Source organism: Polaromonas sp. P1_G2, assembly GCF_056405515.1.
The window spans coordinates 1-41,967 of record NZ_JBFUBY010000100.1 but is presented as its reverse complement, the minus strand read 5'-3'; the positions used below and the strand labels follow the sequence as shown (position 1 = coordinate 41,967).

At 63.5% G+C, this 41,967-nt stretch carries 44 protein-coding genes; 21 read left to right on the top strand and 23 right to left on the bottom strand.

All coding sequences use genetic code 11. The features are described 5' to 3' along the window. Window positions 1-40: 40 nt before the first annotated feature. The 3 genes from AC1D0P_RS12455 to AC1D0P_RS12445 form a co-directional block, all read right to left on the bottom strand. On the bottom strand, window positions 41-1,084 hold the full coding sequence (locus AC1D0P_RS12455; RefSeq protein ID WP_477677025.1) for a LacI family DNA-binding transcriptional regulator: 1,044 nt from the start codon (window positions 1,082-1,084) through the stop codon (window positions 41-43). A 321-nt stretch (window positions 1,085-1,405) separates the two neighbouring features. Further along, window positions 1,406-1,780, bottom strand: coding sequence for a hypothetical protein (locus tag AC1D0P_RS12450; RefSeq protein WP_477677024.1), 375 nt, complete (start codon window positions 1,778-1,780; stop codon window positions 1,406-1,408). A 17-nt stretch (window positions 1,781-1,797) separates the two neighbouring features. Continuing rightward, window positions 1,798-2,592, bottom strand: coding sequence for an SDR family oxidoreductase (locus AC1D0P_RS12445; protein ID WP_477677023.1), 795 nt, complete (start codon window positions 2,590-2,592; stop codon window positions 1,798-1,800). 323 nt (window positions 2,593-2,915) lie between these two features. On the opposite strand from AC1D0P_RS12445, the gene AC1D0P_RS12440 reads away from it, so the two are divergent. Genes AC1D0P_RS12440 through AC1D0P_RS12430 form a run of 3 tightly spaced genes read left to right on the top strand, consistent with a single transcriptional unit; the run spans window position 2,916 to window position 5,645 of the window. Beyond that, a complete protein-coding gene (locus AC1D0P_RS12440) occupies window positions 2,916-3,071 on the top strand; it encodes a hypothetical protein (protein WP_477677022.1) in 156 nt (51 codons plus the stop codon). Window positions 3,072-3,100: 29 nt separating this feature from the next. Beyond that, window positions 3,101-4,147, top strand: a complete 1,047-nt coding sequence (locus AC1D0P_RS12435) for a M48 family metalloprotease (RefSeq protein WP_477677021.1) — start codon at window positions 3,101-3,103, stop codon at window positions 4,145-4,147. 43 nt (window positions 4,148-4,190) lie between these two features. Continuing rightward, the gene (locus AC1D0P_RS12430; RefSeq protein ID WP_477677020.1) at window positions 4,191-5,645 is read left to right on the top strand and encodes a tetratricopeptide repeat protein; all 1,455 of its coding nucleotides are present in this window, start codon (window positions 4,191-4,193) and stop codon (window positions 5,643-5,645) included. A gap of 128 nt (window positions 5,646-5,773) precedes the next feature. Here the strand turns inward: AC1D0P_RS12430 and AC1D0P_RS12425 are convergent, their stop codons facing one another. From AC1D0P_RS12425 to AC1D0P_RS12385, 9 genes are all read right to left on the bottom strand, one after another. Next, a complete protein-coding gene (locus AC1D0P_RS12425; RefSeq protein WP_477677019.1) occupies window positions 5,774-6,691 on the bottom strand; it encodes a DMT family transporter in 918 nt (305 codons plus the stop codon). Window positions 6,692-6,701: 10 nt separating this feature from the next. Continuing rightward, on the bottom strand, window positions 6,702-8,312 hold the full coding sequence (locus AC1D0P_RS12420) for a gamma-glutamyltransferase family protein (RefSeq protein ID WP_477677018.1): 1,611 nt from the start codon (window positions 8,310-8,312) through the stop codon (window positions 6,702-6,704). Between the two features lie 109 nt (window positions 8,313-8,421). After that, on the bottom strand, window positions 8,422-9,402 hold the full coding sequence (locus tag AC1D0P_RS12415; RefSeq protein ID WP_477677017.1) for a Bug family tripartite tricarboxylate transporter substrate binding protein: 981 nt from the start codon (window positions 9,400-9,402) through the stop codon (window positions 8,422-8,424). Window positions 9,403-9,515: 113 nt separating this feature from the next. Next, a complete protein-coding gene (locus AC1D0P_RS12410) occupies window positions 9,516-11,027 on the bottom strand; it encodes a tripartite tricarboxylate transporter permease (protein WP_477652631.1) in 1,512 nt (503 codons plus the stop codon). 13 nt (window positions 11,028-11,040) lie between these two features. After that, entirely contained in the window at window positions 11,041-11,526 is a 486-nt protein-coding gene (locus AC1D0P_RS12405) for a tripartite tricarboxylate transporter TctB family protein (RefSeq protein ID WP_477652630.1), read from the bottom strand. 346 nt (window positions 11,527-11,872) lie between these two features. Next, on the bottom strand, window positions 11,873-13,675 hold the full coding sequence (gene tfpB, locus AC1D0P_RS12400) for a type IV pilus assembly ATPase TfpB (protein ID WP_477677016.1): 1,803 nt from the start codon (window positions 13,673-13,675) through the stop codon (window positions 11,873-11,875). 66 nt (window positions 13,676-13,741) lie between these two features. Then, a complete protein-coding gene (locus AC1D0P_RS12395) occupies window positions 13,742-14,527 on the bottom strand; it encodes a class I SAM-dependent methyltransferase (protein WP_477677015.1) in 786 nt (261 codons plus the stop codon). Continuing rightward, on the bottom strand, window positions 14,527-15,036 hold the full coding sequence (locus AC1D0P_RS12390) for a DNA-deoxyinosine glycosylase (RefSeq protein ID WP_477677014.1): 510 nt from the start codon (window positions 15,034-15,036) through the stop codon (window positions 14,527-14,529). Before AC1D0P_RS12390 ends, AC1D0P_RS12395 begins: the two co-directional genes overlap by 1 nt. Then, entirely contained in the window at window positions 15,033-15,878 is an 846-nt protein-coding gene (locus AC1D0P_RS12385; protein ID WP_477677013.1) for a TatD family hydrolase, read from the bottom strand. Before AC1D0P_RS12385 ends, AC1D0P_RS12390 begins: the two co-directional genes overlap by 4 nt. A gap of 34 nt (window positions 15,879-15,912) precedes the next feature. On the opposite strand from AC1D0P_RS12385, the gene AC1D0P_RS12380 reads away from it, so the two are divergent. From AC1D0P_RS12380 to AC1D0P_RS12345, 8 genes are all read left to right on the top strand, one after another. Continuing rightward, a complete protein-coding gene (locus AC1D0P_RS12380; protein ID WP_477677012.1) occupies window positions 15,913-16,836 on the top strand; it encodes an extracellular solute-binding protein in 924 nt (307 codons plus the stop codon). Between the two features lie 21 nt (window positions 16,837-16,857). Beyond that, entirely contained in the window at window positions 16,858-17,958 is a 1,101-nt protein-coding gene (locus tag AC1D0P_RS12375) for an ABC transporter ATP-binding protein (RefSeq protein ID WP_477677011.1), read from the top strand. Between the two features lie 7 nt (window positions 17,959-17,965). Beyond that, the gene (locus tag AC1D0P_RS12370; protein ID WP_477677010.1) at window positions 17,966-18,868 is read left to right on the top strand and encodes an ABC transporter permease; all 903 of its coding nucleotides are present in this window, start codon (window positions 17,966-17,968) and stop codon (window positions 18,866-18,868) included. A 10-nt stretch (window positions 18,869-18,878) separates the two neighbouring features. Continuing rightward, the gene (locus tag AC1D0P_RS12365; protein WP_477677009.1) at window positions 18,879-19,739 is read left to right on the top strand and encodes an ABC transporter permease; all 861 of its coding nucleotides are present in this window, start codon (window positions 18,879-18,881) and stop codon (window positions 19,737-19,739) included. Between the two features lie 206 nt (window positions 19,740-19,945). Further along, window positions 19,946-20,881: a S1C family serine protease gene (locus AC1D0P_RS12360; protein WP_477677008.1), complete on the top strand. Its 936-nt coding sequence runs from the start codon at window positions 19,946-19,948 to the stop codon at window positions 20,879-20,881. A gap of 45 nt (window positions 20,882-20,926) precedes the next feature. Then, window positions 20,927-21,940: an AAA family ATPase gene (locus tag AC1D0P_RS12355; protein ID WP_477677007.1), complete on the top strand. Its 1,014-nt coding sequence runs from the start codon at window positions 20,927-20,929 to the stop codon at window positions 21,938-21,940. Then, window positions 21,921-22,880, top strand: coding sequence for a DUF58 domain-containing protein (locus AC1D0P_RS12350; RefSeq protein WP_477677006.1), 960 nt, complete (start codon window positions 21,921-21,923; stop codon window positions 22,878-22,880). The genes AC1D0P_RS12355 and AC1D0P_RS12350 overlap by 20 nt, the downstream gene beginning before the upstream one ends. Before the next feature lie 21 nt (window positions 22,881-22,901). After that, the gene (locus AC1D0P_RS12345; RefSeq protein ID WP_477677005.1) at window positions 22,902-24,002 is read left to right on the top strand and encodes a VWA domain-containing protein; all 1,101 of its coding nucleotides are present in this window, start codon (window positions 22,902-22,904) and stop codon (window positions 24,000-24,002) included. A gap of 30 nt (window positions 24,003-24,032) precedes the next feature. On the opposite strand, the gene AC1D0P_RS12340 is transcribed toward AC1D0P_RS12345, so the two are convergent. The 5 genes from AC1D0P_RS12340 to AC1D0P_RS12320 form a co-directional block, all read right to left on the bottom strand. Next, window positions 24,033-24,932 (bottom strand): amino acid ABC transporter substrate-binding protein, encoded by a 900-nt coding sequence (locus tag AC1D0P_RS12340; protein WP_477677004.1) that lies wholly within the window; start codon window positions 24,930-24,932, stop codon window positions 24,033-24,035. An 81-nt stretch (window positions 24,933-25,013) separates the two neighbouring features. Then, window positions 25,014-26,333, bottom strand: coding sequence for a hypothetical protein (locus tag AC1D0P_RS12335; protein ID WP_477677003.1), 1,320 nt, complete (start codon window positions 26,331-26,333; stop codon window positions 25,014-25,016). A 92-nt stretch (window positions 26,334-26,425) separates the two neighbouring features. Then, window positions 26,426-27,529, bottom strand: coding sequence for a molybdopterin-dependent oxidoreductase (locus AC1D0P_RS12330; RefSeq protein WP_477677002.1), 1,104 nt, complete (start codon window positions 27,527-27,529; stop codon window positions 26,426-26,428). 8 nt (window positions 27,530-27,537) lie between these two features. Further along, window positions 27,538-28,779 (bottom strand): RidA family protein, encoded by a 1,242-nt coding sequence (locus AC1D0P_RS12325; protein ID WP_477677001.1) that lies wholly within the window; start codon window positions 28,777-28,779, stop codon window positions 27,538-27,540. 35 nt (window positions 28,780-28,814) lie between these two features. Next, on the bottom strand, window positions 28,815-29,987 hold the full coding sequence (locus tag AC1D0P_RS12320; RefSeq protein WP_477677000.1) for an amidase: 1,173 nt from the start codon (window positions 29,985-29,987) through the stop codon (window positions 28,815-28,817). A gap of 111 nt (window positions 29,988-30,098) precedes the next feature. On the opposite strand from AC1D0P_RS12320, the gene AC1D0P_RS12315 reads away from it, so the two are divergent. Continuing rightward, window positions 30,099-30,995, top strand: coding sequence for a LysR substrate-binding domain-containing protein (locus tag AC1D0P_RS12315; RefSeq protein ID WP_477676999.1), 897 nt, complete (start codon window positions 30,099-30,101; stop codon window positions 30,993-30,995). A gap of 164 nt (window positions 30,996-31,159) precedes the next feature. Beyond that, a complete protein-coding gene (locus AC1D0P_RS12310) occupies window positions 31,160-31,843 on the top strand; it encodes a cyclase family protein (RefSeq protein ID WP_477676998.1) in 684 nt (227 codons plus the stop codon). 1 nt (window position 31,844) lies between these two features. Here the strand turns inward: AC1D0P_RS12310 and AC1D0P_RS12305 are convergent, their stop codons facing one another. Beyond that, window positions 31,845-32,228 (bottom strand): nuclear transport factor 2 family protein, encoded by a 384-nt coding sequence (locus AC1D0P_RS12305; protein ID WP_477676997.1) that lies wholly within the window; start codon window positions 32,226-32,228, stop codon window positions 31,845-31,847. 249 nt (window positions 32,229-32,477) lie between these two features. Between AC1D0P_RS12305 and AC1D0P_RS12300 the strand changes: the two genes are divergently transcribed. The 5 genes from AC1D0P_RS12300 (at window position 32,478) to AC1D0P_RS12280 (ending at window position 36,624) form a co-directional block, all read left to right on the top strand. After that, complete coding sequence (locus AC1D0P_RS12300) at window positions 32,478-32,903, top strand: VOC family protein (protein WP_477676996.1); 426 nt, start codon at window positions 32,478-32,480, stop codon at window positions 32,901-32,903. A gap of 318 nt (window positions 32,904-33,221) precedes the next feature. Continuing rightward, on the top strand, window positions 33,222-33,836 hold the full coding sequence (locus AC1D0P_RS12295; RefSeq protein WP_477676995.1) for a TetR/AcrR family transcriptional regulator: 615 nt from the start codon (window positions 33,222-33,224) through the stop codon (window positions 33,834-33,836). Window positions 33,837-33,929: 93 nt separating this feature from the next. Beyond that, entirely contained in the window at window positions 33,930-34,784 is an 855-nt protein-coding gene (locus tag AC1D0P_RS12290; protein WP_477676994.1) for an oxidoreductase, read from the top strand. 63 nt (window positions 34,785-34,847) lie between these two features. Next, window positions 34,848-35,849, top strand: a complete 1,002-nt coding sequence (locus AC1D0P_RS12285) for an NADP-dependent oxidoreductase (protein WP_477676993.1) — start codon at window positions 34,848-34,850, stop codon at window positions 35,847-35,849. A gap of 70 nt (window positions 35,850-35,919) precedes the next feature. Continuing rightward, window positions 35,920-36,624 carry an SDR family oxidoreductase gene (locus AC1D0P_RS12280; protein ID WP_477676992.1) on the top strand — a complete coding sequence of 235 codons (705 nt, stop codon included), beginning with the start codon at window positions 35,920-35,922 and terminating at the stop codon, window positions 36,622-36,624. Window positions 36,625-36,645: 21 nt separating this feature from the next. Here AC1D0P_RS12280 and AC1D0P_RS12275 read toward each other — a convergent pair whose 3' ends face one another. From AC1D0P_RS12275 to AC1D0P_RS12265, 3 genes are all read right to left on the bottom strand, one after another. After that, window positions 36,646-37,497: an alpha/beta fold hydrolase gene (locus tag AC1D0P_RS12275; RefSeq protein WP_477676991.1), complete on the bottom strand. Its 852-nt coding sequence runs from the start codon at window positions 37,495-37,497 to the stop codon at window positions 36,646-36,648. Between the two features lie 77 nt (window positions 37,498-37,574). Then, window positions 37,575-37,790, bottom strand: coding sequence for a glycine zipper 2TM domain-containing protein (locus tag AC1D0P_RS12270; protein ID WP_477652606.1), 216 nt, complete (start codon window positions 37,788-37,790; stop codon window positions 37,575-37,577). 308 nt (window positions 37,791-38,098) lie between these two features. After that, entirely contained in the window at window positions 38,099-38,590 is a 492-nt protein-coding gene (locus AC1D0P_RS12265) for a VOC family protein (protein WP_477676990.1), read from the bottom strand. A 225-nt stretch (window positions 38,591-38,815) separates the two neighbouring features. Here AC1D0P_RS12265 and AC1D0P_RS12260 point away from each other — a divergent pair, with 225 nt between their 5' ends. The 3 genes from AC1D0P_RS12260 to AC1D0P_RS12250 all read left to right on the top strand — a co-directional run bounded on the left by AC1D0P_RS12260 (window position 38,816) and on the right by AC1D0P_RS12250 (window position 40,171). Continuing rightward, complete coding sequence (locus AC1D0P_RS12260; RefSeq protein WP_477676989.1) at window positions 38,816-39,097, top strand: hypothetical protein; 282 nt, start codon at window positions 38,816-38,818, stop codon at window positions 39,095-39,097. Window positions 39,098-39,122: 25 nt separating this feature from the next. Next, window positions 39,123-39,626, top strand: coding sequence for a DMP19 family protein (locus AC1D0P_RS12255; protein ID WP_477676988.1), 504 nt, complete (start codon window positions 39,123-39,125; stop codon window positions 39,624-39,626). 95 nt (window positions 39,627-39,721) lie between these two features. Continuing rightward, complete coding sequence (locus tag AC1D0P_RS12250) at window positions 39,722-40,171, top strand: hypothetical protein (protein ID WP_477676987.1); 450 nt, start codon at window positions 39,722-39,724, stop codon at window positions 40,169-40,171. Between the two features lie 57 nt (window positions 40,172-40,228). Here AC1D0P_RS12250 and AC1D0P_RS12245 read toward each other — a convergent pair whose 3' ends face one another. Together AC1D0P_RS12245 and AC1D0P_RS12240 are read right to left on the bottom strand one after the other, a co-directional pair. Continuing rightward, complete coding sequence (locus AC1D0P_RS12245) at window positions 40,229-41,440, bottom strand: hypothetical protein (protein ID WP_477676986.1); 1,212 nt, start codon at window positions 41,438-41,440, stop codon at window positions 40,229-40,231. 14 nt (window positions 41,441-41,454) lie between these two features. After that, window positions 41,455-41,967, bottom strand: a 513-nt coding sequence (locus AC1D0P_RS12240; protein WP_477676985.1) for a hypothetical protein, incomplete at its 5' end; no start/stop codon positions are given.

Here is a 41,967-nt window from a genome sequence, read left to right as displayed (position 1 = left end):
AACAAATTAATATTAGGGCAAAGGCCAGTCTTGCGTCAAGTCAGGCACTGGCTCTTTTGACTATGAGAAACCCTAGGTCTCGCACCCGCGCGCCGACGTCGCGGTTTTCAGCGACATCGAGGATGAACCGGGCCGCCTGGCGACCTATGGAGGTGCCGTCGATACGCACCGTGCTCAGGGAGGGATGGGTGAAAGCAGCAAACGGGAGGTCCCCGAAACCCATGACCGCCACATCACCCGGAACAGACAGGCCCAATGCCTGGGCCTCGGTGATGACGCCGTGGGCAATGACGTCGGAACCACAAAAAACCACGTCAATATCAGGATGGCGCGCGCGCAGGTCGGCGAAACCGGCTCTGCCGTTGGCCAGCGATGAAGGCGCGGGCACGGTACAGACCGGGATGCCGTGCACGTCCAGTTCGGCCAGCCGCGCCTCAAATCCGGCGCGGCGGCGCATGGCGCGCTGGTCTTCCGCGATGACCACGCCTGGCCGGCGGAAGCCCTGGCCGTACAGGTAGTCCGCCACCGCCGCACCGACTTTCTCGTGGGAGAAGCCCACGATCATGTCGATGGGCGTGGGCGTGATGTCCCAGGTCTCGACGACGGGAATGCCCGAGGCCAGCAGGCGGCGGCGCCCTTCCGGCGAATGCATGATGCCGGTCAGCACGATGCCGTCGGGCCGCCGGCCGACGATGGCGTCTATCAGCGCATCCTCGCGCGCGCCGCTGTAGCCGCTTTGGCCCAGAATCAACTGGCAGCCGGCCTCGGCCAGCGCGTCGGTCAGCGCCTGTATGGTTTCCAGGAACACCGGGCCGGCGATGGTCGGCACCAGCGCCGCCACCAGCCGGCTGCGGTTGGAGGCCAGGCCGCCGGCGATCAGGTTGGGCACATAGCCGCTGCGCGAAATCGCGCCGCGCACGCGCTCCAGGGTTGCGGGCGACACGGCCGCCGGCGTGTTGAGCGCGCGCGACACCGTGATGGCCGACACGCCGGCCAGGCTGGCCACGTCGCTGAGGGTGATGCCGCCGGTTCCGGGGCGCGGGGCACGCTTGGCCTTGCGCAGCGTCTCTGTGGGTGACTTCATGCCCGGATGTTAACGCTAACTTTTGGCTGCGGGGTTCTTTTCATCGAAAGGTGCCGGACATGACTTCCATCGGGAAAGCATGCCTCAGTACAGGTGCAAGGCCAGGTTCAAAAAGAAGCTGCGACGACCTGCTGATGGCCGGTGATGCCTGGTGCTCTTGCTCCTTCCCCCGCTGGGGGAAGGCTGGGATGGGGGCCGGCGGTGGCTGATGGTTCGCCGTGCTTGTTCGAAGGCTGCTGGCCCCCACCCCTACCCTCCCCCAGCGGGGGAGGGAGCTGAATCGGGAGGGAGTTAATCGTGGTTTTTGGCCCTGGCCCGATGCTAGTCCGCGCCCAGGCCGAAGTGCCGCCTGAAGGCCTCGCAAAATTCCGCGGTCCCGCTGAGGGACAAGGTCAGCGTGTGCCGCGGCTTGCCGRTCGGGCCCGCCTGGACTGACAACCGGCGCGCCGCCTCGTCATAGTGCAAAGCCTCGGGCGCCGTCAGCTCCTGCATGCCATGCAGGTCGTAGTCCCAGTCAAAACCGTCTTCGAGCGGGCCGCGCCGTCCGGCAAATTCCGCGTGGGCCCAGCCCAGCACCTGGACGGCCTCGGCATGGACGGCCGCCACCTGCTCCGGCCAGGTGGAGGCCATGGCCTCCAGCGTGCCCGTGCCGTCGCTACCTTCCGCGTAATCGAAGTGAAGATAGTCCAGGCTCAAGGGCGCGTGCTCAATGCTCAGTAGGTGCCCGGATAGGCCCCGCCGTCGGCCAGCACGTTCTGCCCCGTCATGTAGGCGGCATGCGTGCTGCACAGGAAGGCGCAGATGGCGCCGAACTCTTCGGGCGTGCCGAAGCGCTGGGCCGGGATGTTCTTGAGGCGCGCGTCCATGATGGCTTCCAGCGGCTGGCCGGTTTTTTGCGCCGCGCCGCTCATGGTGCCGCGCAGGCGGTCGGTGTCGAAAGCGCCCGGCAGCAGGTTGTTGATGGTGACGCCTTGCGCCGCGAGCTTGGTGCGCGCCACGCCGGCCACGAAGCCGGTCAGGCCGCTGCGCGCGCCGTTGGACAGGCCCAGGATGTCGATGGGCGACTTGACCGAACTGGAAGTGATGTTGACGATGCGCCCGAAGCCGCGCGCCGCCATGCCGTCGACCGTGGCCTTGATGAGCTCGATCGGGGTCAGCATATTGGCGTCCACCGCCTTGAGCCAGGCGTCGCGGTCCCAGTCGCGGAAGTCGCCGGGCGGCGGGCCGCCGGCATTGGTCACCACGATGTCGAAATCCTTGCGCAGCGCGAACACCGCGGCCCGGCCTTCGGGCGTGGTGATGTCGGCGGCGACGTACTGGACGCCGGTGCCTGCGGGTTTGCCCTTGTCCGCCTTCAGTTTTTCAGCCGCGGCCTTCAGCGTTTCCTCGCCGCGCGCCACGATCAGCACATTGACGCCTTCGCGCACCAGCGCCTCGGCGCAACCCAGTCCCAAACCTTTGCTGGCGCCGCAGACCAGCGCCCATTTGCCTGCAATACCCAAATCCATAATAATTCCTCATTACAACCACGGGGGAGAGCGGCTCATGATACTGAGTAAATACAAAATACAGGCGGGGATGGTTATCGCCCCCCTGCTCACATCCATGCTGGTTTTCAGCGCCGCTGCACAGGCCCAGCCGCAAGGCGAGGCGGTGCTGATCAAGCGCGAGGCGCAAGGGGGGCGCCGCCGGCGGCGCGCTGCGCAGCCTCTCGAGCTTTTTCAACAAGGGCAGCGCGCAGGCGCCCTCGAGCACGGTCTCCACCTCCACCGTCGGCATACGCGGACTGGGTGCCGAAGACCTGGCCAACGCGCAGCCGAATGTGGCGGCCGTGGCGCAGGCCGACGCCAACCGCGCGAATGCCGCGCAGGCCCGGCAGTTCGCCGGCAGCGCCTCGCTGAACAGCCGGCAGGTCGAGCCCCTGCCCACACCCGCCCCGCCGGCCCCCGCGCCCGGCAGCGCACCGGCCGAGCAGTACGGCCGCTGAGCCGCCACAAGACAACAAGAGGCCACGCCATGAACCTTCACCACTTCCCAAAGCCCGCACGCCATGCGGCCTGTGCCCTGGCCCTGCTGGCCGGCCTGCTCCCGCTCGGCGCCCACGCCCAGGATGCCGGCAAGGCGCTGGGCGGCCTGTTCCAGTCGCTGATTCGCCCCAACCAGCCCGCGCAGCCGGCGCAGGCACAACCCAATTCGGCGGCCGGCCTGGCCGGCGCGCTGCTGGGCGCCGGCCTCACGCCGGGCGGGCAGCAGGCGGCCCAGGGCGGCGACCTGTTCAAGCTGCTGTCGCAGTCGCTGGATCAGATCGACGAACCGCGCGAAATCCAGATCGGCCAGCAACTGGCCGCCGTGCTGCTCGGCAGCAAGCCGCTTTATCCCGACATGGCCATGCAGCGCTACCTCAACCAGCTGGGCCGCTGGATCAGCCTGCAGTCCTCGCGCCCCGACCTGCCCTGGACCTTCGCCATCCTCGACGATCCCGGCTTCAATGCCTTCGCCACGCCGGGCGGTTATGTCTTCGTCACCAAGGGACTGATGGACCGCGTCGCCGACGAGGGCGAGCTGGCCGGCATCCTGGCCCATGAAATCACCCACGTCACGGCCAAGCACCACCTGATCGCGCTGAACAAGAGCGCGCGCGCCGGCCTGCTGACCCAGGTCATCGGTTCGCAGCTCAAGAACGACCTGGGCGGCATGGTGTCCTCGCAGCTGCTGGCGCTGGGCCGCAACATGTACACCAAGGGCCTGGACCAGCAGGACGAATTCGACGCCGACCGCACCGGCGTGGCCCTGGCCACGCGCGCCGGCTTCGACCCCTACGGCCTGGTGGGGGTGCTGCAGCAGTTGCGCACCGCCGCGCCCGACGACGCGCTGTTCGCCCTGTCGCTGAGCACGCATCCACCGGCACAAACCCGCCTGAACCAGCTCGAGCAAGCCATGGGCACTCGGCTGGACGCCTATGCGGGGCAGCCTGCCGTCACCGTGGCGCAGCGCCTGGGCGCCGCAAACCGCCGGCCTACGGCACAGGCGCCGGCAGCAGGGAAAGCCCCCACCAAAAAATAGGCTGACAATCCGGCTCTGATTCACGGGCAGGACAAAGGGCGGTATGGAATTCTGGAGCCGGCTGGGTAAGCTGGGTAAGCAACAAAAGGCGGAGGAACGAAGCGTCGCGGGTCAACAGCCGCCGCCTCCCGTCGGCGCGGCCGGTTCCGCCGAGCTCAAAAAACAGGGCAACGCGCTGCTGGCCAGGGGCGATCTGCCGGGGGCCGGCTTGCGCTACCGCGCCGCCACCCTGGCGGACCCGCATGACGCGGCAGCCTTCGTCAACCTGGGTTACGTCCTTTGCGAACAGCAGGACTTCCGCGAAGCGCGGCTTGCGCTCGAACAGGCGCTGGTTCTCGATCCGTCCCAGTTCGACGCTCATTTCATGCTGGCGACCCTGGCGCAAGACCAGGGCGACATGGCCCTGGCGGCCTCCCACCTTCGGGAGGTCCTGCGCCTTCGGCCCGACTTCGACTTCATGACGCAGGCGTCCTACGAAGGCCAGTACGACAAAACGGTTGAGCGCTACAAGGCCATCCTGGAAATAGACCCTCACAATGCCCCGGCGCACTGGGGCCTGGGATTCGCCAGCCTGCTGCTGGGTGACTACGAACGGGGCTGGACGGAATGGGAGTGGCGCTCCAAGGTGAGCCACGGCGCCTACGACCGCCACTTTGCCCAGCCGCTGTGGCTCGGGGCCGAACCGGTCGCGGGAAAAACCGTCCTGCTCCATTTCGAATACGGTTACGGCGACACCCTGCAGTTCTGCCGATACGCGGCCGATGTCGCCGCGCTGGGCGCGCGCGTGGTCATGCAGGTGCAGCGCGGGCTTGGCGGGCTGCTCTCGGGCCTGGCCCCCGGCGTGCTCATCGTTGAAGAGGGCGAGCCGCTGCCGGCGTTTGATCTCCACTGCCCATTGATGAGCCTTCCGCTGGCGCTCGGCCTCCACACCCGGGAAATCGTGACGGCGCCCGGCCCGTACCTGCGGGCCGCACCCGAGCGTGTCGAACGCTGGCGCAAGCGGATGGACTCCCCCGGCATGCCGGCCCCGCGCATAGGCATCGTCTGTTCCGGCAATCTCGCGCACAGGCGCGACCAGCAACGCTCCATTCCCATGGGCCACTTTTTGCGCGCCCTGCCGGACGACATGAACGCGGTATGCCTCCAGCCCGATTTACGCGAAACCGACGCGGCGGCGCTCGAGGCCGACGGCCGTGTCAGCTTCCCGGGCCGGGAGCTGGCCGATTTCGCGGACACCGCCGCACTCATTTCCACGCTGGACCTGGTCATCAGCGTGGACACCAGCACCGCGCACCTGGCCGGAGCCCTGGGCAAACCGGTCTGGATCCTGCTGCCCCATGCGCCGGACTGGCGCTGGCTGCTCCAGCGCGAGGACAGCCCCTGGTATCCCGGCGCGCGACTGTTCAGGCAGGACAGGCCCGATGATTGGAGCGCTCCCCTGGACAGGGTCAGGCAAGCATTGAGCCGAATGCGTGAGCACTCCACGACGCCACGGTAAAGGACCGTGGAGCCAGCATCCCCCATCAGCAGGGGCCGCGGAACCGGCTTTGCCGGGCCGCAGGCGCAGCGGCCCCCTCGGGGGGCAGCGACCCACACGCAGTGGGGGAACGTGGGGGCTATCTCTGGCTATCTAGTTCTGGTGAAGACAAAGATGCCGGCGATGACAAGCACAGTCCCCGCCGCTACCCAGGCAGTGAACGGCTCACCGAGGATCAGCACGCCCATCAGGATGGTGGACATGGGCCCCACCATGCCGGTCTGCGCGGCCATGCCGGCGCCTATGCGCTCGATGGCCATCATCACCATGAGCACCGGCACCGCGGTGCACAGCGTGGCATTGAGCAGCGACAGCCAGATCACCTCGGGCGCGACGGCGGCCGCGCTCAGCGGACGCAGCAGCACGAACTGCAGCAGGCAGCACAGGCAGGCCACCGTCGTCGCCAGCCCCACCAGGCGCAGCGCGCCCAGGCGCCTGACCATCTCGCCGCTGTAGACCAGGTAGAGCGCGTAGCTCACCGCGCTCAGGAACACCAGCAGCGCACCCCAGGCCGCATCCGAGCCTTGCAGTGTGATCTCGTGGCCGAACACCAGCACCACGCCGCAGTAGCTGATGGCCATGCCGATGATTTGCGGCGCCTTGACGCGGCGCTTGTACATCACCAGGCCCAGCAGCAGCACCAGCGTCGGGTTGAGGTAGAGGATCAGGCGTTCGAGCGAGGCGCTGATGAAGGCCAGCCCCGCGAAGTCCAGGAAGCTCGCGAGGTAGTAGCCCGTGAAGCCCAGCCACAACACGCCCAGCCAGTCCTTGCGTGTCAACGGCGCCTTGCCGCGACTGGCCCACCAGGCCATCACCGCGAAGATCGGCAGCGCGAACAGCATGCGGTACATGATCAGCGTGACCGCGTCCACGCCGTAGCGGTAGGCCAGCTTGACGATGATGGCCTTGCCGCTGAAGGCGATGGCGCCCAAGGTCGCCAGCAGCAGGCCGGTCGCGAGGCTTTTGGGGGCGGCCGCAGGGGCGGGAGCGTCGGGTGGAGAACTCAAAATCGCCCGCTTAAAAACCCACGGCCTGGCCGTCGCGCCGCGCATCGCTGGCCGCCACGTAGCCTTCGGCCTGGGGGTTGCCGGCGCGCCAGATGAACTGGCCCGCGCCGAAATCCTGGTAGGAATCGTTGATGACTTCCACGCGGTGGCCGCGCTCGGCCAGGCCCTGCACGGTGCGCGCGTCCATCGCGGCCTCGACGTTGATCTCCATGCCGGCGTTGTAGCGCCAGCGCGGCGCGTCGCAGGCGGCCTGCGGGTTCTGGCCGTAGTCCAGCATGCGCACCAGGGTCTGCATATGGCCCTGCGGCTGCATGTTGGCGCCCATCACGCCGTAGCTCATCACAGGCTGGCCGTCCTTGCTCAGGAAAGCCGGGATGATGGTGTGGAAGGGGCGCTTGCCCGGCGCGACCTGGTTGGCGCCCGGCTGCAGGCTGAAGCCGTGGCCGCGGTTCTGCAGGCTGATGCCGAATTCCGGCTCCACGCAGCCCGAGCCGAAGCCCATGTAGTTGCTCTGGATGAAGCTCACCATCATGCCGTTCTCGTCGGCCGCCGTGAGGTAAATCGTGCCGCCCTTGACGGGGTTGCCCGCGCCAAAGTCCTGTGCCTTTTTCATGTTGATGAGTTTGGCACGGGATGCGAGGTAGGCGTCATCGAGCATTTGCTCGGCCGTCACCGCCATTGACGAAGGCTCGGCCACATACTTATAGGTGTCGGCGAAGGCGAGCTTCATGGCCTCGATCTGCAAATGCTGGGAATCCACGCCGTCCACCGGCAGGCCCGCCACGTCGAACTTGTCCAGGATGCCCAGCGCGATCAGCGCGGCGATGCCCTGGCCGTTGGGCGGGATCTCGTGCAGGGTGTAGCCGCGGTAGTCCTTGCCGATAGGCTTGACCCATTCCGGCTTGTAGCGCTCAAAATCTTTGGCCGTGATGCTGCCGCCGTTCTGCGCGGAGAATTTTTCAATCGCGTTTGCAATGGCGCCGCCGTAGTAAGCGCTGCCTTTGGTCTCGGCGATGGCACGCAAGGCCTTGGCCGCGGCCTTGAACTGGAACAGCTCGCCGACATTCGGCGCGCGCCCCCAAGGCAGGAAGGACTGCGCGAAGCCCGGCAGCGACTTCAACTCATCCGTAGCGGCCGCCCACTTCTGCTGCACCACGGTCGGCAGCAGGTAGCCGCGTTCGGCGATCTCGATGGCCGGCTCCATCAGGTCGGCAAAAGGCAGCTTGCCGAAACGCTCGCTCATCGCCATCCAGCTGGCGACCGCGCCCGGCACGGTGACCGAATCCATGCCGCGCTTGGGCGGCGTGGCGGCGTCCGCACCGTACTTGCGGCTGAAGTAGTCCGGTGTCCAGCTCTGCGGTGCACGGCCCGAGGCATTGAGTCCGTGCAGTTCCTTGCCATCCCACAGCAGGCAGAAGGCGTCGCTGCCCAGGCCATTGCTCACCGGCTCGACGATGGTCATGGCCGCCGCGGCCGCAATGGCCGCGTCCACCGCGTTGCCGCCCTTGAGCAGCATGCGCAGGCCGGCTTGCGCGCCCAGCGGGTGCGAGGTCGAGACCACGTTGCGCGCGAACAGCGGCAGCCGGGTGGAGGTGTAGGGATTGCTGTAATTGAAGTTCATGATGGGATGACCTGGTGAGGGCAAACAAAGAGCGGCCGCACGCCGCCAGCCCGAAGAGCGAAGAGCGATGACGCGCCGGCCTCGGGCAGGCCCGGCGCGCTCAAGGGAATCAATCAGCCGTGATTTTCCGCTCGGCGATGATTTTTTTCCACTTGGCGGTATCCGCCTTGACCATGGCCGCGAAGGCCGCCGGGCTGCCGCCCGTGGGCTCCGCGCCCAGCCGGGCGAAGCGGTCCTTCACGTCGGCCTCGGCCAGCGCGGCATTGACGGCCTGGTTGACCTTGGCCGCCAGCTCCTGCGGCAGGCCCTTGGGGCCGTACACGCCGAACCAGGTGACCGATTCAAAGCCCGGCAGGGTTTCCGACACCGTCGGCATGTCGGGCGCCAGCGAGGTGCGCTTGAGCGTGGTGACCGCCAGCGCCCGCAGCTTGCCGTCCCGGACATGCGGCATGCCGGTGACGAAGGAATCGAACAGCACGTCGACCTTGCCGCTGATCAGGTCCGGCATGGCCAGCGCCGTGCCGCGGTAGGGTATGTGCAGGATGAAGGTGCCCGACTGGGCCTTGAAATACTCGCTCGTCAGGTGGACGATGGTGCCGTTGCCGCTGGAGGCGTAGTTCAGGCGCCCCGGATTCTTGCGCGCGTGGTCTATGAACTCCTTCATGTTTTTTGACGGCGAGGAATTGGGCACCAGCACCACGTTGGGCGAGCTCGCCACATAGGCGATGGGTGTGAAGTCGGTGTCGGCGTTGTAGGGGATTTTCGGGTTGATGGCCGGGCCTATGCTGTGTGTGCTCGAGGTCGCCAGCAACAGCGTGTAGCCGTCGGCGGGCGACTTGGAGGCCGCATCGGCGCCTATGGTGCCGCCCGCGCCCGGCCGGTTGTCGACCACCACCGTCTGGCCGATTTTCTCGCCCAGCTTTTGCGACAGCGCGCGCGCCAGGATGTCGGTCGCGCCGCCAGCCGGGAAAGGCACGATCATGCGGATGGGCTTGGAGGGATAGGCCTGGGCCATGGCGGGCCCGCTGAACGCGGTGGCTAACACCGAGGTAAAAGCCGCCGCGAACTGAATGATATGTTTACGTTTCATTCAGCGATTGTGCAACGGTTTTGGAGGCCGATTACGCTGCGAACAGGCAAAACAAAAGGCACCCGAAGGTGCCTTTTGCATGGACGGAGCCGGAGCTCCGAAAGGGTTCGCGATCACTCCTCAACGAAGGCTTCCTCGCGCTTGTTCTTGACCGAGGGCAGCAGCACGATGATCAGCAGCAGCAGGGCGGCGCCCAGCAGGCCGGCCGACAGCGGACGCGTGACGAACACGCTCCAGTCGCCGCGCGACAGCAACAGGGCCCGGCGCAGGTTTTCTTCCATCATGGGGCCCAGGATGAAKCCCAGCAGCAAGGGCGCGGGTTCGCAGCCCAGCTTGACGAACAGGTAGCCGATCACGCCGAAGATGCCGACCATCCAGATGTCGAAGGTGTTGTTGTTGGTCGAATACACGCCGATCGCGCAGAACAGCACGATGGCCGGGAACAGGTAGCGGTAAGGCACGGTCAGCAGCTTGATCCACATGCCGATCAGCGGCAGGTTCAGGATGATCAGCATCGCGTTGCCGATCCACATCGAGGCGATCAGGCCCCAGAACAGTTCGGGGTTGCTGGTCATGACCTGCGGGCCGGGCTGGATGTTGTGGATCGTCATGGCGCCCACCATCAGGGCCATCACGGCGTTGGGCGGGATGCCCAGCGTCAGCAGCGGGATGAAGGAAGTCTGCGCGCCGGCGTTGTTGGCCGACTCGGGCGCGGCCACGCCGCGGATGTTGCCCTGGCCGAATGGCACTTCGCCCGGTTTCATCCTGATCTTCTTTTCCAGCGCGTAGGCCGCGAAGGCCGCCAGCAAGGCGCCGCCGCCCGGCAAAATACCGAGCGCCGAGCCCAGGAAAGTGCCGCGCAACACGGCGGGCAGCATGTCCTTGAAATCCTGCTTGGTCGGGAACAGGCCCGAAACCTTGGCCGTGAACACTTCGCGCTCATGCTCGGGTTGCGCCAGGTTGCTGATGATTTCGCCGTAACCGAACACGCCCATGGCGATGGTCACAAAGCCGATGCCGTCGGTCAGTTCGGGCACGTCAAAGCTGAAGCGTGCGACACCGGAGTTCACGTCGGTGCCGACCAGGCCGAGCAGCAGGCCCAGCACGATCATCGCGATGGCCTTGAGCAGCGAGCCCGAAGCCAGCACCACGGCGCCGATCAGGCCCAGCACCATCAGCGCGAAGTATTCGGCGGGGCCGAACTTGAAGGCCAGTTCGGTCAGCGGCGGCGCGAAGGCCGCCAAAATCAGCGTACCCACGCAACCGGCAAAGAAGGAACCCAGGCCGGCCGCGGCCAGCGCCGGGCCCGCTCGCCCTTTTCGGGCCATCTGGTAGCCGTCGATACAGGTGACCACCGACGAGGATTCTCCCGGCAGGTTGACCAGGATGGCGGTGGTGGAGCCGCCGTACTGGGCGCCGTAGTAAATACCGGCCAGCATGATCAGCGCCGACACGGGCGGCAGTGCATAGGTGGCGGGCAGCAGCATGGCGATGGTGGCAACCGGGCCGATGCCCGGCAGCACGCCGATCAGCGTGCCCAGCAGGCAGCCGATAAAGGCATACACCAGGTTGATGGGCGTGAACGCCACGCCAAAACCCAGCGAGAGATTTGCAATCAGATCCATTTTTTATATCTCCTTAGCCGATGAAGAAAGGCCACACCGGGAACTGCAGCTTGAGCAGGACGACAAAGGCGAGGTAACTGCCGATGGCCAACACGGTCGCAAGGATGAAGGTGTTTTTGACTTTCCAGCCGGCTTCGGCCATGCTGGAAATAAAGGTGAGCGCGTAGATCGCGACGATCATGCCCATGGGGGGTAGCTTGATGCTGGGCAGGCCGCCCAGCAGGACGCCGAAGATCAGGTTGGCCAGGATGATGTAGGCCAGCGGCTTCCAGGCCCATTTGCCGATCTTGTCACCGCCCTCGGTTTCGACGACCAGCGACTTGAAGGTGATGCCGGCGCCCAGGAGGGCCATCAGCACGCCCAGCATCAGCGGGAAATAGCCGGGGCCCATGCGGGCGCCCTCGCCCACGTTGTAGGTGGTAGCCCCCCATGCGAACGCCACACCGACGCCCATGAACATGAGGCCGGAGAAAAAGTCTTTCTGACTCTTGATATTCACGGCTGTCTCCTCAATACGTACATAAAAGTAAAAGAAAGAATCGCTGGATTGTGCATTCAATCCCCCAGGCCCGACATGTGGCTTTCACTTACCTTTCATCAATCTTTCACTTACCCCTCACTTACATGAAAGCAGGGTGCCCTGAAAGAGTGCTGAAAATCCGTGAAAACCCGCAGTCCAGGACCTGTTTACGGCCAGAACAGGCACCGTATTGAGGCCCCTGAACAATTTCAAAGAGCCGTTCACAAAACCCAGCGAAGCGGTCCTGGCTAGGCGCACCGCCGCAGACAGTGCTACAGCACGGCAAGGCGGTGCAACAACGCCAGGAGGGTTTTGTGAGCGGCTCTCAGGATAAGGGTGGGGTGGAGGCCAAAATTTCGTCGATGGTGGTCAGGCCTTCCGCCACTTTCAGCGCGCCCGCCAGCCGAAGCGGGCGCATGCCTTCGCTGACCGCCTGGCGGCGCAGTGCATCGATGTTCGGCTCCTTGGAGACCTTTTCCTTGAAGCCCTCGGTGACCGTCAGCAATTCATAGAGGCCCATGCGGCCCCGGAAACCCGTCATGCGGCAGTCCACGCAGCCCACCGGTTTGTAGGGCCGGTAGCCGCCGCTGATTTGCCAGGGCTTGACCAGTTCGGCCAGAGTCTCGCGCGCGGCGCTCTCGTCGGGTTCGCGGCAGCTGGGGCACAGGGTGCGCACCAGCCGCTGGGCCAGCACGCCCAGCATGGTGGCATTGATCAGGTAAGAAGGAACGCCGAGTTCCATCATGCGCGAGACCGCCGACGGCGCGTCGTTGGTGTGCAGCGTGCTGAACACCAGGTGGCCGGTGAGCGCCGCCTGCACCGCCATCTCGGCGGTCTGCAGGTCGCGGATCTCGCCCACCATGATGATGTCCGGGTCCTGCCGCATCAACGCGCGCAGGCCCTCGGGGAAATCAAAATCCAGGTGCGCCTGCACCTGCGTCTGGTTGAAGGAGGCCTCGATCATCTCGATCGGGTCCTCGATGGTGCTGACGTTGACTTCCTCGGTGGCCAGGCGCTTGAGCGTGGAATACAGCGTGGTGGTCTTGCCCGAGCCGGTCGGCCCGGTGACCAGGATGATGCCGTGCGGCCGCTTGACCAGGCTTTCCCAGCGGTCGGCGTCGTGCTGCGAAAAGCCCAGCGCGTCGAGGTTCTTCACCGTGGTGTCCGGGTCGAAGATCCGCATCACCATTTTTTCGCCGAAAGCCGTGGGCAGCGTCGACAGGCGCATTTCGATTTCGTCGCCGCGCGGGTTGCGCGTCTTGATGCGGCCGTCCTGCGGGCGGCGCTTTTCCACCACGTCCATGCGGCCCAGCAGCTTGATGCGCGCCGTCATGGCGTTGTGCACGCCCATGGGCAGCTGGTAGACCGGGTGCAGCACGCCGTCGATGCGGAAACGGATCACGCCCTGCTCGCGGCGCGGCTCCAGGTGGATGTCGCTGGCGCGCTGGTCGAAGGCGTACTGCCAGAGCCAGTCCACCACCTGCACCACGCCCTGGTCGTTGGCATCCAGCTGCTTGTTGCTCTTGTTGAGCTCCACCAGCTGCTCGAAACTCGCCGAGCCCGATGCGCTGCCCGATTTGACCGCCGCCTTGACCGATTTGGCCAGCGCGAAAAACTCGGCCGTGAACTTGGTGATCTCCTGCGGGCTGGCCACCACCAGGCGCACGCTGCGCTTGGCCTGGCGCTCGACTTCCTGCACCCAGTCGGTGATAAAGGGTTCGGAGGTGGCGATCACCACCTCGCTGGGCGTCACCTGCACCGGCAGCACCTTGTGGCGCTCCGCATACATGGCCGACATGGTGTCGGCCACCTTGCCCACGTCCACCTTGAGCGGGTCTATGCGCAGGTAGGCCAGGCCCGCCCGGCCCGCCAGCCATTGCGACATGGTCTCGATGTCCAGTGGCTTGCCGTCGGCCAGCCGTGTCATGCCGACGCTGGCCAGCCGCATCAGCGGCGGCTGCGCGCTCTGCACCTGCGAGCAGCGCGCGATGGTGCGCTGCGCTTCGGCGGCACTGATCACGCCGTCGTCACTGAGCCATTCCACCAGGATGCGCCAGTCCAGGGGGCCGGCATGGCCTTTTTTCGCATGCGAATCACGGTGGGATTTGGGGTGGGTCACAGCGCTCATGGGTGGCACTGTACCCCATCCCTCGTGGCTTTTGCCACCCTGCCCGGCTTGCTTCTTAACCGAACCTTAAGCCACCGGCTTGAACAGCCGCAGCCACTTTTTGGCCGGCAGGTCCCAGCGCGACTCGATCACGCCGGCCTGCAGCAAGAGCGCGGCGCGCTCGGGCCGCGTGGGCTCGYGCTGCGCCAGCACCACGGTGTTGCCTTCGCGCGTCGGGGTGAAGGCCCACACTGCTTCAGGGCCGAAAGCTTCGGCGATCTTGGTCAGCGACTGCAGGTAGCTGGAATCGCGGCCGAAGAGGTTCACCGTCATCACGCCGTCCTCGGCCAACAGCGCGCGGCAGTCGGCGTAGAAATCGGCGCTGTCCAGCACCGGCGCGGCGGCCTCGTGGTCGTAGAGGTCCACGTGCAGCAGGTCCACCGTTCCATGGTGAGCCGGTTTCTTGATTTCAGCGGCGGCATCGGCCTCGATCACATGCAGCCGCAGGTCGTCGCGCGGCAGCTTGAACCAGACCCGGCAGGCCGTCACCACCTGCGGGTTGATCTCGACGGCCGTCACCTTCATGCGCAGCTTTTTGTAGCAGAACYTGGTCAGCGCGGCCGAGCCCAGGCCCAGCTGCATGGCGTGTTTCTTCGGCATGGCCGCCGCATCCATGAACAGCAGGCCCGCCATCATGCGCTGCACATATTCGAGCTCGATGTCGTAGGGCGCGTCGCGCAGCATGGAGCCCTGCACCCATTCGGTGCCCAGGTGCAGAAAGCGCACGTCGCCGTAGTCCGAGAAGTTGACCTCGGGCAATTCCATYGCCGCGCTCTCTTTGGCCATCGCTTTGGCCGTATCTTTTCTTTGCATCAAACCAGTCCGTGTTTTTCAAAAACTTCCCGCCAGGCCGCGAGTTTGCGCTCAAAACTCCAGGAGGCGTTCGCCGGGCTGGTTGAGGGTAACTTGTAGACCGGCAATCCCAGCGCCAGCGTGTGTCTTGAATGCTTGAAACTTTCGCCGCCGTTGTGGGCGATCGCTTCCAGCGCCGGGCACAGCCGGCGCAGGCCCGCGAGGTCGTTCACTTCGGCGTTGCGGATCGCGCTGTCCAGGCTGCCCTCGCGCTCGCAGGCCGCGTACACGTCCCACAGGCCCAGGCCTTTGGACAGCAGCCATTCAGTGCGGGCCTGGTAGCCATCAGGCCCTGCGTCCGCGGGGCCGGGAGGCCAGAGCGCCTTGAGGATTTTCCAGAAATGGTTTTGCGGGTGGCCGTAATACTGCTGCTGCGCCAGCGAGGCCGCGCCCGGGAAGCTGCCCAGGACCAGCAGGCGCGTATTGCTGGAGACCAGCGGCGCCAAGCCTTCCAGAGGCACCGCCTTCATGCGAGCAGCGCCCCAAGTTTGGGCAGCGCGTGCCGCGCATTGGCCGTGGTCGCGGCCGCCAGCGCGTCCGTGCCGATGCCACGCAGTTCCGCCACCTGCTGCGCGATGCGCGGCAGCTCGCCCGGCTCGTTGCGGCCTTGCGGCTTGCCGGCCTCGCGCTCGGCCGCCGTCGCATAGATCCAGTGCGGCGGGATGTCGGGTGAATCGGTTTCCATCACCAGCGCCTCCAGCGGCAGCTCGGCCGCCAGGCGCCTGAGCTGCAGCGCCGGCTCAAAGGTCACGGCGCCGCCGAAACCGAGCTTGAAGCCCAGCTTGAGGAACTCCTCCGCCTGCTGCGCGCTGCCGTTGAACGCATGGCCTATGCCGTGCCAGCCGCCTTCGGGCGCCAGATCACGCAGGTGCTTGAGCAGCTTGTCGGCCGAGCGCCGCACATGCAGGATCACCGGCAGGCCGTGCTTGCGCGCCAGCTTCAACTGCTCGCGGTAAAAGTGCTCCTGGCGCTCGCGCTGGGGGCTTTGCGTGAGCGCCGGCACGAAGTAGTCCAGGCCGATTTCACCGACCGCCACCAGCCGCGGGTCCTCACGCCTGAGCGCCAGCTCCGCGTCCAGCGCCTGCAGGTCCTCATCACGCGCCTGCGGCACGCACAGCGGGTGTATGCCCAAGGCATAGCTGTCCGAGAAGCGGTGCGCCAGCACACGCACCGCCTCAAAGTTGAACACCCCCACCGCCGGCAGCACGCAGTGCGCCACGCCGTTAGCGGCGGCCCGCGCGCGCACCTCGGCGACGTCGGCGGCCAGTTCCCCGGCGTCCAGGTGGCAATGCGTGTCTATCCAGAAAGTCATGGGGTGAGTAGAAGATAAGGACGATAAGTCGAAGATGGAAGAAAAAGTCGAGCTGACGCTCTCGAACAACGAAGAGATGATCTCCAAGCTGCGCGCCACCGGCGGCGCCGGCTTCGACCTGGCCCAGCCCTCGCAGGACCGCATCACCGGCCCGCAGCAGGAGTTCGGCATCTACAAGCCCATGGACCTCAGCAAGATCAAGTCCGATCTCTTCATCCCCTCCATGCTTGAGGCCACCAAAAAGAACACCACACTCGACGGCAAGGTCTACGGCCTGCCGCACATCTGGGGCACCGACGGCCTGGTCGTCAACACCAAGCTGGCCAAGATGGCCGACTACCCCGACCTCTGCAAGGCCGAGTTCAAGGGCAAGACCGCCGTGCGCCTGAAGCGCCCCACCCTGCTGGCCTTCGCCTTCGCCTCCGGCAAGGACCCCTTCGCGCTGTACAAGGACCCGAAAGCCTACGGCGCGCTGATGGACGAAGTCGGCAAGACCATGATCGCCTGCAAGGGCAACATCAAGTTCTACTGGGACAACAAGGACCAGCTGCTCAACGGCATGCGCGCCGGTGAAGTCGTGGGCGCCATGATGTGGGACACCGGCGGCTGGAAGCTCAATGGCGAGAAACCCGAGATCCAGTTCATCGCGCCCAAGTCCGGCGCCCTCGGCTGGATAGACACCTTCGCCATCCCCGCCAAGGGCCGCAACGATGCCGCCGCCTATGCCTGGATCAACTTCAACATGCGCCCTGAGATCGCCGCCAAGGTCGCGGGCTCGGCAGGCAACTTCACCGCCTCCAAGGGCGCCGACCAGCTGGCCGACCCCAAGCTCAAGGCCCAGTTCGCCGCCAGCTTCCCTGAAGCCGCGCTGAAAAACGTCAAGTGGTACCCCGCAGTGCCCGCCGGCATCGAGGACATCGAAGGCCGCGTGCTGGACCGCATCAAGGCAGCGCAGTAAACCGCCAACGCCGCGCCCACGGTGCACGCAGACCTGCAAGCCGAGCACGTCGGTAAAACCTACGCCGGCCAGCCCGCCGTGAAGGACCTGTCCTTCACGGTGGAGCGCGGCAGCTTTTTCTCCATCCTCGGCCCCTCGGGCTGCGGCAAGACCACGCTGCTGCGCATGATCGCCGGCTTTCTGTCGCCCGACGCGGGCCAGATCCACATCGGCGGCAAGCCCATGAATGGCGTGCCGCCCAACCAGCGGCCCGTCAACATGGTGTTCCAGCACCTGGCGCTGTTCCCCATGATGTCGGTCGGCGAGAACGTCGGCTACGGCCTGGCGCGGCGCGGCCTCTCGCGCACCGACATCGCCGCCAAGGTCGGCGCCATGCTGGAGCGCGTGAGCCTGCCCGGCATGCAGGACAAGCGCGTCGACCAGCTCTCCGGCGGGCAGCGCCAGCGCGTGGCCATCGCGCGCAGCCTGGTGCTCGAGCCCACGCTGCTGCTGCTCGACGAACCGCTGGGCGCGCTCGACCTGAAGCTGCGCGAGCACATGAAGGTCGAGCTCAAGCAGCTGCAGGCCGCCTTCGGCACCACCTTTGTCTACATCACGCACGACCAGTCCGAGGCCCTGGTGCTGTCCGACCACGTGGCGGTGATGAACGCCGGCAGCTTCGAGCAGGTGGGCACGCCGCAGCAGCTCTATTACCAGCCGCAAACCCCGTTTGTGGCCGGCTTTGTCGGCGCCAACAACAAGCTGGCCGCCAGCACCGGCGCGGCCGGCGCGGAGGCCGGCGCCGTGGTCGCGCTCACCACCGGCGACGGCCTGGCCCTGCGCGCCCGCGCTGCCGGCCGGCTGCAGCCCGAGCAGGCGGTGCAGGCCTTTGTACGGCCCGAGGCCATCAACCTGGCGCGCGACGCGACCGAGCTGCCGGCCAACCACACGGTCTACGCCGGCCAGGTCGAAAGCCTGTTGTTCGACGGCGCCAACTCGGCCGTGCTGCTGCGCGAGACTGCCAGCCGCACCGAGTTCCGCATCGCGCTGCCGCAGACCGGGCGCTTCGCCGACCTGCGCATCGGCGAGACGGTGGCTTTCAGCTTCGACCCCGAGCAGGCCGTCTGCTTCGGCAACAGCTAGGCCCGCCATGCAAGCCGCGGCCGTCCTGCCTTCCACTGGTGGTTCCGGGCAGTCGCAGGCCCGGCTGATCCTGTTGCTGCTGCTGGCGCCGGCCCTGGTCTGGCTAATCGGCCTGATCGTGCTGCCGCACATAGACCTCGCCGTGCTGTCGCTGCGCGAACGCATCGCACCGCGCCAGTACACGCCCAGCTTTGCGCAGTACCGCACCTTTGTCGAGGAGCCGCTGTACTGGCACACCTTTGTGCGCACGGCGCTGATGTCCATCCTGGCCACAGTCATCACGCTGCTGCTGGCCTTCCCGATTGCGTGGACGATTGCCAAACTGGTGCGCGGCCGCGCCAAGTCGCTGCTGCTGGTGATGTGCCTGATCCCCTTCTGGGTCAGCGAAACCGTGCGCACCCTGGGCTGGATGATTTTGCTGCGCGAATCCGGCGTGCTGCCCGCCGTGCTGGTGCAACTGGGCATCACGGCTGCGCCCGTCGAGCTGCTCTACCGCGACGCCACCATCCTGGTCGGCCTGGTCTACACCTCCATGCTCTTCATGGTGGTGCCGTTGATCAGCGCGCTCGAAAGCCTGGACGACACCCTGATCGAAGCCGCCTACGACCTGGGCGGCAACGGCCCGTCCATCCTGCGCCAGATCGTGATCCCGCATGCCGCGCCCGGCATCCTGGCCGGCTGCATCGTGGTCTTCATGCTGACCCTGGGCAACTACCTCACGCCCACCTTGCTGGGCGGCAAGAACTCGCTGTGGTTCACCGAGCAGATCTACACCCAGTTCATCACGCGCTTTAACTGGGAACAAGGCGCGGCGTTTGGCTTCTTGCTGCTGGGTTTGTCTACCGCCATCGTCTGGCTCGGGCTGAAACTCACCGGCCAGAAATTCGGCGAAGTCATGAGGCGTTCATGAAAGCCTCCGCATGATCGCCTCCCTGCCCCGCCCCGCCTGGCTGCGCGCCGGCACCTGGGCCTATGCCCTGGCGTTTTTCGCCTTCCTGTTCCTGCCACTGGTGGTGGTCGCGGTGTTCGCCTTTAACGACGCGCCCTACCCGGCGCCGCCCTGGCGCGGCTTCACGCTCGACTGGTTTTTCGGCAGCAAGGCCGGCCGCAGCGGCCTGTTTGCCGACGGTCCCATGCTGGCCAGCCTCTGGACCAGCGTGGTCGTGGCCGCCTGGGTCACGGTGCTGGCCGTGCTGGTCGGCACCACCAATGCCTTTTTGATCGAACGCGCGCGCTTTCCGGGCAAGCAGGCCCTGTCTTTCCTGATGCTGGCACCGCTGGTGATTCCCGGCGTCATCCTGGGCATCTCCATCCTGGCCTTCGCCAGCCGGATGGCGCAGCTGGCCGACGACTGGTGGGGCCTGGAGCTGGATTTTTTGCGCCCCGGCCTGCCTCTGGTGGTGATAGGCCAGTTTTCCTACATCGTCTCCATCGCCACCCTGGTCATCACCGCGCGCCTGAAACGTTTTGACATCACCCTGGAAGAAGCCGCCTACAACCTGGGCGCCTCCCGCGCCGCCGTCTTCACCACCATCACCCTGCCCTACCTGAAACCCGCGCTCATAGGCGCCGCCGCGATCTCGTTTTTGATGTCCTTCGAGAACTTCAACACCACCCTGATGCTGGTCGGCTCGGATGCGCCGCTCACCGTCATGATGTACGGCCGCATGCGCGAAGGCGCCACGCCTGTGCTCAATGCGGTGAGCCTGTTCCTGATGCTGGCTTCGGCTGCGCTGGCGCTGACCCTGCTGCGCAGTCCGCCCGACACCCCGGGCCGCTGAAAGCACACGCCCCCGGGGAACCCCGCCCCAAAAGCGGGCTCCAAAGCCCCGTTACAAAGCCCTTCCCGCAGATAGCCAAATGGCGTGCATGGATGAAGGAATCGTGATACGGTGCATCTGTAAATACAGGGCCTGAAAACCGCCTTCCAACCGCTTTCCGCCCCGTATCAGCCCGGTTTTGACACTTTGACCTCAGAGGTGAACGGATGCGCAGGCCAGCCCTTTACAGCAGTTCAAACCGTCCGGCGCAGGGCGCGGGTGACGCCCAGGCGCAGCCGCCCGACGAGGCCACCACCGCGGACGCCCCTCCTCCACCTTCCCGCTTTCCCCGCGTCGCCCGGCTCGCCCAGCGCCTGGCGCGCCACCAGCTCTACCTGCTGTGGTCCGTCGTCGGCCTGCTGGCCCTGCTGCTGGCCTTCAGCTTTGCCTCGCCGCTGCGCAACCCGGCGCGCAAGCTGACCCAGGACGACATCAACGCGGCCGTGCTCAAGACCCTGGAAACCACGGTCCTGCCCTCGCCCGGCACCAAGGCCTATGACACCATCATTCCCTCGGTCGTACGCATCGTCGGCCTGGGCAAGGACAAGGACGGCAAGGAAGACGGCGAGCGCAGCGTCGGCACCGGGGTGGTCATCGTCGACAAGGGCATCATCCTGACCAACCTGCACGTGGTGCAGAACGCCCAGACCATCAAGATCACCTTCGCCGACGGCCTGGAATCCACCGCCAGCATCACCGGCGTGCAACCCGAGAACGACCTAGCCGTGCTGCAGGCCCACAAGATTCCCGACGACCTGATTGCCGCCACCATGCGTTCCACCGCCGACCTGGCCCCCGGCGACCAGGTCATGGCCGTCGGCTACCCTTTCGGCATAGGCCCCTCGGCCTCGCAGGGCGTGATCTCCGGGCTCAAGCGCAACTTCCGCTCGCCCGAAGGCAAGCAGATGATGAGCAACCTGATCCAGTTCGACGCCGCCGCCAACCCCGGCAACTCCGGCGGCCCGCTGGTCACCATGGACGGCGAGGTCATCGGCATCGTCACCGCCATCTTCAACCCCAACCAGCAGCGCACCTTTGTCGGCATAGGCTTTGCCGTGCCCATCGAGAACGCCGCCTCGGCTGCCGGCATGCCGCCGTTCTGAACTCCTTCCACACCTCCTGACCCCAGCCTCCAAGGACCCCGCCGCATGGAACAGACCACCCCGCAAAACGCCAACCACGACACCGCCCAGCTCATGGAGCAGATCCTTTATGAGGTCAAGCGCGTGGTGGTCGGGCAGGACCGCTTCCTTGAGCGCGTCATGGTCGCCATCCTGGCCCAGGGCCACCTGCTGGTCGAGGGCGTGCCCGGCCTGGCCAAGACCTTGACCATCAAGACCCTGGCCAACACCGTGCAGGGCCAGTTCAAGCGCATCCAGTTCACGCCCGACCTGGTGCCGGCCGACCTGGTCGGCACCCGCATCTACAACCAGAAAACCGGCGAGTTCAGCACCTCGCTGGGCCCCGTCTTCACCAACCTGTTGCTGGCCGACGAAATCAACCGCGCGCCGGCCAAGGTGCAAAGCGCGTTGCTGGAAGTGATGCAGGAGCGCCAGGTCACGATTGCCGGCACCACCCACAAGGTGCCCGATCCCTTTCTGGTCATGGCCACGCAGAACCCGATTGAAACCGAAGGCACCTACCCGCTGCCCGAGGCCCAGGTCGACCGCTTCATGATGAAGGTGCTGGTCGACTACCCCACCGACGAGGAAGAGTTTGTCATCGTCCAGCGCGTCACCGGCCCCGCCGTCGCCGTGAGCGCCGTCGCCACCACCGAACAGCTGGCAGCCCTGCAGGCCGAATGCCGGCGCATCTACGTCGACCCTTCGCTGGTGCAATACGCCGTGCGCCTGGTCTCAGCCACGCGCACGCCCGTCAAGCATGGGCTCAAGGATTTGCAGCGCTTCATCACCTTCGGCGCCAGCCCGCGCGCCACCATCAACCTGACCGAAGGCGCGCGCGCCCTGGCCCTGCTGCGCGGCCGCAGCTACGCCCTGCCCGAAGACATGACCGACCTGGTGCCCGACGTGCTGCGGCACCGCCTGGTGCTGTCGTATGAGGCGCTGTCCGAAGGGCTGACCGCCGACGGCCTGGTCGCCAAGATCATGGCCAAAATTCCGCCTCCAGCAAAGCCGTTGGAACATGAAAAACTCGCCGCCTGAACCGGTCAAATCCGCTGCCGCCAACGCAGACCAGCTGCTGCGCCGGCTCGAGTGGACGGTGCTGCGCCGCCTCGAYGGCCTGCTGCAGGGCGACTACCGCACCCTGCTGCGCGGCACCGGCATGGACCTGGCCGACCTGCGCGAGTACCAGCACCATGACGACGTGCGCCACATCGACTGGAACGTCACCGCCCGGCTCGAACAACCCCATGTGCGCGTCTTCACCGAAGACCGCGAGATGAGCGCCTGGTTTTTGCTGGACCTGAGCCCGTCCATGGACTTCGGCTCCAGCGAGCAGCGCAAGCGCAATGTCTCGGCCGAGTTTGTCGCCGTGCTGGCCCGCATGCTGACCCGCCACGGCAACCGCGTGGGCGCCATGCTCTACGGCTCCGGCGTCGACGCCGTGATTCCCGCGCGCGGCGGCCGCCACCATGTGCTGCACTTGCTGCACACCCTGCAATCCCGCCCCGAAACGACCAACCTCGGCCCGACGCGCCTGCATGAGCTGCTCGAATCCGCCGCCAACCTGGTGCGGCGCCGCTCCACCGTGTTCGTCGTGTCCGATTTCATCACCGAACCCGGCTGGGAGAAACCGCTGGGCCAGCTGGCCCGCCGCCATGAGGTGGTGGCCGTGCGGTTGCTGGACCCGCTGGAGCTGGACCTGCCCGACCTCGGCCTGATCCCGATACGCGACGTCGAAACCGGCGAGCAATTGCTGGTCGACACGCATGACGCCGGTTTCCGCAAACGCTTTGCGCGAATCGCGGCCCAGCGCGAGGCCGACTTGCGGCAGGCGCTGGCCCGCGCCGGCGTCGACGCGCTGGAACTCTCGACCGACGACAACCTGGTCGACGCCATCATGCGCTTCACCGAACTGCGCAAGCGCCGCAGCCGGATATCGGGTGGCGCCATGCCCACCCACCTGAGGCGCGCCGCCTGACGCCGCCAAGGACATCTCACCATGAACCTCCCCAGCTGGCTCACTTCTTTCATGTCCAAATTGCCTTTGCCGACGTTTTTGTGGCCGGAATTTTTGTGGCTGCTGCTAGCCATCCCGCTGCTGGTGCTGATCTACATCTGGCTGCTGCGCCGCAAGAAAAAAATGGCATTACGGTATGCCAGCCTCTCCATCGTGCGCGAAGCCATGGGCCGCGGCCAGAGTTTCCGCCGCCATGTGCCGCCCATACTCTTCCTGCTGTCCATCGCCGCCATGCTGGTCGCGGCCTCGCGCCCCTTCGCGGTCATCAGCCTGCCATCCCAGCGCGAAACCATCATCCTCGCCATGGACGTCTCAGGCAGCATGCGCGCCGCCGACGTGCTGCCCAATCGCCTGGTTGCCGCACAGAACGCCGCCAAAGCCTTCCTCGCCGACCTGCCGCGCAATGTGCGCGTAGGCATCGTCGCCTTCGCCGGCACGGCCTCCGTCGTGCAGCAACCCACACTGAGCCGCGAAGACCTGGTCGTAGCGATCGACAAATTCCAGCTGCAGCGCGGCACCGCCATAGGCAACGGCATCGTCGTCTCGCTGGCCGAACTGTTTCCCGATGCCGGCATTGATTTAGCGTCCATGCAATACGGCCGCGAGAAACCCCGCGGCACCTCCATAGACCAGGCCCTGGCTCCCGACAAGGGCGCCAAAAAAGAATTCGTCCCCGTCGCCCCCGGCTCTTACACCTCAGGCGCCATCATCCTGCTGACCGACGGCCAGCGCACCACCGGCGTGGATTCTTTGGACGCAGCCAAAGCCGCCGCCGACCGCGGCGTGCGTGTCTATACCGTGGGCGTGGGCACGGTGGACGGGGAGACGATTGGCTTTGAAGGCTGGTCCATGCGCGTCAAGCTCGACGAGGAGACCTTGAAGGGCATCGCGCGCACCACGCAGGCTGAGTACTTCTATGCCGGCACCGCGGCGGACTTGAAGAAGGTCTATGAGACGCTCAGTTCTCGGCTGGCGATTGAGAAGAAAGAGACGGAGATTTCCGGGTTGCTGGCGCTGGTGGCGGCTGCGCTGGCTTTGGTGTCGGCTAGTTTGTCGCTGCTTTGGTTTAACCGGATTCTTTGAGAGCGCCATTGCACAGCCCCCCCTTCTTGTCTACCTCTGGCTGTAATCCTCAAGAGGTCGATCGTTAGGTGATGCCCAGGCAGCCTTCGTTGCGTTACTGGCTGGAAGACCTAATTTGGCGCCGCGCGGCGGGATCGGGCGCATAAACCACTTGTCGTAGATTTTTTCCATCTCACCACTTTTGATCAGTTCCCTGATCGTGCCGTTTATGACCTCCTTAAACTTCGGGTCATCCTTCTTTAGCATGATCGCAATCGGCTCCACACTGATGGACTCTCCGACGATCTGATAGCCACTCGGATTTCTTGAGGCGGCAATATTTCCGGCAAGAACCTGGCTATCCATCACAAACGCATCAGCTCGCCCGGATTCTAGCAAGAGGAAACTCTCCGCCATGTCTTTGCCGAAAATCTCAATGAAATCAATTTTTGCCGCGCGTTCATGCTTGCGAAGAAGCTGCACCGACGTAGTTCCTGCCGTGGTGGCAACCTTCCTTCCATTCAATTGCGACAGCGAGTTGATTCCCGAACCGACCTTCACAGCCATCCGCACCTCTTCGACATAGGTCGTCAGCGCAAATGCAACGTCCTTCTGCCGGGCAGAGTTGTTTGTCGTGGCTCCGCACTCGACGTCAATCGTGCCGTTTTGCATCAGCGGAATTCGATTCAGCGAAGTCACTGGCAAATACCGGGTCTCCAATTTTTTGTTCAAAACTCGCTCGAGATCTTGAATCATTCGTTGGCAAATTTCAACGTGGAATCCGACATACGCCCCATTGCCAGTGGTGTACGACAACGCGCCAGAGGACTCGCGCACTCCCACATGGATGACTCCAGTTTCCCGAATTCGTCCCAATGTGTCATTCGTCTGGGCAATAGCGCTCGTCACAGCCAAGGCCAGTGAGGTAAAAATAAGATAAAGCGTTTTCATGATGTCTCCTTAAGTTTTGGATTTGGTCAAAGGCCACGGTGATCGGTCGAGGTGATATCGCCGGGAATCGAATAAACAATGCTACGGATAAGGTGTTGTTAAGTGACTAGCATCGGCGGACGCATCACCAACGATCGACTCCACATTCAAGACGTACATCGAACGCGCATGCTCATGAACCGAATCTATGCAGATCTGCCGCCCATCCGGTGCCCATCGCGGATGCAAATCGCAGCGGTTCTCCTTGGAGAGAGATGGATCCGCGTAAAAGCTACCCAACTCATACCGCTTGCCAGTCCTTACGTTGTAGAGGAACAGCACACGCTCATGGGTTACACCGTCAGGATAGGTATCGCTTAGCAACCACTGCGGATCTGTTGGGGAAAACGTCATATGCCCGTTTTCAGTGAGCGTTCCCGCACCCACGACATGGACCGCCCCGATCTCGCTGTCCTCGTACAGGTGGTAATGGATCTGCCCGGCGTGCGGCCCCCAAACAATGATTTCTCCGTCTCGCCTCCACAAGGGATGCGAGATTTGATATTCAGACTTTTCATAGTCAAAAGTACCGACGGCCCCTGAGTCAAAATCCTCAGAAAGCTGCGGCAACGGATGATCCGAGCATTCAAGCAAGCGCAGATCAGAACCGTCGGGATTCATGGTGATAAGCCGGTGTAGGAAACAAGTCTCGTCCTTCACCCGCTCAGTCCAGCGATGCAGGAAAAGGACTCTTGAAGAGGAAGGACTGACCTCAATGTGGCTGACCCAATGAATAGCCTTGCGCATGGATTCCCGTGGGTGAAACGCGGCCAGTTGCGCGTAGCTCACCGCCAGGCTCGCCGCCCCCGTTGCAAGTGCCATCATCCAGATGCCATCGTCTCCGGGGCACAGTGCGGGCGCCGTCACATCTCGACCACAAGGGTAGCCWATCGTCTCGTGGGTCAAATACAGCCGCCGATAGTCAACGCAAAGCGCCCACTTGCCGTTGGGTGCTGCAACATAAATTGGCATCGGAAGTGTTCGGCTTTCACCCGTATCGACGTCCCTGATTTCTGCTGCAAAAAACGGGTAGCGAGACGAGGCGTCATCGGTCCTGACGTTATAGAGAATCTTGCGTTTGTGCTCGTCCGTGCCTCCCAACCATTGAAGTTGCGAGCCCATCTGCCAATTCCAGGCCTGGGTCTTCCCCACAGAATGAAAGACCCCGTCACCCACAGCCATGTCGAAGTAACCCACCTTTGCCACCAGGTCTTCCGTGAGGTAGGCGTCCCGCCATGGGGTCTCATGTGCCAGAAGGAATCTCCCCGACGAATCCCAGTTGGACTTGTTGTAATAGCCAAAGAAATAGTGAGCGCTGCCCGCAGCAACGCGATTCGCAGGAATGGGGTTCAGAGGATGCATTTTTTGACTTGAATAAACACAGGGACAGGATGAACCCGCAACGTCGGCAGGACGAGCTCATCGAACAAGGAGGAAAAGAATCAGCCGTCTCGCTAGGCTGCGCTAACCGTGGCTGAAAATACGGAGTTTCTGAATCCGGTGGCGGGTTGATCTCTACCCTCCCGGTCAAATGCCCGGCACATCAGGACATGCGTGCCAACGTTTGGAATCCAGGAAGCGTCGAAGTGCTGCCACGATCGTTGAAGCCGTTCATGGAGTGACGCTTCGCACCAACTGGCACCGCCATCCGTACTCACCTCTACCCTGACCACGGGAACCGAACTCCATGCCCACCCGTGAAGCCTTGAAGGATGGCCTGCAGCGACCAGATCGCCGTCCGATGGGTCAATCAGCACTGAGTGAGGCTGGATTCCCCACACGGGTGTGCGCACTTCTTGGCCGTCACGCATGACGGTATCGTTGTACATGGTGGTCGTGAAATACCCAGGGCTGCGCATCTCCCGCAGTTCCAGTCGCTCCAGCCATTTGGTCGAATTGGTGCCGTAATACCCCGGAACTACGAGACGAACCRGGCCGCCGTGCTTATCGTCGAGCTCCTGGCCATTTAGATGCGTGGCAAGCATCACGTCTCCGGCAGTCACCTCTGGCAGCGGCAGATCCTTGACGTAAGCCGGGATGTCTATCCCATGGTAGTCACCACCATCGATGCCGTACGACCAAATAAACTGGGCGCCAGGAAGCACTTCCGCTCGATCAAGTACTTCCTGCAAGCGAACACCTCCCCAGGTAACGTTTGCCACCCGGCGGACAGGCACGGTAGGATGAAACGGATGTCCCGCGCACTCGTGAACTGAACTGATGGAAACTTGCTTCATCGAAGCCAGGTCCCCCAGCGACAGCTTGATGGGACGCCGCACCTGACCGGCAATWTCCACCTGCCACTTTCTCCGATCAATCGAAGGCATGGCCATGTGACGGAGGAAGAACATCTTCTCGGCCGGCGTCGTGAAGTCCACAAGCTCTTTAAGTGGCGGTTGGCTGAGGTTTGGCATTTCCACACCTGTAGCCCAATAACGGTTCGTAGACATCTTGCTCTCCTGAAATGGCAGGATGGCGCCATCCTTCTTGAACGGCGGCATTGAAACTGTAGAGCGAAGCGAAGGCATATCTGTAACCTCCGCCTCGCCATCGTTCACTTCAACTCCTAGATTYGCGCCGCATACACTTCGATGGCGATCACAGCGCCGCCCACTGGCAACGGCGAGGCCTTGACGACAGACCTGGCCGGCGCGGTCGGGAAGTAGGTTTTCCAAACCTCATCAAACTGAGCGAAATCCGAGAGATCTGTCAGGAATACCTGAGCCTTGGCAACGTGCGAAAGATCGCTGCCAACGCTGCGCAGTGCTGCATCAATGCGTTTCAACACCCACTCGGTCTGCAATCGAATCGCTGAGGAGTAATGGGGATACGCCGGCGACACCACGCACTCGTCCGGCAGTGTCCCAGTGTCAAAGCCTGGGAAAATTCCTGCCGAAAACACCAAGTCACCGCACCTGACGGCTTCAGGGCCTCGCGGTGAGATGTTCTTTGAAACCACCAAATCGTCACCGGTATAAGCGGTCAGGTCGATCTCGATGATGGTGTCGCCCACCAGCAAAGAGCCAATGCCGGTGACGGCCAGTGCCGTGGATGCAGGGATGCCGTCACGCCAGGCTTTCAAGAATCCGCTCTCTTGTTTGGTGTCGAGCAGGAGAGCTTGTCCTTTCACAACGTCTGCGGGCCGTGCCCCGCCGGCGCTCAGCGACCCGAGCATATTGCGGATCGTGTAGTTCGATTGCTTCTGCATATCGGCCTTCGCACCGCGTCCACCCGCTTCAGGTGGGACACCGTCAATGGCATTGTGCGCCAGTTGTCCAGAAGTGAAAACGAAATCCCCCGCGCGCATCGCTTCGACTTTTTTGGTCAGCGGCCGGGGGCCATCCGAGCTGGCAGGAGACTTTGTCAAGCCGCTATCGGCGGCAAGCGAAATCAGCGAGATCTCGAGGCGGGCCCCCGGGACGAGCAAGCCGGCTGCGCCGACCGTGGTACGTGTCGGTGGATTGGGAAAGTAACGCTTCCAGACGCGATCAAAACCGGGAAAGTCGCTGCTCTCCAGCAGAAAGACATGCGCCTTGACGACAGAATCAAGCGTGCTCCCGGCTTGCTGCAAGGTGCGAGACAGCGAACGCAGGATGTACTCCGTCTGAAGCTCAGCTTCAGAGGCGAAGTAGGGAAATTTTCCATCAACTTCGGCTTCAGGAGCAATTCCATTCACCCAGTCAGTTGCCAACACTGCGGAAGTGAAGATGAATGGGCCGGCTCGCACCGCTTCGGATTGCCAGATCGGGGCAGCCGTTTTGTGTCCGCGGAAGTGAACCAATTTTGCTGGTGATAAGGTTTCGGGCATATTTGTTCCTTCAAGTTGGGTTAGTCATGAGTTGCTCAATCCAGYGTGCAAGACAGGCAGAACGTTGCATCGCCGGTTGTGTTCAAACCGTGGGGGGCCTCACCAGGTGTCGCAAAGCTGAGGAGTGCGTCGTATTGCATGAACAGCAGATCGATGGCCGAGGCAAGGGTTGCGGCCCTCCTTTTTGCATCGAGGTAGGCTTGCTCGGTGATTGCTTGTCCGCGCGTGACTTCGTCCATCAGCGGCGCTCCTAGCTCGCCGGCGACTGGGCTCTGCGTCTCGGCAAGCAGCGATCTCCCCATCTCGTAACGGGAGATCGTTCTCTGTAGTTCAAGAGATTCCTCGAGTTGCGAAGGCCAGTCCGCCGGGTGGACCTGTGCTCCGGCGAAACTACAGCGCCGGGCTACAGCCTCAAGCGCCTCCACTGCCGACTCTTCAGCCCTATCCACGAAAGGCCCCGGCAACAAGCCGATACGCGGAGGAGACGACAGCGGCTGAGGCATTTCAACATTCCGCATGCCACGCAGCACACTGAAAAAAAGTGCCACATCCTCCACCCTCGATGCGAAGGCACCGACGGTATCGAGTGACCACGCATAGCCCTTGGTGCCAGCCGTCGACACCGAACCGAAACTCGGCTTGAAACCAACGGCGCCGCAAAAAGCCGCCGGCCTGACGATGGAGCCTCCTGTCTGCGTTCCAGTAGCAAGTAGCACTTGATGATCCCCGACTACGGCCGCAGATCCGGCGGAAGAGCCGCCCGGCGTGTGGTTCTTGTTATGGGGGTTGGTAGTGGCACAGGGACGGCTCGCACCAAACTCGACAGTGGCCGTCTTTCCCAGGATGACCGCTCCGGCCGCCCTTGCAAGGGCAACGCAAGCCGCGTCCATCACCGGTTTGTGCCCAAGGTAGGCGGACGAGCCATAAGACGTGGGATGTGTGCGCGTATCCGATAAATCCTTCACAGCGATCGGAATGCCATGCAGTACACCCCTGCGCGGCTGTAGATCCAGCGCCGCGGCCTCGCGCAACGCCTGCACCTCGTTGAGAGAAGCCCATGCATGCAGATCCGGCTCTCGCAAAGTTGCCCGGGCAATCGCTTCTCTCACTAGTTGCACCGACGTCAGCTGGCCAGCATCAATCCTTCGGCCAGTTTCCCAAACGGATGGACTGCGAGTGGCAGAGGAAGCGACGATTTCTGAGTGCATGGACGGCAGTCTAGGACGCCAACTCCATAACAACAAATTACTTATCGATAGCCAGCTATACAGAATCGGCATACACTCAAATTGGCGACGGACCTCACACCCCAGGCGAACATGAGACCACTCAATTCCAAGCACATCGAGACCTTCCGCGCTTTCATGCAAGGCGGAACCACGACGGCCGCAGCGAAGATTCTTCACATGACCCAGCCGGCGGTCAGTCGCACGCTGTCCCATCTTCAGTTGTCCACCGGCCTGAAACTGTTTGAGATGCATCGGGGGCGGCTTCTCCCAACACCAGAGGCGAATGAACTTTTTCGCGCAGTGCAGCGGCACTTTCTTGGCCTGGAAAAGGTTGAAGAAACAGTTGCGGCCCTTCGCCAAACGGGCATTGGGGTGTTGCGCATTGCGTGTACGCCGGTCCTCGCGCTGGCCGTCCTGCCTGCCGTGATCCAGCAGTTCAAAACCGACCATACAGGCGTAAAAATCAGTCTCCAGACCGTGGGCACCTCATTTATGCGGGACGGCCTGCTAAGCGGAATTTATGACCTGGCGATCTCGACAAGCGACATTAGCGCCAAGGGCCTTGAACCTGAGCTGCTGCACCAAACACGCGCCGTATGCGTCATGAATAAGCAACTCGGATTGGCCGCCAAGCCAGGGGTCCATGTCCGCGACCTGAAGGATTTCCCCCTTCTCGTCCACGGTGCGGACGACAGTTTGCAGCAGATGCTGCAGCAGGTTCTTGCCAAACACGGAGTCACGCCCCCTTCTGTTGTCGAGACAAACTACTCCGCCACTATCTGCACCCTTGCAGCAGCGGGAGTAGGGGTGGGCATCGTGAGTTCTTATGGAGCAGCGGCTTTCCGTGACGTGGTGCACGTAGCGCCGTTCACTCCCGGCATAAAGGTGCAGACGCACCTTGCCTATGCCCCAAACTCGGCGCCGTCGCGGCTAGCCCGCGATTTTGGCGACCGGCTCGGCCTGCATTTGCGATCACAAAGATACTGACTTTTCGAACGGGCTATGCCGGCGCGGCATTGGGTTGTAGCGGAGTTTCATAGGACGCGAGCTCTGGGCAGACTCTAAAATTTGCGCATCAACTTGAGCTCGGCCTGGAGGCGATTGCGCTGGCGGCAACAGCAAGTTTGTATAGAAAATTTGAAGGTAAAAGTATGCTGATCGACCTCTCCCACACTTTCGAAGATGGAATGCCAGGCGCGCGGTTCAAAGACAGGAATGGTGATTCTGTTGAGCTAACCGCCCATCTGCGTCCATATATGACGCATTCAGAATCAGAGTGCCACTACGACGGGAAGTCATCCTTCGAAGTAACTGATGTTGCATTTCAAACTTCGGTGGGCACCAAGCTGGACGCTCCGCGCCACCGTTTTCCCGGCGCGGAGGATATTGCTTCGATCGAGTTGGATAGATTGGTTCTTACAGGTGTAGTGTCGGACCTCCGGGACACTAAACCGCGCCAACAAATCGAATGGAGTGATCTTGGGCTGCAGGGCAATCTTGAAGGGCAAGCACTGTTACTTAACTTTGGCTGGGATCGTCATTGGGGCACGGAGACATATCGATCACATCCGTTTCTCTCGAGGGATGCACTGCGGCAAGTGCAGCGTGCCGGAATAAAGCTCCTGGGAGTGGATTGCTCCAATGTTGATTCAACCAGCGACATGGAGCGCCCCGCCCACACCTGGTTTTTGCGTGATGGAATCCTGATCATTGAAAATTTAACAGGACTGTCTGCGCTCCACGGGAAGTCCTTTCGGTTCTTCGCGATCCCCCTGAAAGCACGGGAAGCCGCAGCGTTTCCCGTTAGGGCGTTCGCAGAGATTCTGGACAACTAACCTACAAAGCCCCACTCTCGCCCGCCGCACCCTCCAGTTCAGCCTCAATCACAAAAGCCTGCAACCCAGCCATCCCCCCATCCCGAAAGCGCCAGACATCGCAGTAGGCATGGCGCACATCCTTCCTCGCCTCGTCCTTCAAAGTGATCTCGCCAAGTGCCGCGACAAAGTCCCCGTCGGCGATCATCTGGTGGACCTCAAACCTCGGCGGCTCCCGGTACTCACTCGCCATCCACTCGCGAACAGCGTCTTTTCCCTTCAGCGTCCTGTCCCCTACAAAGATCCATTCCGTGTCCTCCGTGCAGAACTGCAGGAATCCCTCGTAGTCGCCTTTCACGATGGCCGCATTGGCCTTTTGCAGAATCTCTTTGTGGCTATCTGGCATTGAGAAATCTCCTGTTTCAATGGGATGGATTCCAGAGTCTGATCGCGCACAAACACAGGGCGTTGTCAGCCACGGGCCGCGCAACACGTAGGCCACGCACTTTCCTCGGAGAGGGCCAGTCAGCCAAGTCCTACGCCCAAAGCTGAAACCAGGAGCTGGCGCTCAGTCCTCACAGGCCTAGCTTGGAATAAGCAACTCGCCGGCCATACACACCTTTGCGTACCCACCGCCGGCCAAGGAGGACTTGCAATGAAACTCGTGCCGCAACTGGCCTTTGACGGCAACTGCCGCCAGGCCTTTGAGCTTTATGAAAAAGTGCTCAGGGGCAAGATCACCGTGATGAACGCCTTGGGCGACAGCCCGGACGTCCCGCTTCCGCCGGGCTCCAAACCCTCGGCGCCTGAACACATACGCTTCGCCGAACTCCAGATGGGCGACTGGGCGCTGCTGGGCAACGACGTGCCGCCCGACGAGTTTGAGCCCATGCGCGGCTTCAACATCTCCCTGCATGCCCAAAGCGTCGCGGAGGCCACGCGCGTCTTTGATGCGCTGGCCGAAGGCGGCGAGGTCAAGGCGCCGCTGACGCGGATGCCCTGGGCCGCGCGCTTCGGCCAGCTGGTGGATCGCTTTGGGGTGCCCTGGCTGGTTCTGGCATTGGCTCCGCAGGACATCTGATTCACGGCTGGTCGTTCATCATGCGGCTGCTGAACATGTCCAAAAATGATTAGAAATGAACTCCGCTGGGCTTTAGTGACTTCGGGATGCACAATTTTGATTATTTAAGCGCGTTTTTGTCCAAAAACGATTATTTGGCTACCAGGCGATCTTGAGCGGTCCCGACAGCCTGGAGTGCAAATCTCGTCTCTTCAATCTGCGTAAATCTGCGAAATCTGCGGATGAATCTGTATCCACAGATTTCGCAGATTTGCGCAGATAAAAACCATCACGAACCGGCCCAAAACCTTCGCGGCGCACGTTTCGCCCAAATAACGTATGATGCGCGTCATGCGAAACGCAAAGCCACCCAAAATCAACGCCCGCTCCGCCGCCAAAGAGGCCTCCCACGAACGCATCGTGTCGGTGGCCGCGCGGGCGATACGGCGCAGCGGTTACGACGGCACCGGCGTGGCCGACATCATGAAAGAGGCCGGCCTGACGCATGGCGCGTTTTACGCGCACTTCGCTTCGCGCGAGGCCATGCTGGCCGAAGCCGCGACCCGGGCCTGCACCGAGTCTGCCGCCGTGATAGCGGGCGTTGCGGCCGGCTCGCCGCCTGAACAGGCCATGGCGGCCATGCTGCGCGCCTACCTCTCGCCGGAGCACCGGGAGCAGGTCGAGCTGGGCTGCCCCTTGGCCGCGCTGGGTTCGGAGACACCGCGCCAGGTGCCTGAAGTGCGCCGCGCGATCACCCGGCACGTCAAGGAAATGGTGGATTTTGTCGCCCGCCAGTCGCCTGAGTGGGGCCAGCCCGGCGCCCATGAGCGCGCGCTGGCGACGGTGGCCACCATGGTCGGCACCTTGCTGGTGGCGCGCGTGGTCGACGAGCCCGCGCTGGCGGACAGCTTTTGCGAAGCCGCGCTGCAGCAGCTGGTCCCGGTCTCCCACTGAATCCCGTTTTGTCGAGCCACGCCTGCTTTTTTCTTCGCCCTCATATATGACAGTCATCATGCCAAATTCACTTTTCACCGAAAGACCCGCACCATGAACACACACAACAAGATTGCCCTGGTGACAGGCGCCTCCTCCGGCATAGGCGAAGCGACCGCGCAGCGGCTGGCCGCGGCAGGCTACAAGGTCTACGGCACCAGCCGGCGTGGCGGCCAGGCAGGCGGGCAAGCTTTTGAGATGCTGCCGCTGGATGTGACCCAGGACGCGTCGGTGGAGGCCGCGGTGCGGAAGCTGATCCAGCTTGAAGGCCGCATCGACCTGCTGGTCAACAACGCGGGCTTTGGTGTCGCCGCGGCGGGTGCGGAAGAGAGTTCGATGGCGCAGGCCCAGGCGATCTTTGACACCAACTTCTTTGGCCTGGTGCGCATGACCCGTGCCGTGCTGCCGCACATGCGGCGCCAGGGCAGCGGCCGCATCATCAACATGGGCTCGGTGTTTGGTTTCCTGCCCATGCCCTACATGGCGCTGTATGCCGCGACCAAACACGCGGTGGAGGGTTATTCGGAATCGCTGGACCATGAGCTGCGCACCGCCGGCATCCGCGTTTCGGTGATAGAGCCCGCGAACACGAACACGCAGTTCGACGCCAACCTGCTGGAGCCCGATGAAAAACTCGAGGCCTACCGCGAGGTCCGCGCGGCCGTGACACACAAGATGAAGGAGCTCGTCGAGGCCGGCGACAAGCCCGCCATCGTGGCCGACACCGTGCTCAAGGCCGCGCTCGCGGCCAACCCCAAGCTGCGCTACACGGCCGGCGCCCGCGCGGGCAGCCTGCAATGGCTGCGCCGCCTGGCGCCCGCCGGCCTGGTGGATGCCGGGATCCGCAAGAACCTGCAACTCGACATGCCGGGGCTGTCACTGCCCCGCGCCGCAGCGCTCAGCAAGTAGTCCAGGCCCTGATTCAACACAAGCTCAACACAACCCGGGCACACCGGGAACAAGGAAAACAACATGAAAGCACTGACCTTCAAACGCTACGGCAAAACTCCCGATATCGGCTTCGCCGAGGTTCCGCGCCCGACGCTGAAGCCCGACGAACTGCTGGTCCAGGTCCATGCCGCGGCGGTGAACCCGATCGACAACATGATCCCGACCGGGCTTTTCAAGGCGGTGGTGAAGTTGCAGCTTCCTGCTGTGATGGGCAGCGACCTGGCCGGTGTGGTGACGGAGGTCGGTAGCCGCGTGACCCGCTTCAAGCCCGGTGATGCAGTGTTTGCGAGCATCTTCGACATCGGCACGGGCGCGATTGCCGAGTTCGCGGTGGTGCCGGAAAACGCCGCCGCGCTGAAGCCGGCCAATCTGGACTTTGTGCAGGCGGCATCGATCCCGATGGTGGGGCTGACCTCGTGGCAGGCGCTGAAAGAGCGGGTGAAGCTCAGGCCCGGGCAGAAGGTGTTTATCCCGGCGGGCTCCGGCGGCATCGGCACCTTCGCGATCCAGCTGGCCAAGCACCTGGRCGCCAAGGTCGGAACGACCACCAGCACAGGCAACGTCGAACTGGTGCGCGGCCTGGGCGCGGACGAGATCGTCGACTACAAAAAACAGGAATTCGAGAAGGTGCTGCACGGCTACGACGCGGTGCTGGGCACCGTCAGGGGTGATGCGATGGAGAAAGCCGTCGCCATCCTCAAGCCGGGGGCCAGCATGGTCTCCCTGGTCGGGCCGCTGGACGCGGCATTCGCCCGCGCGCGGGGGCTGAACTTCTTCCTGACCTTTGTGTTCGCGATGATGAGCCGCAAGATCATGGGCCTCGCGAAAAAGCAGGACGTCAATTACTCATTTCTTTTTGCGCACCCCGATGGCGCCCAGCTCGCCCACATCGGCGAACTGCTCAAGGCGGAGCGCATCCACCCGGTGATCGACAAGGTGTTTCCCTTCGAGCAGGCCAAGGAAGCGCTTGCCTACCTTGGCCAGGGACGCGCCAAAGGCAAGGTCGTGATCAAGGTTCGTTGAGTTTTGTTCGTGCCGGTTCGGGTGGAAACCGGCAGCCGATTTTTTTTCGCACTTTTTTTTGGAGATGTTTATGAAGATCAAAGATTCCGTTGTTCTCGTCACCGGCGCCAATCGCGGCATAGGCCTGGCCTTCGCGCGCGAGCTGCTGGCACGCGGTGCCCGCAAGGTCTATGCGGCGGCGCGCGACCCGGCCACCGTCACCCTGCCCGGTGTGCAGGCCCTGCGCCTTGACGTCAACAAGCCGGAAGACGTGGCGGCTGCCGCGGCGCTGGCATCGGACGTGACCCTGGTGATCAACAACGCCGGCATTGCCCAGCCGGGCGGCTTCCTGGCGGCCGACAGCGAGGACATCGCGCGGCGGATTTTTGAAACCAACTTCTTCGCCGTGCTGCGCATGAGCAAGGCCTTCGCGCCCGTACTCAAAGGCAACGGCGGCGGCGCGCTGCTCAATGTGCTGTCGGTGGCCTCGTGGGTCAACGGCGGCGAACTCGCGGCCTACTCGGCCAGCAAGTCGGCGGCCTGGTCGCTGACCAATGCCCTGCGCAGCGAACTCGCGCCCCAGAAAACCCAGGTGCTGGGCTTGCACATGGCCTATGTCGACACCGACCTCACGCGCGGCTTCGAAGTGCCCAAGTCCAGCCCCGAAGACATCGTCAAGCGCGCGCTGGACGGGCTGGAAGCCGGCGCCGATGAAGTGCTGGCCGATGAGGTGACGCAGCATGTCAAGCAAGGGATGACGGCGGCGCGGCCCAGCTACCTGCCGCAAGCGGCCTGAGCCTGAAGCGGCGCGGCCGGATCAGCCGGCCTGGCATTCTTTCGCGAAGGTGGCCAGCGCCCGCGTGAACGCCTTGGGCACCTCCAGCGGCGCGAACTCGCCGCTGCCCGCCAGCACCTCACCCTTGAGGCGCTTCGCGCCCGCGGCTTTCAGGGCGGGGAGGTAGTCGTCGGGCGAACGGCCGTCGGCGTCGCCGCGCAGGTAGAGCATCGGCGTTTCGATGTTTTTGTGCCGGCTGTTGTGCCGGGCGTCGGCCTGCAGGGCGCGGTACCAGTCAAAGCCTGCCTTGAGCGCCTCGGGGCGCTCATAGGCTTGCGCGAAGGCGGCTCTATGCGCCTCCGTCACGGCCTCTTTTTTGCCGGCCAGGAAGTCGGTGAAAAAATCAAAGTAGGCGCGCTGGTGGCCCGTGACCAGAAGCTCGGGCAGCTCAGGCAGGGCATGGAAGGCGAAGTGCCAGATGCGGGGATCAGCCAGGATCCTGTCCCAGGGGTCGATGCCGGGGATCACGGTGTTCATCACCACGGCCCCTGCGATGCGCTCGCCGTGGTCACGCGCGGCCGCATAGGCGATCATGCCGCCCACATCGAGGCCGGCCATGACAGGTGAGCGCGCACCAGCGCGTTCCGCCGCGCCGATCAGAATGTCGGCCAATACAGTCTTCTCCGCGGAAGCTGGGGCGCCGCGCGAATCACCGATGCCGGGTAAATCGAAGGCGAGCACGAAATGCCCGGTGGCGAGCGTGTCGATCACCGGGGCGTAGAGGTCCTTGGAATGGGGCCAGCCGTGCAAAAGCACGATGGCGGGCCTGGCGGGATCGCCGGCCGCGATCAGGCCGAGTGTCAGGCCTTCATGGGCCAGGGTGTCGGTGCGCATAAAGCATCCGGGTTCGTACACATGAAGCGCCTGCCTGGCGCTCCATGCGCGAACGAACCCGGCTTCCGGGCTAAGGCTTAGCGTTTCGGCTTGCTGACCTCGTGGCCGATCACACCGCCGACCGCGGCGCCGCCGACAGTACCCAAGGCACTGCCGCCGCTCAAAGCCGAGCCGGCCACACCGCCGACACCGGCGCCGATGACGGTGTTCCTGTCCTGCGTCGACATGCCGCTGCAGCCTGCCAGGCCGGCGAATAGCGCCGCGCAAAGTATGCTTTGTTTGATTCCAATCATGTCGTTCTCCTTCAGAAAGTGGATGAAAGTCTGAAGAGCCATAAATGCCGCTGTATCACGCCATCCACGCCTTCTTCCCTTGAATGAATCGCCTCCAACCGTGCATTGCAAGCAAGCCACGGCGATGGCTTTTCATTGCTGGTTTATTCATGCTAGGAGGCTGGGTGACCAAGGGTGTAGGACGAGGTCCCGAGGTCCCGTCCAGTTTCGCCAGGCGATATTGCAGCGAAAACAGCAAGGGCAAGGTAAGCGGCCCGGCAAGAGCAGCCGTGCCGCGGGACGCGTGCCATCCACCCCGAAGACGGACGTCAGCCCCGCCGTGCGGCCTCTATCTTGGCGATGTCGATTTTCTTCATCTTCATCATCGCGTCGAAGGCACGCTTGGCGGCCTTGCGATCAGGGTCGGCGATCGCATCGGTGAGAGCGCGCGGGGTGATCTGCCATGACAGGCCCCACTTGTCCTTGCACCAGCCGCACGCGCTTTCCTCGCCGCCGTTGCCGACGACCGCGTTCCACAGGCGGTCGGTTTCGGCCTGGTCATCGGTCGCGATCTGGAAAGAGAAGGCCTCGCTCTGCTTGAAAGCCGGGCCGCCGTTGATCCCGATGCAGGGGATGCCGGCGACGGTGAACTCGACCGTCAGCACGTCGCCCTGCTTGCCGTCGGGGTAGTCGCCCGGCGCGTGGAATATGTCCCCGACCTTGCTGTCGGGAAATGTTTTGGCATAGAACTTCGCGGCCTCCAGCGCGTCGCGCTCGTACCAGAGGCAGATGGTGTTCTTGCTGACTTTTTTGCTGGCCATTGTGTGTCTCCTGAAGGGTTGGGAATGCAGGTTGTTATCACCGTCAAAGCAGGTCCATCGTACTCACGGCGCAAGCCCGGTCTGTCGGATGCGGCTGACGCCTTTGTAGGGGGTCGCCTATGTCGTATGCTTTCGCGGCGGGTGTCGAGCTTAATCGGGTGTCCGGCCGGTGGCAAGAACACCGGCTAATATTGCCGGCCTAGGCCTCAAAAAGGAGAAGAACAAATGGACAACAACCAGACAGCCCTGCTATCCGAGATCCGTGACCTGCTGAAAGAGCAGAACACGCTCATCGCCGACATCAAGGCCATGAACGTCGAGGCCGCGGGCCGGAATCTGCTGGCGATGGACCAGGCCGGCGAGTGGCAGGCCTCGAGTACCGACGCCTTGCAGCGTGCCCGCCGCGAGAACAGGAAAACCTTCATCGTCTTCATGCTGTTTCTGCTTTTGATGGCCGGCTTTGCCTTCTACCGGTTCGGCTCCTTCAGCAGGATGCTGGGCGCATAAACGGCTTCAACGTCAAGGCCCACACATGACACGCATCATCCCGCCCCTGGTCCTCGAGATGGTGAACGAGGCCTCCAGTTCCGCCGGCTCCGATGTTTCCCCGTTCTGGCAATCGGACAGCGAGGGAACGCCGGAGGAAGGCATGTACCAGCTCGCGCTTGAGCTTGACATTGAAAACCCCGACCACCTTCTCAACCAGCTGCCACCCGGATACCGGATGGTCTACGCGATCTTCCAGTGGGAAACGAGCCGCGCCGGCGAAGGGTTCAAGACGGGTACGGACAACTCGGGGGCGGAACTGGTCCAGGCTGCGGCGAAAGCCTATGCCGAGGCGGGCATGCCCGAGGAAGCCATGGCGCTGGAGCGCATGCTGGCGCAGTACACACAGACACCGCTGGACTACGAGCGCATCGAGGCGGCCTACGAGGCAGAAGACAACAACCCCTACAAGGAGGACTGGGAGCGAATTCCGCAGCTGGTCAGGCATCTTTGCGAGAATGCGGACCGCTATTTTTATGTTGAGGCTTGAGCACTGACGATCCGCCGCATGCGCGCATGGGATGAAAATATCCTGAGGCCTTGCGCGCCGGGTGCGGTATGGTTCCGGCTAACACGGGAGATCAGATGAAACATATACGCGCAATGACGTGGACCGCGGCAGGCCTGGGCTGGCTCGCGGCCTTCTTCTTTTTGGGGTCGGCCATAGGCGGCGTTCAGTGGATAGCTCACACCGGGCGCACCGTTCCGGCCGCATTGAACATCGCGATGGCGGTTCTTTGTTTCGGGGCGGCCTACTGCTTGTTCTCCGGCGGAAAGCTTCCCAGAGGCCTTGCCATCCCCATCGTTCTGCTCGCGCTGTTGCACCTGGTGAACATCTTCACCTTCCTGCTGTTTGCGGCGCGTGTCCAGTCCGATTTTTTTGCGCCGCTGTTCCTGCTGTCGGCCTTCATTCCCACCAATACGGGCTTCACTTCTTGGATTCCCGGGTATCTCAACCTTTTCCTGCTTCCGGTGCTTTCATTGCTGCTTGTCTTTTTTGGCGGAAGCCGGGAAAGGGCGGCAGATCAAGCTTGATACCTGGCCGAGATTCAGGCCCTGGCCCGCGTTGCCGCCACCGCAGGCAGAAACCGCCTATTGCACATGGCATTCCCGCCGCAGCAAGGCCAGCGCGTCGTGGAGCGCATGAACCGCATCGCTTTGCAGCGTGGCCTGCGCCTCTTCCACAAAGTCATCCCACAAGCTGGCGTAGGCGTCCTGGCGCTGCACCGGTGCGTGGTCCACGATGTACTGGTGGGCCAGCGCGGGCTTGAAACCTGATTTGCGGATCTTGCGCAGCAGGGTCGCGGCGCTTTTCTCGGTCAGCACGGTCTTGGGTGCGGAACCGGCGGCCACGCACAGGAACAGGGTCAACAGCGAACCATCGTCCGCATTGCCGCCGGTCACCTTGCTCCACACGGCAGATGCCTGGCGGTCATGGTGATCGACCTCGTTCAGGCCGTCTTCGACCCAAAAATACCGGCCCATGAAGGCCGGGCTGCGGTCAAACAGCTGGCGCGGCGGCAAGGCCGTATCGAGTATTTTTGGCGCGTCGGCCATCACGGACTGCCGCACCGCCTCCACCACATCCCGCAGATGGGCAGGCAGCTTTTTCGGGACGATGAGGGGCAGCGCCGCCGGAGCAGCCCCGTGCTTTTTGCGCAAGGCTGTGATCATCTTCTCGAACGCGACCCAGTCGGGCATCTCGGTACGGCCCGKCGCCGGCACCAGCAAGGCGGTGCGAATCACCGCTTCGGCATCCTTGCCCGCGTCTTCGAGTTCGGCGGCGTCCATGCCCAGCTCGCCGGCAAGCCAGACGGCCGCATCGATCACCTGCGCCACCTGGCTGCGCCGGGCAAGTTCGGCCTGGTAGTCGGCCAGGTTGCGCAGCGACCATTTGGCCAGCAGCGGAATGTGCGCGTCGGTGAAGCCGCCGCCTTCATTCATGCCGAAGTGGCTGTTTTGCGGCATGGCGATCAGGGCCTTGAGCATGTCCGATCCGCCCTTGGAACGCGACAGCAGCGAGAAATCGCGCAGCGATTCAGCCGCCTGCCGGAGGTCGCCGTGGCAGGAATTTTCGAGGTACAGGCTGATCAGGTTCACCATGCGATCGCGGGCTTTTTCAAGGTCCGGACGCAGAAACTCATTGCCGAAATAACGCGCGATCTGCACCATGCCCTTGGGGCCTTCGACCCGCATGGCTTCGATTTTTTCGGCGCCGATGACGCCGTGCTGCACGCCGTACTGCAGCGCCTTCTCGAAAAAAGGACGCGCATCGTAGAGCGAGATGGTGGAAGGCGAAGACATGGGCGTTTGCAAGTTCAGATCGCCGATTCCTCGTCGGACTCGCGCGCCGTCGGTGTGGCCTTGCCGCGGTCGGTGTCGCCGGTCTCCACCTTGCCGTCGTCCTGCTCATCGTCGTCGTTCTCGTCCTCTTCATCGGAAGCCGCTTTGTGGGCACTGCCCTTGGCGCGCAGCACCATCAGCATTTCAATGAACAGGTCCGGCAGTTCGTAACGCAGTATCCAGGCGAGCTGCATCCAGTCCTGGTCGGCGACCTCCTCCTGCTGGACACGCGGTCTTTCGTAGGCCGAGGCCAGCAGGGCGGACTGGGACAGCATCTTGCCGTACTCGTCGGCCGCCTCAAAGCCGCCGCTGCGCGCAAAGCCCTCGACACGGCTCCACTGGTCGGAAAAATAATCGGCGAGCGCTTCGCTGCCGCCGTCCAGGTCGCCGATCGCGGTAAGAAATTCCACCGGGTCCGCGTCCTCCCGGAAGATCACCGCATTGACCATGCCGCGCAGGTGCGTGCGGGTCAAGTCCTTGTAGAGCTT

Coding starts and splice junctions, on each gene's coding strand:
- AC1D0P_RS12455 (WP_477677025.1), bottom strand. CDS start 1,084: ATGAAGTCACCCACAGAGACGCTGCGCAAGGCCAAGCGTGCCCCGCGC.
- AC1D0P_RS12445 (WP_477677023.1), bottom strand. CDS start 2,592: ATGGATTTGGGTATTGCAGGCAAATGGGCGCTGGTCTGCGGCGCCAGC.
- AC1D0P_RS12435 (WP_477677021.1), top strand. CDS start 3,101: ATGAACCTTCACCACTTCCCAAAGCCCGCACGCCATGCGGCCTGTGCC.
- AC1D0P_RS12430 (WP_477677020.1), top strand. CDS start 4,191: ATGGAATTCTGGAGCCGGCTGGGTAAGCTGGGTAAGCAACAAAAGGCG.
- AC1D0P_RS12420 (WP_477677018.1), bottom strand. CDS start 8,312: ATGAACTTCAATTACAGCAATCCCTACACCTCCACCCGGCTGCCGCTG.
- AC1D0P_RS12415 (WP_477677017.1), bottom strand. CDS start 9,402: ATGAAACGTAAACATATCATTCAGTTCGCGGCGGCTTTTACCTCGGTG.
- tfpB (WP_477677016.1), bottom strand. CDS start 13,675: ATGAGCGCTGTGACCCACCCCAAATCCCACCGTGATTCGCATGCGAAA.
- AC1D0P_RS12390 (WP_477677014.1), bottom strand. CDS start 15,036: ATGAAGGCGGTGCCTCTGGAAGGCTTGGCGCCGCTGGTCTCCAGCAAT.
- AC1D0P_RS12385 (WP_477677013.1), bottom strand. CDS start 15,878: ATGACTTTCTGGATAGACACGCATTGCCACCTGGACGCCGGGGAACTG.
- AC1D0P_RS12380 (WP_477677012.1), top strand. CDS start 15,913: ATGGAAGAAAAAGTCGAGCTGACGCTCTCGAACAACGAAGAGATGATC.
- AC1D0P_RS12370 (WP_477677010.1), top strand. CDS start 17,966: ATGCAAGCCGCGGCCGTCCTGCCTTCCACTGGTGGTTCCGGGCAGTCG.
- AC1D0P_RS12365 (WP_477677009.1), top strand. CDS start 18,879: ATGATCGCCTCCCTGCCCCGCCCCGCCTGGCTGCGCGCCGGCACCTGG.
- AC1D0P_RS12360 (WP_477677008.1), top strand. CDS start 19,946: ATGCGCAGGCCAGCCCTTTACAGCAGTTCAAACCGTCCGGCGCAGGGC.
- AC1D0P_RS12355 (WP_477677007.1), top strand. CDS start 20,927: ATGGAACAGACCACCCCGCAAAACGCCAACCACGACACCGCCCAGCTC.
- AC1D0P_RS12345 (WP_477677005.1), top strand. CDS start 22,902: ATGAACCTCCCCAGCTGGCTCACTTCTTTCATGTCCAAATTGCCTTTG.
- AC1D0P_RS12340 (WP_477677004.1), bottom strand. CDS start 24,932: ATGAAAACGCTTTATCTTATTTTTACCTCACTGGCCTTGGCTGTGACG.
- AC1D0P_RS12315 (WP_477676999.1), top strand. CDS start 30,099: ATGAGACCACTCAATTCCAAGCACATCGAGACCTTCCGCGCTTTCATG.
- AC1D0P_RS12310 (WP_477676998.1), top strand. CDS start 31,160: ATGCTGATCGACCTCTCCCACACTTTCGAAGATGGAATGCCAGGCGCG.
- AC1D0P_RS12305 (WP_477676997.1), bottom strand. CDS start 32,228: ATGCCAGATAGCCACAAAGAGATTCTGCAAAAGGCCAATGCGGCCATC.
- AC1D0P_RS12300 (WP_477676996.1), top strand. CDS start 32,478: ATGAAACTCGTGCCGCAACTGGCCTTTGACGGCAACTGCCGCCAGGCC.
- AC1D0P_RS12295 (WP_477676995.1), top strand. CDS start 33,222: ATGATGCGCGTCATGCGAAACGCAAAGCCACCCAAAATCAACGCCCGC.
- AC1D0P_RS12290 (WP_477676994.1), top strand. CDS start 33,930: ATGAACACACACAACAAGATTGCCCTGGTGACAGGCGCCTCCTCCGGC.
- AC1D0P_RS12280 (WP_477676992.1), top strand. CDS start 35,920: ATGAAGATCAAAGATTCCGTTGTTCTCGTCACCGGCGCCAATCGCGGC.
- AC1D0P_RS12275 (WP_477676991.1), bottom strand. CDS start 37,497: ATGCGCACCGACACCCTGGCCCATGAAGGCCTGACACTCGGCCTGATC.
- AC1D0P_RS12270 (WP_477652606.1), bottom strand. CDS start 37,790: ATGATTGGAATCAAACAAAGCATACTTTGCGCGGCGCTATTCGCCGGC.
- AC1D0P_RS12265 (WP_477676990.1), bottom strand. CDS start 38,590: ATGGCCAGCAAAAAAGTCAGCAAGAACACCATCTGCCTCTGGTACGAG.
- AC1D0P_RS12260 (WP_477676989.1), top strand. CDS start 38,816: ATGGACAACAACCAGACAGCCCTGCTATCCGAGATCCGTGACCTGCTG.
- AC1D0P_RS12255 (WP_477676988.1), top strand. CDS start 39,123: ATGACACGCATCATCCCGCCCCTGGTCCTCGAGATGGTGAACGAGGCC.
- AC1D0P_RS12250 (WP_477676987.1), top strand. CDS start 39,722: ATGAAACATATACGCGCAATGACGTGGACCGCGGCAGGCCTGGGCTGG.